The organism is Paraburkholderia graminis, from assembly GCF_003330785.1.
GTDB classification, from domain to species: Bacteria; Pseudomonadota; Gammaproteobacteria; order Burkholderiales; family Burkholderiaceae; genus Paraburkholderia; species Paraburkholderia graminis.
This window is the reverse complement of sequence record NZ_CP024935.1, coordinates 1650176-1707339: the sequence shown is the minus strand read 5'-3', so window position 1 is coordinate 1707339 and position 57164 is coordinate 1650176. Positions and strand designations below refer to the sequence as shown.

Here is a 57164-nt window from a genome sequence, read left to right as displayed (position 1 = left end):
CGCGCGTCGAGTTGCGCGCGCACCGGTTCCCACACCGCGGCCGAGTCGGGATAGCCGTGCACGAGCACGATGGGCGGCGCCTCTCGCGGTCCGCTGACGTAGACGGCGAGCCGCACGTCGCCGGCATCCACCGACAACGTGTCGCGTATCACGCGGCCGCCTGCATGCCGCGGCGCGCTGAGCGGCGCGTATTCGGCGCGGCTGCGTTGGCGGCATCGACTGCTGCGACGAGGCCGTCGATGCGCGCAAGCTGCGCGCGATTATCGTGGTCCCACGGATGAAAACCCGGCCGGAAAAAACTCAGCCATTCGCCGGCAATCCGCGGAAAAACGCCATGACGTGGCCCATAAAGATACTTCAGCACGCGCCACATGCCGCTCACATGACCGCCGCGTTTTCGATCGGCGATGATCAGACGCACGTGGTAGTCGAACACGATCAGCCAGAACGTGATCGTCGTGGCGAGCATGACGCCCGTGCGCAACAGATAGCGGCCGAGGCCGGGCTTGAGCACTGCATTCCATACGTCGTAGGAAACGGATTTGTGTTCGGTCTCTTCGAGCGCATGCCACGTCCACATCTGCGCGTAGCCTTGAACAGATCCGTCGATGCGCGTCGCGTCCTCGAGCAGCAAACCCGCAAGCATCGCCGTGTAATGCTCGAGGCAAACGGTGACGGCCAACTGATACGAATGCGGCAGCACCTTGCGGCCGAAGTTGAGGATCGCCCACAGCCGCTTGTCGAGTTTATGCGCGGGCAGACCGGCCTGTTGCAACAGGTCGTTGTACTCGACATGCTCGCGCGTATGCATGGCTTCCTGGCCGATAAAGCCGAGCACCTGCTTTTTCAACACGGGGTCGTCGATGTCGTCGCGATAGTGGCGCACGCTGTCCATGAAAAAACGCTCGCCAGCCGGGAACAGCAGCGAAAGGGCGTTGAAGAAGTGCGTGACGTGCGAGCCTTGTCCATGCCAATCGCAGGCACGCTCGGGCGGAAGATTGAAGCGTAAGTCGCGGCGAACGGGCATCATGGCCTTTTCTCCTTGAATTCGTGTGATTCCTCGTGATTCCTTATGAATCTTTCCAATTCCCGAGCGTCGCGCTGCATCACGCGCGCCTGCCGGCGAGCTCCGCCGCGCGCCGTGCGCGTTTCTCCGCGATGCGCTTCATGCGCCGCGTTTGCAGCACGACGAGTGCCTGATAGGCGGCGGGCAGCGTGCGCGCGAGCCAGTCGGCGGCTCGCGCATCGCGGCCGATCAGCACACGCCGCTTGTTCCTGCGCACGCCGTCCAGAATCACGCGCGCGGCTTCGTCGGCGGTGGTGATAAAGAACTTCTCGAAGTCGTCCTTGCCTTGCTGTTCGTTTTCCACCATGAAGCCGATCATATTCGGCGCAATGCGGCTCGACTGCGCAATGCCGGTGCGGATGCCGCCCGGATGCACACACGTCGCCGACACGCCGCATTTCATCAGGTCGAGTTCCTGGCGCAGCGCTTCGGTGAAGCCACGCACCGCGAACTTGGTCGCGTTGTAGCCGCTCATGCCGGGTTGCGAAAAGAGACCGAACACGCTCGACGTATTGACGACGTGACCTTCGCCCGAAGTCTTTAAATAAGGCAGAAACGCCTTCGTGCCGTGCACGACACCCCAGAAGTTGATGCCGACGATCCATTCGAGATCCGCGTACTCCATTCCTTCAATGGTGCTCGACAACGCGACGCCCGCGTTGTTGAACACCAGATTGACGCGCCCATGCTCAGCAGCCGTTTGCGCCGCCCACGCGAACATCGCGTTGCGATCCGACACATCGAATACGGCCGTCGTGATGAGAAGCGGCGCGCCCACGATATGCGGTGCTGCGGCCTGTGCGAGTCGAGCGGTCTCCTCGAGGCTCGTCGCGTTGCGGTCGGCGAGGGCGAGATGGCAACCTTCGCGCGCGAGGCGAATCGCAAGCGAGCGGCCCATGCCCGAACCCGCGCCGGTGATCGCGGCGACCTTGTCGGTGAAGTGCTTCATTGGTTTTATCTCCTGTCCTCTCTGAAGGTGCGTTGTCGTTATTGCGTGTTTTCAGGTCGCTTCCGCCGATGCCGATGCCGTGCCTTGCACATGCGCGCTTTGCGTTGCAGCGGCATGTGCGCTCACGTTCACGTTGACGCTCTGAGGCGCGGGCGAATAGGCGAAGTAATCGGCCATGCTGAACGTGCTGGTGGCTTTGCGGAATTTGTATGCGAAGCCGGGCCACAGGGTCGTGTTCTTCCCGGTTCTCGGGTCCAGATACCAGCTCTTGCAGCCGCCCGTCGACCAGATCGCGCGGCCGAGCTGCTGCTGAATCTGTTCGTTGTACGCGCGCTCCACGTGCGGACGCACTTCGATCGCCGCTGCGCCTTCGTTCTGCATCGCCTTCAACGCACGCAGAATGTATTCGACCTGCGACTCGATCATGAACACCATCGAGTTGTGACCGAGGCCGGTGTTCGGACCCACGATCATGAAAAAGTTCGGATAGCCAGGCAATGTCGTACCCAGGTACGCATGCGCGCCGTCTCTCCATGTATCGACGATGTCGACGCCGCCGCGTCCGCGCACCACGCCTCGGGCAAACGGATCGGCAACCTGAAAGCCCGTGCCGAAGATCAGGCAGTCGGCCGGATGACGCACGCCGTCGCTCGTGATGACGGCGTCTTCGTCGATGCGCTCAATCGCGCTCGTCGTCACCGACACATTTGCTCGCGACAGGGCGGGGAAGTAGTCGTTCGAAATGAGGATGCGCTTGCAGCCCATCGTGTAATCCGGCGTGAGCGTCGCGCGTAATTGCGGGTCGCGCACCTGGCGGCGCAAATGCCGCTCGGCGACTTTCTGCGCGGTCTTCATCAGCGACGGATGAACCGCGAACCCCAGCGCACGCGATTCGAGCATGCAGTACAGCGCCGAGCGCATGACCTTCTGCGTGAACGGCAGATGTTTGAAAAGCCACTGCTCGATGGGCCGCACGGCGCGGTCGGCCTTCGGCATGATCCACGGCGGCGTGCGCTGAAACAGATCGAGATGCGCGACGCGCGGCGCGATTTGCGGCACGAACTGGATCGCGCTTGCGCCCGTGCCGATCACGGCGACGCGTTTGCCTTCGAGCGGGTAGCCGTGGTCCCAATGCTGCGAGTGAAACGCGCGGCCCTTGAACGTCTCGATGCCGGGAATGTTCGGCGTCGACGCGCGCGAGAGTCCGCCCATCGCCGAAATCAGCACGCGCGCCGACCACTGCTGTCCGTTGGCGAAGCGCAGATGCCAGCGGCGGCGCGTGTCGTCGTAGATGGCGCTCGTCAGTTCATGGCCGAAACGCAGATGACGCTCGACTCCAAAGCGCCGCACACAGTCGTCCAGGTACGCGCGGATTTCCGGTTGCCGCGCGAACATACGCGACCAGCGAGGATTCGGCGCGAACGAAAAGGAGTACACGTGCGATTGCACGTCGCATGCACAGCCGGGGTAGTGGTTGTCGCGCCATGTGCCGCCGACCGAATCGGCTTTTTCGGCGACGAGAAAATCGGTCAAGCCCGATTGCCGCAAGCGGATCGCCATGCCGAGGCCCGCGAAACCCGTCCCGATAATGGCGATGTCGGTCTCGGCAGGCGCGGACGGGTGGTCCGCCGTGACGTCGTGGGGCATTCGTGCGTTCATCCCGTCGTCTCCCTTTTACGCTCATAACTGTTACATTGAGTGATGTAACGATAGGATGTGGAGACGGACGATGCAAGAGGGCGGCTAGACGCCCGACTCTAGGAAGTGGTGAAACGGCGGTGGCGCAATGACGCGATGGTCGTTGCGGCGCAAAGCTCGCGCATCGGCTGACTTACTGTTTGCGCGTTTTCTTTGTGCCCGTCGGGCGCGCGATGCTCGGCTTCGCGCCGGATTCACCGAGTTTCTTCGCCATGATCGCGGCGACGCGATCGCCGAGATAATCGCCGGACGCTTCTTCCAGCGCACGATTCATCTCGCTTTCGACGAGCACCATCGCGAGCGGCCGCACGCGCCAGATTGCGTCGACGAGCGCGGGCACGTCGGCGGGCGGCGGAAGCGCGTCGGGATCGTAGCGGTCGAGTTGACGCACGACCAGATCCACCAGGGCCTTCGCGACCACGCTGAAATGCGGACGCACCGCGCCGACGGCCTCGAGCAGATCGGCGAGCGGAATGCCTTCTTTCGCGAGCGTCGCCCCGGCTGCGAGCGCAGTGGGGCTCGCCGACACGAACGAGAGGCCGTCGCGTTCCAGCAGGCCGAGATCGACCGCCTTGGCAAGCGCCGCCGGCGAAGCCTTGTCGCCGAACATCTGCAGCAACTCGATCAACGAATATTTCCGCGGATGCTCGCGCGACCAGCGTCCGCCGATCGCGGTTTCGAGGCCGAGAATCGAGCGAAGATCGTGTCCTTCGTCGACGGCCTTGATCAGATCCTGGATGTTCGCGAGCGTGTAGCCGCGCGCGAGCAGATGATTGATGAGCTTCAAACGCGACACATGCGTGTCGTCGTACACGCCGACCCGGCCGCGCTTCTCAGGCGGCGCGAGAAGCCCGCGGTCCTGATACGCGCGCACGTTGCGCACGGTCGTGTCGCTCACGCGCGCGAGTTCGTCGACGGTGTATTCGTTGCGCGGCGCGGCACTCGCGGGCATGTTGGCGGGCTGTTGCGGGGCGTCGGGCGCGGGTGACGGAGGCGGTTTTGGCATGCCCGCGATTTTACCGCGCTGCGCGGAAGGCGAACCGGCTACGTTTGCTGATCGGGTGGCGTCGTGGCGCCCGCGCCCAACGTCCTTTGCATCAACGTGCTGTCGAGCCAGCGGCCATGTTTGAAACCGACTGCCTTCAACGTGCCGATCAGCTCAAAACCCAGTTGCTGATGCAGCGACAGCGAGCCGCCGCTGCCGCCGTCCGCGATGACGGCGACCATCTGGCGCCAGGGTCCGGCTTCGCATCGTTCGATCAGCGCCTGCAGCAGCACGCGGCCGAGGCCGCGTCCGCGATAGGCGTCGCTCACGTAGATCGAATCTTCGATGGTGTTGCGATACGCGGCGCGCGGGCGGTACGGCGTCGCGTAGCAATAGCCCGCAACTTCGCCGTCGATCTCGGCGACCATGTACGGCAATCCGTGGTTGCGCACGGACGCGAGACGCGCGCGCAGTTCGTCGACGGAAGGCGGGACTTCCTCGAACGACGCGACGCCGGTCAGTACATGGTGCGCGTAAATGGCCTGAATCGCGGGCAAGTCGGCTTCTGTCGCGTCGCGGATCAATGGGGCGCTCGATGCAGCGGTCGATGCCGAAGCGGAGGCGGGGAGGGTTGTACTCATAACGTATTCCAGGAGCGGCCTTGCATAGCGCTTACGGTCTGTCGTGCCGGTTCTTCCGACGATACGTTTTACTATGCCCGCCGCGCCGCCAAATTCAAAGCCGTTCAAAAATCGTAGTACGCGAACACCGCGCGGCTCACGCCGTGCGCCGTGCAGGCGGCGCCTTCGAAAAGCGCCGCGCGCCGGCCACGCACGCGACCACCGCGACGGTCACGGCGATCATCGAGGGCGGCACCTGTTCATGCAGCAGAAGCCCCGCGAGCAGCAGTCCGAAGAACGGCTGCAGCAATTGCAGTTGGCCGACTCCCGCGATGCCGCCAAGCGCGAGGCCGCGATACCAGAACACGAAGCCGATCAGCATGCTGAACAGCGACACGTACGCGAGGCCCCAGAGCGCCGCATGGCTGACGCCCTCGAACGACGCGGGTCGGGTCCACCAAGCAAGCGGAAGCATCAGCGGAAGCGACAGCACCAGCGCCCACGAAATGACCTGCCAGCCGCCGAGGTGCCGCGATAGCCGCGCGCCTTCCGCATAACCGAGCCCGCACGCGACGATCGCCGCGAGCATCAGCGCATCGCCGACCGGAGACGCGTCGATGCCGTGGCGCATCGCGAACGCGACCACTGCGCCGCTGCCGAGCGCGGAAAACAGCCAGAACGCCGCTTGCGGACGCTCGCCGCCGCGCAGCACGCCGAAGATCGCGGTGGCAAGCGGCAGCAACCCGACGAATACGATTGCGTGCGCCGAGCTGACGTGCCGCAGCGCAAGCGCGGTCAAAAGCGGAAAGCCGACCACGACGCCGAGCGCGACCACCACGAGCGGAATCACGTCGCGGCGCGCGGGACGCGCCTCGCGAAAGAGGAGCAGCAGCGCGAGACCGAGCGTGCCTGCAATGGTTGCGCGCGCGACCGTCAGAAACACAGGGTCGAGCCCTTGCACGGCAATGCGCGTGGCCGGCAGCGAGCCGCTGAAGATCAACACGCCTATGAACCCGCTCAGCCAGCCGTTCGTCGTCTTGTCCATTCGAAAAGTCCGTGCGCAATGAAATGAAGCCTATAGCATCCGCTCCCGGCATGAAAACGTTAAGCTACGGATCAGTACAATTCATGCAAACTGTACCGACGAAGGAGCAGTACGGATGGGCGATAGTGGACAGAACGCCGACGGCGAAAAGCCGCAAGGCACGCGGGTTGGCATCGTCATGGACAATCTGCGTGAACGCATTGCCAGCCGCTCGCTGATGCCAGGCGCACGCGTGCCGTCGATCCGCGTGATGACGGACGCGCTCGGCGTGTCGAAGTCGACGGTGGTCGAGGCCTATGACCGGCTCGTTGCCGAAGGCGTGATCGTCGCGCGGCGCGGCTCGGGATTTTTCGTGTCGGGCCACGCGCCGCCGCTCGCGCTCGCCGATCTCGGGCCGCGTCTCGATCGCGAGGTCGACCCGCTGTGGCTCACGCGCCAGTCGTTGCAATCGGACTCAAAGGTGCTCAAGCCGGGTTGCGGCTGGATGCCGGCGTCGTGGCTGCCCGAGGACGGCGTGCGCCGCGCGTTGCGAGCGATAGCGCGCGATCCGCAGTCGCCGCTCGCCGATTACGCGAATCCGTACGGTCTGCCCGCGTTGCGTCAGCAACTCGCGTGGCGGCTCGCGCAGCACGGCGTCGACACGCCGCCCGAGCAGATCGTGCTGACCGACGGCGGCACGCATGCGCTCGACCTCGTGTGCCGCTTTCTGCTCGAACCGGGCGACACGGTGTTGATCGACGACCCGTGCTATTTCAACTTTCAGGCGCTGCTGCGGGCGCATCGCGCGCGTATCGTCGGCGTGCCTTACACGCCGTCCGGGCCGGATCTCACGGCCTTCGAGCGGGCGCTGATTACGCACCGTCCGCGGCTTTATGTGACCAATTCCGCGATTCATAACCCGACCGGCGCCACGCTCGCGCCGGCGATCGCACATCGGCTGCTCAAGCTTGCGGGCGAGCACGATCTGATCGTGGTGGAGGACGATATCTTCGCCGACTTCGAAGACGAAGCCGCGCCGCGTCTCGCGGCCTTCGACGGGCTCACGCGCGTGGTGTCGATCGGCAGCTTTTCGAAAACCCTCTCAGCGGCGGCGCGTTGCGGTTATATCGCTGCGCGCGGCGAGTGGATCGAGCCGCTGATCGACCTGAAGCTCGCCACGACGTTCGGCAACGGGCAGCTTACGGCGAGCGTCGTGCATCGATTGCTGGTGGATGGGACGTACCGGCGTCATCTCGAGTCGATGCGCGCGAAGCTCGCGGACGCGATGGGCGAGACCATGCGCCGCCTCGGCTACGCCGGCCTCGATGTGTGGACGCGGCCGCGCGCGGGCATGTTCGTCTGGGCGCGTCTGCCCGATTCGCTCGACGCCGCCGACGTCGCGCGTCATGCGTTAGGCGCCAATGTCGTGTTCGCGCCGGGCAATGTGTTTAGCGTCTCGCAGTCGGCTGGCGGCTATTTGCGCTTTAACGTATCGCAATGCAATCGGCCGAAAGTGTATGAAACCTTGCAGCGGGCGATGGAAAGCGCGGCCACGCGCGGCGAGCGCGAGCGGGCGTGACGGTGCATGAGGGCGCCTGTTTGCTCGCCCCCAATTCAATTCATTTGCACAGCAAAAGCAACCGCTCCTGGTTCGTACACGTGCTGCGCGGTTTTTGCGCGACCTGCGCGGCGGCAGCCGCCGCGTTGACGCTCGCGGTTCTGTTGGCGAGGCACGCACGCAGATGCTTCTCGACCGGCGGGTAATACTTCCAGCCGCGTACGAGCGTCGGCAACTCGAGCTTCACCTGTTTCCACTTCGGATGCCCGTGTTCCTGCAGGTTATCGAAGTTCGCGCACAGCGAGTCGGCAAAGTGATTCAGGTTGCCGACGGTATCGCGCAAGCCGTAGTCGTAAGTGACGAGGAAAGCCTTGACCGTCAGCGTCGGAACGTCTTCCTTCAGCCAGTTCGGATAGCTGGTTGCGCGGATCGTCGCCGGAAAATAGGTTTGCTTCGCGCGGGTCGTTTCCGGTGCTGCTGAATCGGCCTTTAGCAGACGGATTTGCTGCAACAGTTCCGGGTTCATGTCGTTGAACAGTTTCGCAGGCTGCCCGACGACGATGATGGCGACGTCCACTTTTTTCACGATCAGTGCGGCGAGTGCGTCCTCGTTGCTCAGATGCTGGACGTTCTGCTCGGGAATCGGCTGGCCGAACATCAGGCGATACAGCGTGGTCGCCGACTGCGCGGTGCCGCTGCCGAGCAGGCCGACGCTGATGGTTTTGTCCTTGATGTCGCTTAGCGTTTTGAGCGGCGAATCCGCGCGCACCACGACGTTTATCTCTTCGTCATAAAGCGGCATGATGAGACGCAGCGGACGAATCGCGGTACCGGCATCGGGATTGCCGGAGTTGGCCATGTCGATGTACGCCTGATACACGTCGGACTGCACGAGAGCGAGCTTGACCCCCGGCTCATAGCGCATGCGCTGCACGTTCTCGGCCGAGCCCTTGGACGCGACCACGGCGAGGTCGATGCCGACGGGTTGCGCGACCCATTTGGACAGGTCCTGACCGATCTGGATATACGTGCCCCGTTCCGGGCCGGTAACGATCTTGTAGTGCGCGGGTTCGGCACTGATCAGCGAAGATGCGAGGAGCAACGCCGCTCCGAGCCATCCCGTCAAAAGTTTATGTAGCATGGTTCGCACCTATCGGTCAGTTGGCACAACCTCGTCCGTTCGATTCGGCATCCGAAATATCTGTTTGATTAGTTGGTAGTCTGACGGACGGTTTTTGCACTGGACGTCGTCTGCGAGTTGAGCGGCGCCCAGCCCGTTTCGCGGATCACGCGCTCGAGGATCGTTTTCGCGGCGTCGCTGCCGGTGTCCAGCGCGAGCGCCTCGTCTGAATGCTCGCGCGCGCAGGGCCACGACTGCTGATCGGCGCACATTTGCGCGGCGAGCAATGCAGCGTCGCGGCGCGCCGTCAACGGCTTCAATCGCGCGGCGAGAGTCTGCGCCTCGCTGCTGTCCGGTTGCAGCAATTGCACCGCGGCCAGAGCGGCTTGCGCCGCGCTGAGATCGTTCGCGGCGACTGCGGTCCGCGCTGCCTGCAACGCCTGGCCGGCATCGCGGAATTGCGGCGTGGCCGGTTTCGTTGAAGGTATCGCGATCGGCACGGCGGCCGGCAACGCCTGCGTGGTGCTTCGTATGGCGCCGGCGCTGATCGGTTTGCCAGGCACGGCGCCAACACCCGTGTTGGCCGCCTGATCCGGCGAGTATCGTGCGATGGTGCCCGTCGCGGTCCTCGCATCCTGCGCGGATTCCAAAGCCTGGTCGCCGTTGCCATGCAGCTCGCGGCTCTCGCTCAATAGCGCATAGCCGACATACGCCAGGCCCGCGGCGACAACGGCCACGCTCGCCACCACCACGTGCCGCACACGCAGACCGGCGCGCTGCACCACCTCGCCGGTTTCGGTGACGGGCAGCAACGAAGTATCCGGCGCGACGAGCGGCGAAGGCGCCGTTTGAAGACTGGCCACCGGCGCGAAATTCAATCCGGCATGTAGTGCGCCGCCGGGGAAGTCGGGCTCGCTGAATGTCGGCACGGTGAAGCTGTCGTGCAACGTCGACATGTTCAGTGTATTCAACGTTTTCGGCCTGCTTTCATGCAACGCGTTGCGGGTAGACGCGTCGTCATCGAGCGGATGAAAAGCGCCGCAATACGGGCAGTGTTCGAGTTGCCGGTAGAGGGCGCCGCCACATCGGTTGCAGGGCGTCGGAAATTGATGGCCAGCTAAGGTTTGAGTGGACATGCTATGGCTCCACCTGTGGAAAACAATGCCGTTACGGCATGCTCCCGATCGCGTTTGAGGCGGGGTCGGCGTCCGCGGAAACCACGATCTACATGCGCCAGAGAGTCCGGGCATGCACGAAGAGAACGTTGCATGCCGTCGTTTTCAATATGTGGCGTTTCGAGACGCGCGTCAATGGACGATCGACCCTATGTTATGTGCGCTACCGCACATTACCAGGTAGGACGAATGATCGTGCATGTGAGGAAGACGAGCGCGCGCCGCTTTTTTTATGCTATTGGCGCGCCGCTCGAAGATGAATTTCGGGCGCTTGCAACTAACGTTGGCATGAAGCGACCGACAGAGAAGAAGCGCAATGCGATTACTTACTGCTTGCGCAGCGGATGATCTTTCAGCAGCCACGCGCATGCGAACGCAAGCAGCACCACGCACGCCGCTGACAGATACACCATATGCAGCGCGCCTGCGAATGCCTGCAGATAGTCGGCGCGCAATGCGTCGGGCAACTGGTGAATCGCCGCGGGTCCGAGTGCGTGGGGCAATTGGGTGTCCGGTGGAATCAGCTTTTCGAGCCGCGCGGCAAGGCCGTTTGAAAACACGGCGCCGAACGCCGCGACGCCGACCGAGCCGCCGATCGAACGAAACAACGTCGCGCCCGATGTGGCCACGCCCACATGTTTGAACTCCACCGTGTTTTGCACGGCGAGAATCAGCACCTGCATCACCATGCCGAGACCGCAACCGAGAATGCCCATGTCGAGATACATCACATGAATCGGCGTGTCGATCTGCAGGCGCGCGAGCAGCAACATCGCGACTGAGACCAGCAGCGTGCCGGCAATCGGGAACATGCGATAACGGCCAATTTTGCTGATCGTGCGGCCAGTCACCATCGACATGACGAAGAGGCCGCCCATCATCGGCAGCATCTGCATGCCGGCTTCTGTCGGCGTGGAGTTCTTCACCACTTGCAGATAAAGCGGCAGGAACGTGACGGCGCCGAACATCGACACGCCGACGATAAAACCGATCAGACTGCTCACGACGAACGTGCGCTGCCTGAACAGTTCGAGCGGCATGATCGGTTCGACGGCGGTGCGCTCCTCGTGGATGAAACCCCAGATCGCGACGAGCCCCATCCCGAGCGTGAACCAGAGTTCCGGCGACGACCACGGCAACGTCGTGCCGCCCTCGCTCGTGAACAGGATGATGCAGGTCAGCGCGCCCGCGAGAAACGCGGCGCCCATGTAGTCGATGATGTGCTTGACGTGACGCACGTGCGGCTTGAACACTGCGCCGATCACCGCGAGCGCGACAATGCCGAGTGGCAGGTTGATGTAGAAAATCCAGCGCCATGTGAGGTGTTCGACGAGAAAGCCGCCGAGCAACGGCCCGACCACGGTTGCAAGACCGAACACGCCGCCGAACACGCCTTGATAGCGGCCGCGCTCGGCCGGCGGAATCACATCTGCGATAGCGGCCATCGTCACGACGAGCAGGCCGCCGCCGCCGAGTCCTTGCAACGCGCGCAACACGATGAGCTGCGTCATGTCCTGAGCGATGCCGCACAACGCGGAGCCCACGAGAAAGAGTCCGATGGCGGTTTGCAGCACGATCTTGCGGCCGAACAGATCGCCGAGCTTGCCGTAGAGCGGCACGACGATAGTCGAGCTGAGCAGATAAGCCGTCACGACCCACGACAGATTATTGAGCCCGCCCAATTCGCCGACGATGGTCGGCAACGCCGTCGACACGATGGTCTGGTCGAGCGCCGCAAGCAGCATGACGAGCAGCAGCGCGGGGAACAGCAGGCGAATCGGCGGATGGCCGGCGGCATGCGCGTCCGCCTGATTTTCCGTCTGCCTGTCTTGCGGCGAAGCGGCGTGCGGCTCAGCGTTCAGCACGCGCTCGGGTTGTGTGATAGTGGACTCTTGCATGGGGGCGTATTGAAATTAATTAATGCAGAAATTAATATATGCGACATCCGGTCGCGCGTCAAACACGAGAGCAATGAAAAGGACTTCGTCGGTGGGCAAGAAGATGAGCAGTGGGAAGGCGGGCGCGAGTAGCGCGGGCGCGGGCAGAGTGCGCAAGAGCGCTACGCGCGGTGCGGGCGTCGCAGGCGGTGCTGTGCGCGGTGCTGCGGCAAAGGCAGCGACGGCCGCGCCGGCAGCCGCGCCGCAAGACGTTGCCGTGCGACGGCCCGGCCGGCCTTCGGGCGCGGCGCGCGGAGCACAGCAGCGCGACCGTCTGCTCGACGCGGCGCTCGAGCTGTTCGCGCGCCAGGGCATCGTCGATACGACGCTCGGCGAGATCGCCCGCGAGGCCGGTTTCACGCCGGCGATGATGCATTACTACTTCAAGACGCGCGAGCAACTGCTCGACGTGCTGATCGACGAACGTATCGGACCGTTGCGCGCGGGTCTCGGCGTGCCATTCCAGGAGCATGCCGACGATCCCGTCGCGGCCATCACGCAGCTTGCGCAGCGGATGGTGCGGGGGGCGGTGGAGCATCCGTGGTTTCCGTCGTTATGGGTGCGCGAAGTCATCAGCGATAGCGGTTTGTTGCGGCAGCGCATGCACGAGCGTTTCGGCGACGCCAACCAGAAGATGTCGCTTGCCGCCATCGAACGATGGCAGAAAGAAGGGCTTCTGAATGCGGCGCTTGAACCGTCGTTGATGTTCGTCACATTGCTCGGGCTGACGGTCCTGCCGCTCGCCACGTCGAAGCTGTGGCGCAACGATCCGAAGCGCCGCCAGGTCGGCGGCGAAGAAATCGCGCGCCACGCGGTCGCGCTGCTCACCCAGGGGATTGGTCCGAAGAAAGCTCAGTGAGCTGATTAAAAGCGATAACGCGCAACCGGTCCGCGCGCGTTATGTCGCGCCGATGCGCGGCACATAACGTGCTACCGATGGGATGAACGCGAACGCTGCGCAACGGGGCTGCGGGCATCGCACAAAAATCTGCGGAAAGACGAAAAGAAGTCGCGGCGGCGAGCTACGTGCGGAGCATCGCACGCGCTGTCGCGGGAATCGGGTGCCGGCACCGGTTGTCCTCGCAAGGACTCCGGGAGCCGTTTTTTCATTGGCGTGCAATTTTGGCGCGTTATGGTGCGCGCGTTGCAGGGACCCTTGTTTACAATCGTGCGCTTTCCTGCAACTCGGCACCTGAAATCGAGTCGGAACCATGAACAGCAACATCGCGGCCGCACAAAACGGCGGCAAGCAGCAAAACCAGCATAGTCAGCAGGGCGACACGTTGGCCAAGCCTGACGGCCTAACCGGATTTTTAGAGCAACAACAGAAGATGAACGGAGCATTGAGACTCGATCAGGCCACGATCGTGCTCGTAGAAGACGACCCGGACAGCCGGGAGTCGCTGACCCTGCTACTCGAAGCGGAAGGGGCAAACGTCGTTGCAGTGGCGGATGCCGAAGAGGGCGTCGAAGCGGCCGTCCGGCTGCTGCCCGACGCGGTTGTATGCGACCTCGAACTTCCCGCCATGGACGGCTTCTACCTGATCCAGCGTCTGCGTGATCACGAGATTCGCGGAGATCATGCGCCGTCGGTGGCGGTTGCGCTGACAGGCCATACGGATGACGCTTACCGTCTGCGAAGTATCGGCGAGGGTTTCCAGCATTTCATGACGAAACCTGCGTTGCCGGAAGATCTGGTGACGCTGCTGCACGACGCGATTGGCGCGCGTGCGGCGCGTTGAGTAGGTGAATTAACACGCCGCCCTGGCACGCCGCCCTGGCCGGCGGCGCTCCAAACGCCGCGAAATGCGGCGCGAAGCCGATGCCGCTTTGCGCCGCCATTACAGTCAAACCGCCGTTATTTCGCGGCGACGGGCGCCGTTGCTCCCGCCTTTGAAGAAACCGCTGCGGCGGCCTCTGCCGCCTGGCAGGCGGAACACAATCCCTTCAATTCGATTTCGTCGCTGGCGACGCGGTAACCCGCGTCTTCGATCTGCTCGATGAGCGCCTGGCGCAGTTTCGGCTGATGCAGTTCCGTCACGTTGCCGCATTGCTGGCAGACCACGAGAATGCCGTGCTGGCATTGCGTCAGGTCGTGGCAGACCGTGAATGCGTTGATGGACTCGATGCGATGCACGAGCCCTGCCGACAGCAAAAAGTCCAGCGCGCGATAAACCGTGGGCGGCGCCGAGCCCGGATGAATCTGGCGCATTTCGTCGAGCAGCGAATACGCTTTAGTCGCGCGGCCCGAATTGAGCAGCAATTCGAGCACTTTGCGGCGAAGCGGCGTGAGCTTTTCCCCGCGTTCGCGGCAATATTCCTCGGCAAGGGCGAGCGCCGCTTCGGGTGACTCGCCATGCGTGTGCGCCGGCGCGTGCGTATGAGCATGCGCGTCGGCGGAAGCGGCGGGTTTCTCCGTTTTCGCGGGACTGGCGGAATGGGCGGCGTTCGCGGCGGGCTTGGCGTTCTTCATGCGTCGATTATAAAGGCCAACGCGCTATTGCTGCCGGGGCGCAAATAGCATCGCCGTCCGGCCCTGGACGTTCCCACCTGGCCGAGGCAACGCGGTCGAAGCTCACGTCAAGGGAAAGTCGACGTATTTCTTGAAGCCCGAACGCGTCGCGATGCGCGAATACCACCGCTCGAGATTGGGCAGCGGCGGACGCTCGACGCCATCGAGCCCGAACCACCGCTTCGCGTACGCGCCGATCACGATGTCGGCGAGCGCGAACTTGTCGCTCTCGAGGAAAAAGCGTCCTTGCAGATGCGTGTCCAGCAGGTGCCACAGCGCGGCGACGTTGCGCACGTCGTCGGCGAGCTTCGCGGCGTCGCGCTGTTCCGGCGGCGTGCGCACGAGCGCCCAGAACACCGGCCGCTCCGCCGGTTGCAGCGTGGACAGCGACCAGTCCAGCCAGCGGTCGATGCTCGCGCGCAATTTCGGCTCGTCAGGATAGAGCGGACTTGCGGCGCCGTATTGCAGCACCAGATAGCGCAGAATCGAGTTCGATTCCCACAGCACGAAGTCGTCGTCGACCAGCGTGGGAATCTTGCCCGTCGGGTTCATCGAAAGGTAGGCTGGTTCGTTGTTGCGCCCGAACTGCAGGCCCGCGTCGATGCGCTCGTACGGCAGCACCAGTTCATCGCAGCACCACAAGACTTTTTGCACGTTGACTGAATTCGCGCGTCCCCAGATCGTAATCATCCGGTCATCCTTTTTTGTCGACAGTTGGCAAGCCGCGCCTCGCGCGGCGTTCAACCAGTAACGATACACGATGCGCATGCTTTGCATGCGAGCGCGCCGCGCACGGCATGATGCGTTGCGTACAATGAGCGCACCGCAAAACGACGAGGCACCGCATGGCCCGCATTGTCCCCGACGACTGGAAGAGCCTCGCCGCCACCGGCGCGGCGGCGCGCGAACGCGAAACCCTTGCGCTGCTCGAAAAGGCGCTGCCTGAAAACTACACCGTCTATCACGGCGTGCACTGGACGCGTCTGAACCAGAACTTCTCGGTGTTCGGCGAGGCCGACTTCGTGATCGTCAGTCCCGCCGGACGCGTGATGATCGTCGAGCAGAAAACCGGCTTTCTGCGCGAAACGCCGAAGGGGCTCGTCAAGGTCTATCTGCAAACCGAGCGCAACGTGGCGATCGCGCTCGCGCATACCATCGAAGGCTTGCACCGGCGTTTTACCGCGGCATTCGGCGCGGGCACCTATTTCATCGAGGAACTGCTGTATTGCCCGGACCATATCGTGAAGGATGCGGCGATTGCGGGCGTGAATCCCGCGCGGATCGTCGACGCAACCCGGCGCGATCGCCTCGCCGCAGTGATTCGTGAAGCGCTGCCCGCCGACGAGCCGCGCCTTTCGTGCGCGTCGAAAATCCATCACTTTCTCGCCGATGAACTCGCGCTCACGCCCGACGCAAGCGCGCTCGTCGGTCAGGCCGGCACGCTCGTCACGCGGCTCGCAGGCGGCCTTGCAACGTGGGCGCGGCGGCTCGAGTTCTCGCCGTTCCGGCTGCGCGTGATCGGCACGGCCGGCTCAGGCAAGACGCAACTCGCGGTGCAGGTGATGAAAGACGCCGTCGCGCGCGGCCAGCGTCCTTTGTATGTGTGCTTCAACCGGCCGCTCGCCGATCACATCGCGCGCGTCGCGCCGCCCGAGGCGAAGGTCGCGAACTATCATCAACTGTGCGACTGGATCGCGCGCGATGCGGGCCGCCAGCCCGATTTTCAATCGGGCCAGGTGTTCGATCAGCTCGAAGCGATGTTCGCCGAAACTCCAATCGACGCGCGCTGGCAATTCGACGTGCTGATCGTCGACGAAGGGCAGGACTTTCAGGAGCCGTGGGTCGCTGCGCTAGAACGTCTGCTGAGCCCCGGCGGCGCGTGGTGGTGGCTCGAAGATCCGCTACAGAACCTGTACATGCGCGAACCGGTCGCGCTGCCCGGCTGGACGACGCTGAAGGAAACCACCAACTACCGCAGCCCGCGCGACATTCTCGATTACGTGCGCGAGGTAGTCGGCGGCTCGGTGTCGAGCGCGGCGGCGCTGGCGTCAGGCAGTCCGTTCGACGGCTCCGACATCTCCCTGTCCGTCTACGACGAAGCGAACGCGGCGGAGGGCGCCATTGAGGCAACCAAGCGCGCCATCACGCAGGCGCTGTCGCTCGGCTTTCGCAAGCAGGACATCGCAGTGCTGTCGTTTCGCGGACGCGAGGGCTCCGCGATGACCGCGCAGGATCATCTCGGCCCGCATCGGCTGCGCAGCTTCACGGGCAAGTACGATTTGTTTGGGAGTCCGGAATATCGTGACGGGGACGTTCTGTTCGAGTCGATCTATCGCTTCAAGGGTCAGGCGGCGCCGTGCGTGATCCTTACTGAGGTCGACTTCGATACATTCGACGAGCGTATCGCGCGCAAGCTGTTCGTCGGCGCGACGCGCGCAACGATGAAGCTGATCATCGTCGCTTCGCAGCGTGCCGCGCGGCATCTGCATCTGCGCGACGCGAAGGACGGCAAGGAACGGGAGACGCGCGAAGCCTGACGCGCGCTAGCGCTAGCTGTTGCGCAGGTTCATGGCCACGCGCGCGCGGCGACCAGCATGCCGCTGCGCGTGTGCGCGTCCCACCAGATCACGCGCAACAGCGGCGCTTGTTGCGCGATCAGCAAGGCCTGCACCGGATCGCTTTCCACAAAGTGCGTGACGCCGCCCGCCAGCGCCGCCGACGCCTTATGCGCGGCCGCGCCGGCCGGGCTTTCGTCGTGCGTGCCGGGCACGCGCATCACCAGTTGCATATGGTCGAAGCCATGCCGCTCGAGCCAGGCCTCGGTACGCGCGCGGTCCGTTTCCGGCCGGCCGGTGATGATCGTGCGAACGCGTTGCAGGTCGATGCCCGGCAGCACTTCGAAGGGCAGCAGCGCGTCGCGTTCGAGCAGTGCGGCAGCGAGGTCTTCGTCGTAGCGCGCGAGCGGCACGTCGGGAAGCAGAATGCCGTCGAGATCGATTGCGTAGGTTGCGTAGTGATGGTCGTCCGCCATCGCGGGCGCTTCGCCGGCTTCAACGCGCGCCCAGTCGTCGCGATAACGCTGCGTGTAGGCCTGGCGCTCCCACGGAAATAGCGCGAAGTAGCCGCGTGCGTCGATCGCGTAGTCGGGCTGCGTGCGGCTCAGGTCGTCGACCGCGCCGGTCAGCGTCCTTACCACAAGGCCATGTTGCTCAAGGAACGCGATGCAATCGACGAGCGTAAAACCGCGTCCCGCAATGTCCTCGCACAGCAGCACCTTCGAGCCGGCGGGCGGAATCGGCAGCGTCGAGTCCCACGCGACCTTGCGCGACGCGCGGTCGTAGCGCAGAAACGCAACCGGCGCGCCGGCCGAATGCGAAACCATCAGCGCGAGCGGCGCACCGCCGCGCAGAATGCCGATTGCCATCGCAAAACCTTCGGCGAGCAACGCGGGTTGCAGCGATTCAATCCAGTGATCGAGTTGCTCGTACGTGAGGGGCAAAACCGGCTTGTTCATAACGCTCGTTGAGTCGCTTAACGCGAGTGAGAAGGCGGCCGCCCAGCGGCGCGACGCGCTAGCGAAGGGCGCTTTGGCGAGCCTTCGTTTTTTCCTGCAAAGAATTTTGACATATTATGCATGCCGTTCGGCAATCGCGCGTCGGGGTGATGCGCGTTACGGCAAGCCGGGGCGCTGCGTTCCGCGAGGGCGGCGGCGCCGCAAAAGAACAGCTACGGATAAAAAGAAATGACCAAAGCGACAGCAACAGTGCAACGAGGATTCGGCGCGCCTGCGAGCGTGCGCTGGGCAATGGGGTTGATCCTCGCGCTGACCGCGTGGAGCGTGCAGGCGCAGACGGACGCGACGGCGCTCGCGCTCGACGTCACGGGAAAAATCGGCAAGACCAACGACGCCGCGCACCGTTCCTATCACTTCGACGAGGCGCAACTGCTGGCGCTGCCGGCCCGTTCGATCACCACCTCGACTACCTGGACGCCGCGTTCGAGCTTCACAGGACCGCTGCTGGCGGATATTCTGAAGACGGTCGGCGCGTACGGCACGCAGATCGAGATCCACACGCTCGACGACTATACGTACACGGTGCCCGTATCCGATTGCGACCGCTACGGCGTTGTATTGGCGTACAGCATCAACGGCCGGCGTCTAAAAATCAGCGACTTCGGTCCGCTGTTTCTCATCTACCCGCGCGATGCGTTCCCCGATGAACTCGCGGGCGCCTCGGGCGATTCGAAATTCGTATGGCAGATCAAGGCACTCATCGTCAAATAAAGCGCCGTCCTGGGCGCCGGTTTTTTTATGTGCTGATCTGGCTCACCGCGCTTGCGGCGCCCGCCGGCGCGATCGGCTATCTGCTCTACGCAAACCTGCTCAATCCCGACACGACCGAGTCGCTGACGGGCTCTTACGACGGCTTCTACTGGGACGCGGCGCAGTTGCAGATCGCCTACGCGCGCTTCGAGAACCAGTTGCTGCTGTATCAGGCCGGCGTCGACGACGATTACCCGCGGCTCACGTTGCGCTATCAGTTGCTGCAATCCAAGTTGCATGTGATGGAAGGCTCCACGCGCCGGCTCACCACGCAGGTCGCGCTGGTGCAGCGGCAACTGGATGAAATCCACGCGCTCGACCGCATGCTCGCCGGTCTCGCGCCTGACGTCGCCGCGCTGCCGACCGATCGGGGCGGCGTCAACCGCATCGTCGCGCAATTGCGCCAGCACTGGAACGAAGTCAACGATCTCGCGCTGAGCCGCCGTTTCGCCGATGTCGCCGACCGCGAAGCGATGAACCGCGACTTCATCGACAAGCGCCGGCTGCTGTTTGCCGGCGGCATGATCCTGCTGCTGCTGTCCGCGGCGGCCACGTTGCTGCTCGTGGTCAACGGCCGGCGCCGCACGCGTCTCATGCATCAGCAGCACGCGGCGCTTCAGGCCGAGCACCAGGCGAGCCGCGCCGCGCGCGAGGCGAGTCTCGCGAAAGACGCGTTTCTCGGCATGATCAGTCACGAGCTGCGCACGCCGTTGCATGCGATCGTGTCGTCGATCGAACTGCTCGGCTTCAACTATCACTCCGAAGCCGACCGCAAGGTGATTCAGCGGCTCGAAACCGCGGCGCGGCATCTCGAAGCGCAGATGAAGGACCTGACCGATTACGCACGGCTCGGCGCCGGCAAGCTCGAACTGCGTCACGAGCACTTCGAGCCGCGCGAGTTGCTGGCGTCGATCGTCGACGAACATGCGATGTCCGCGGCCTCGCGCGGCCTCAAGCTCGAAAGCGAGGCAAGCGGCGTGACGGGTCTCGTCGATTCCGACCCGCACCGCATTCGCCAGATCGTCAACAACCTGGTGACCAACGCGATCCGCTACACGGAAACCGGCACGGTGCGCGTGAAGCTGATGCAGCGGCCGGCGCTATTGAGCTTCGTGGTCAGCGACACGGGGCCGGGCGTTCCCCAGGCGCAAATCCCGCTGATTTTCGAGGAGTTCACGCAACTGGACGGTTCGCGTACGCGCCGCTTCGAAGGCGCGGGCATGGGCCTGACTATCGTGCAGGGACTCGTACGGCTCTTTGGCGGCACCGTCGAAGTCGCGAGCGTGGTGGGCGAGGGCACGACTTTCACTGTGACGATTCCAGTCACGCCGGTCGCGCCTGCGCCTTCGCGCGACGCCGCGGCGCAAACCGGGCCGGGCGACGCGCGGCCAGGCGTGCTGATCGTCGACGACAACCGGCTGATTCGCGAGTCGCTCAGCGAGATGGTCGCGCACATGGGCTACGACGCGCACGCCGTCGCCAACGCCGACGATGCGCTCGCGTGGCTCGACGCGCGCCGCTGCGATGTCGTGCTGCTCGACCTGCATATGCCGGGGCGCGACGGCTACGCGCTGCTCGCGGATCTCGCCGCGCGCGGCGGGCCGTCGTCAGGCGTGCCGGTGATCGTGGTCAGCGCTTATGCGCCGGAGCCCGGCGAACAACAGGAGGAAGAGAGAAGCGGCGCGCAGCCGTTTTTTGAAGCGTTATTAAAGCCAGTACATTACGGCGATCTGCGCAACGCATTGCAGCGCGCGCTGGCTTCGCGGCATACCGCGTGAGAGGGCGCCCACAAGCCTGGGCACAAGCCCAGGCGCAGGACTACTGCCTCAGGGCCGATTCAGCCGTTTCGACAGATCGGCGACGAGAATCGCCATCCGCGCGGGCTTTTCATAGCAGGCGACGTCGTAATTACGGATCACCTGGCTGATCTCCGACTCGCTCGCCTTGCCGGTCAGCAATTCGCCTGTCAGAACGAAGATCGGCGCGTCAGGATTTTCCGACGCCCGCACCGCGCGAATCGCGGCCGCCGAGGTTTGCGAACCGAACAGCCAGTCGATCACGATGCCGTCGAACACCTGCGTTTGCAGTTGCTCGGCAAAGGCCGCGAGTCCGTAGATCGCCACGGCGGCAAAGCCGCTGCGCTCGAGGTAATCGCGCAGATTGTCGGCGCTCGCGTGATCGTCGTCGACCACGGCGATGGTCGGCTTGTCGGTCTCGGCGCGGCGCGGATAGATCTCGATCTTGTGGACTTCGTACGCGCTTTGATAGAGCGCGCCGTCGTGCCGCGCGACGCGCCACTGGCCGAGCTTCGAGTAGGCGACGAAGTCCGGGCGGCTGCCGGGTTCCAGCGCCGCGCCCACCCAGGCGGTGCACGGCAATTCGATCGCGCCGATGCAGAACACGGCTTCCTGCGCGATCGCGCCGACCATGCCGGGGTCGAGCGACTGCGCGCCGAAGAGCTGCGCGGCGGGCTCGCCGTACACCTCGGCGACCTTCTTGATTTGCGACAGCGTCCACGGGCTATTGCCGCGCAGCTTGCGGTGCCCTTGCGAAAAGCTCAGATCGAGGATGCGGCAAAGTTCTGTGGTTTGCTGTCGCTTGCCGATTCCGTGCCGGCTCATCAACTCGCGCACGCGCTCGGCGACTGCGATGGAGTCAGGTGAGTGTGTTTCGTTGGTCATACTGCGTGAGAATCCGCCGTCTTAAAGGGCTGTGGTGGGCGATACGGCAGGCGTAACGCGGCCATGCATCATGGACACGGCGCGACGCAGCTACGCGGGGGACAGCAAATGTACCGCAAAAAACATCGCGGTCGGCTTTTTGTGTTATGCGCTTTGCATAACCCCATTTTACCGATGAAACCGGGCCATATCCACCCAGGGCTCTTGCGAACGGCGTCAGTTCACCGGCATCTTGGCGAGTTTGGCCGCCGAGTTCCTCAGTCCTTTGAAGATCCGCTCGGCAACCCTGGCCGGGAACCGTTCCGGCAAATCCGCCGAGACCTGGTCGATCACGTTCGGCGTCTGTTCGATGAGGCGCTCGATCAGCGGTTCGGCGCTCGCGCCGTACGAGCATTTGAGCGCCATCGTGTTGAAGTGGCGCCGCTGCACGTCGCGAAACGCGTCGTGCTTGCTGCGCGACCACATGCCCATCGCGAGGCGCGCCTTGAACCACGACCACTGGTTCGGCCCGCTGCCTTCGACGGGCCAGATCGACATGACGTCGTAAAGCGGCGTCAGCCGGTATTGGCCGCCCGCGAGCAGGCGAATGCTGAAGTTCTTCGCGTGGCCGTCCGGCGCGGCGAGCATCCAGAAGAGAATCTGGCTGGCGAGCAGCGTTTCGATGTCCTGCGCGGCCGCCACCGACTGCTGCAAAACGCGCGCGAGATCGAGCACGCCCGGACCGCCTTCGTTCTCATACTTGCGATGCGAAGGCACGCCGTACACCTGGCAAAAATCCTCTTGCGGCAGGCGCAACAGCCATTGCCCGCTCGAATGCAGTTGCCGGTCGAAGCGCTCGACGCTCAGCACGCGCTGTTTGCCGAACGTCACGACTTCCGTGTTCGCGACCGGCAAACCGTAGGCGCGCAGGATGCGCAGGCACAGCCATTCGTTTTCGACCGAGGTGCTGAGATCGGCCAGCTTGTTGCCGACGAGTCCGAGCGGCAGCTTGAAGATATGCGTGGTGGGCGTCGCGCCGTGCGGCCGCTTCCATTGTCCTTCGTGCCACAGCAGCGCGGTTTTTTCCTGCGCGCCGGCGAGTGAGATGCGGAAATCGTCGTCGCTTTGGTCCGCCGCGCCGAGCGTGGGCGTGCTCACCGTGCGCGTCAGCATGGTCTCGATTTCGGCCTCCGAGAGCGGCGTACCTTCGATCCGGTCGACGTGCTCCGGCACGTCGTCTTCGGGCAGCAACTGCACCGCGCCCACGCAATCGCGGCCGATGGCTTGCAGCAGATCGAAGGCGTCGAGCGTCTCGGTCTGATAGCGCTGCGCGATGCGCTTTCTGATGACCTCGCTGTCGGGCAGCAGGTTGTCGAAGTAATTGAGGACGCGCGGCCCTTTGTGCGCCAGGTTGCCGGGCGCGAAAGGCAGCGAGAGCGACAACGGCCTGCCGGCAGGCGAGGCGATCCACGCTGCGTCGTAGGAAAATTCCATTGGACCGCGCGCCGGAATCCGCCAGACGCCGACGCGCTCGCCGTTTGCCCAAACGGAAAGTGCGCGCGAATGTGTAGGGCGGGTCATGCTCACCACTCGATCAACGGCGCCGGCTCAAACTCCGGCTTGTTCTTGTCGCGCATTTGTAACTGCAGCCCGTAGGCGCCGCATAGCGCGAGCAGTTGAGCCACGGTCAGCGCGGCTGCGTCGGTTTCCCAGGTGGAAATGCGGCTTTGGCTCACGCCCACCCGCGCGGCGGCTTCCGCCTGAGTGAGACCTGCCTGCCGTCTGCTCGCGGCAAGCAACTGGGCAATCTGATTCGGGGTGGCGATGAGATGCAGCATGTCAAATATCCGTTTGGCGAATAAATGCATTTTATTCGTCTCGCGGATATTTGGCAAATATTCGCGAGACGAATACGCGTGCAAAATATCTGCCACACGGATATTTGCCATTTATTCGTCCTGCAGATAATTTTCACGCTCCGTCGTCCGTCCGCCAAACTCAATGCGGACGGGCTTTCCAGCGCTTTGCGCAGGTCGGCGTTGCAGGCAACCGCCTGTCCTGCGAAGATGATGTCCGCGCTTAAAACCTCCTTGCCCGATGACGACAACCTATCCGCTGCACGCCGGCTTCACCTCCGCCGACCAACCGTTTCCGCACCACGCCGACGTGGTGATCGCCGGCGCCGGCATCATGGGTTGCGCGGCGGCCTACTATCTGACGCGGCGCGGGTTGTCGGTGGTCGTGCTCGACAAGTCGCGCATTGCCGGCCAGCAGTCGTCGCGAGCGTGGGGTTTCGTGCGCCAGCAGGGCCGCGAATCGGCGGAAGTTCCGCTGATGATGGCGGGCATTCCGCTGTGGACCAGCCTCGAGCGCGAACTGGATTTCGATCTGGAGTGGCGTCAGGGCGGTTGCCTCTATGTCGCCACCGACGAGGACGACTGGACCTCGTTCCAGCAATGGATGGACGTCGCGCGGCAGCACGGGCTCGACACGCGCACGCTCGATCGCAAGCAGATCGACGCGGTGGTGACCGGCATGCAAGGCCCGGCGCTCGGCGGCCTCTACACGCCGAGCGACGGCCAGGCCGAGCCGCGCCGCGCCGCCGCCGCTTTCGCGGCGCGGGCCGCGCAAGCCGGCGCGCTCTTTTTCGAAGGTTGCGGCGTACTGGGCGTGGAACTCGCGGCCGGTGCGATTGCAGGCGTGGTGACCGAGCGCGGGACGGTCCGCACGCCGCGTTTCATTTGCGCCGCGGGCGCGAGCAGTTGGCGTCTGCTGAAGACGCTGAGCCTCGAACTGCCGCAGCAGGCGGTGCGCGGCACCTGCATGCGCACGAATCCGTTGCCGCATGTGAGCGCGTCGACTTTCTGGGGCCACGGGCTCGGCGTGCGGCAGCGCGCGAACGGGGCGATCAATCTCGCCGACGACATGCAGGTCGACGTCGACATGACGCTCGGCCATTTTCGTGCGCTCAAATGGTTTCTGCCGGAGCTCTGGAGTCAGCGCGAGAAGTTCAGCTTTCATCTGAACGGCGCGTGTCTGCGCGACTTGCGTGAGCGTCTGCCGGGCGCCGTGCCGCCCGGCGAGCGCGTGCTGCATCCGCGCGATCCGCATCCGCAGCCGAACACGAGCCACGCGCCGCGCGCGCTGGCGAAGCTGCGCGCGCTCTTTCCCGCGTTGAAGGACGCGCAGGTGGTCGAGTCGTGGGCCGGCCTGATCGATGTGCTGCCCGACGGCATTCCGGTCATCGACGCGCCGCCGCAAGTCAGCGGTCTGACCATTGCCACCGGCTTTTGCGGGCACGGTTTCGCGATGGGCCCGATCGTCGGCAAGCTGCTCGCGGAGATCAACGACGGCGGGCAGCCGTCGCTCGACCTGTCCGCGTTCCGTTTGCAGCGTTTCTTCGACGGCACGATGCAGCGGCCTCGCAGCATGCTATGAGCGCGCCTGCCGATTTTCTCCGCCCGCATTCTTCCGATCACGTCAGCATGAACGAACCGACTTTGCGTCACGCCGGAGTTCCGTACTACACCCAGTGGGGCAGCCCCGACTGGGTGCGCGCTATCGTCGAGCGGGCAGCCGATCCTTGCGACGATCCCGGCTGGCAGACGAGCGGCTTCACGGACCCGCAGCGCTACCGTTTCTGGGCGAAGCGCCTTTGCGGGCTGACGTGCCTCGAATCGGCGCTCGACTATTGGCGTATCGAACACGCGCCGCGCGCCGCGCTGCTCGACGAAGCGTTGCGGCACGGCGTATATCGCATGCGGGATGACGGCGGCGTCGACGGCCTGATCTATCGTCCGTTTGCGGCATGGGTGCAGGAGGCGTTCGGCGTACGCGTCGACGTGTTGCCGCAGGCGTCCATTGAGGAAATCGCCGCGCGTCTCGATGCGCGCACGCTCGCCATCGTGTCGGTGAGCCCGGAGATCCGCTATCCCGACGAGCCGAACCAGCGCCAGGGCGGGCACCTCGTTTTGCTGCACGGACGCGATGCCGGCGGCGTGTGGTTTCACAATCCTTCGGGCATCGGGCCGCAGCAGGCGGACGTCTATCTGCCGTTCGCGACGATGACGCGGTTCTACGCCGGACGCGGGATGACGCTCAGTTGGCCGGGGCGCTGAGCGGCGGCAAGCCGCTGCCGATCAGGCCCGTTTTCTGCTCGACCGTCCGTATCGACATCTGCGATACAGGACCCGACATGAAGAAAACTCAAGCCCTGCTCGCCGCGAGCCTTGTCGCACTCAGCACCGTCGGCGCGGCGCATGCCGCCACCCACGATGAACAGGCCAAGGCCTGCCGCGGCGACGCCATGCACTTTTGCGCGTCCGAGATTCCGAACAAGGCGAAGATCACGGCGTGCATGAAGCAGCACGTCGACGAACTGAGTCCGCCTTGCCGCGCGATGTTCAAAGGCGGCAAGAAGTCCGGCGACAGCGACGGGAAGTCGACCGCGGCGCAATAAATCCGCTTTGAGCGAAACAGCGTGCGCGACGCGCGGGGAAGCGCGTCGCGCATCGGCGCGGCACGCCGTGATGCGCTGCGCACGCCGTCCCGCGTCGTAGAATCGGCTATTCCGACTGCGACCACCTACCCGCCCATGACCCGTCCGACCACGCAGATTTTCGACGCCGACGCGACCGCGCGGCTCACACCGTACGCCGCGCTCGTCGACGCGTTAAAGCGCGCCAGCATCGACTACGCGCAGCGGCGCATAGCGAGTCCCGAGCGCCTCGTCGTGCCGCTCAATGAAGGCGGCGTTCTGCTGTCGATGCCCGCGACCGCGCCGGACCTCGCGATCCACAAGCTGGTCAACGTGTGCCCGCGCAACGGGCCGCGCGGCTTGCCGACCATCCACGGCCAGGTGATGGCATTCGACGCCGACACCGGCGAGACGCTTTTCATCCTCGACGGCCCGACGGTGACCGGCCGCCGCACCGCGGCCATGTCGATGCTCGGCGTCGCCACCTTTGCCGCGGCCAGGCCGCGCGAGTTTCTGCTGATCGGCACGGGCACGCAGGCGCTCAATCATCTGCAAGCGATCGGCGAGCTCTATCCCGAGGCGCGCGTCTGGGTGAAGGGCAGTGCGCCGGCGCGCGCCGAGGCGTTTTGCGCCGCGCATCGCGGCAAGGTGTCGGAGTTGCAGCCGCTTGCGCAGCCCGACGCGCCGCTGCCGGAATCGATCGACACGGTGATTGCGCTGACCACGAGCCGTCAGCCGGTTTACGACGAGGCGGCGCGCGCGGGGCGCCTCGTGATCGGCGTCGGCGCGTTCACGCCCGAGATGGTGGAGATCGGCGCGCGCACCATTGCGGGCAGCGCGCTTTTCGTCGACGACGAGGCGGGCGCGAAACACGAGGCCGGCGATTTCATCCAGGCCGGCGTGGATTGGGCCAGCGTGCGCGGCATTGCTTCGGTGCTGGACACGTCTGCTCGGGCGCCTGCCCAAACACCGATCGTTTTCAAAAGCGTCGGCTGTGCGGCGTGGGATCTGGCGGCCTGCCGCGTCGCGCGCGAGGCGTGGTCGCGCGGATAAGCGAGCGACAGCGAGAGGCTCGCGCCAGAAAAACGCCTTAAAAACAGCGCCTTGCCGCCCGCGTTGGCATATTGCGCCAACGTGCGGCGCATGTTGCCGTGCAAACAATCGCAAAACGTTGCACCATAGGCGTTTGCCGGAAAAACCTGCCGATGGGTGCCGTCAGGCCCAGCATCGGCTTCTTCCGCCTTTGCCCAGGGCCAGCGGTTGTCGCTGGTTCTTCGGCATCCGACGACGCCTTCCTTCTCACCACGCTGCGACCGCGCTATGACGACTCAACACGCTTCTGCGACTCCCGAGCTTCCGCTCGACATGATCATCTTCGGCGGCACCGGCGACCTGTCGTTTCGCAAGCTGCTGCCCGCGCTGTACATGGCGCATCTGCATTGCAATCTGCCGCCCGAGACGCGCATTCTCACGATCGGGCGCAAACCCTGGTCGCGCGAGGAATACATCGCCGAGTTCATGGAGCAGAAGGCCAAGCCCTTCATCGAAAAGAAAGCGTTCGATGCCGCCGCGTGGGACAAATTCCTCGCGCTGTTCGAGTACGTGCGCATGGACGTCGATTCGGCCGACGACTATCTGCGCCTGAGGGAAGCATCGCGCGACGGCGTGCGGCGCGTCTTTTATCTGGCGACGTCGCCGGATCTGTTCATGAACATTTGCGAGAACCTCTCGGCTGCGGAACTCGTGGACGACCAGTCGCGTGTCGTGCTCGAAAAGCCGCTCGGTCACGATCTCGCGTCCGCGCAGGAGATCAACACCGCGGTCGGCAAGCATTTCAACGAAGCGCAGATCTACCGGATCGACCATTATCTCGGCAAGGAAACGGTGCAGAACCTGATGGTGCTGCGCTTCGGCAATCCGATTTTCGGGCCGCTGTGGCAGGCGCCGTACATCAAGCGCGTGCAGATCACGGTCGCGGAAACGGTCGGCGTGGGCAGCCGCGCCGGCTTCTACGACAAGACCGGCGCGCTGCGCGACATGGTGCAGAACCACCTGCTGCAACTGCTGTGCATCGTTGCAATGGAGCCGCCCGTGTCGCTCGATCCCGATGCGGTCCGCGACGAAAAGCTCAAGGTGTTGCGCTCGCTGCGGCCCATGACGCCCGAGGACATCGCCCGTGATACCGTGCGCGGCCAGTACACGGCCGGCGCGGTCGACGGCGAGGCGGTGAAGGGCTACCTCCAGGAAGAGAATGTGCCGGCCGGCAGCCGCGCCGAGACCTTCGTCGCGTTGCGCGCGCATATCAACAACTGGCGCTGGGCCAACGTGCCGTTTTTCCTGCGCACCGGCAAACGCATGCAGAAGAAGGTGTCGGAGATCGTCATCGAATTCTCCGACTTGCCGTTCTCCATCATTCCGAGCGGCGGGCGCAACTACGGCAACCGTCTCGTGATCCAGTTGCAGCCGGAAGAGTCGATCCAGCTTCAGGTGCTCGCGAAGGAACCGGGCAGCGGCATGCATATGCTGCCGGTGAATCTGAACCTCGATTTGCAGCAGGCGTTCAGCGAGCGTCGCGCGGAAGCCTACGAGCGTTTGCTGATCGACGTGATCCGCGGACGCCTCACGCACTTCATGCGCCGCGACGAACTCGAAGCCGCGTGGGCCTGGGCCGAGCCGATTCTCGAAGGATGGGCGAAGTCCGGCGAGCGGCCGCGCAACTATACGGCGGGCACGTTCGGGCCGGCTGCGTCGACGGCGCTCATGGCGCGTGAGAATGCTGTTTGGGCGGAGGAGTCGCAGTAAGTTAAGCACATGCGAGCGGCCGGCAATTGTCATTGCCGGCTTCTTTAGCGCAATGAAAAATGGCCTGCGCGATGCAGGCCATTTTTTTGTCCAGCGACGCGACGCGTCGCGTTATCGCGTTGCCGCGTTACGGCAGCGAAATCGTCAGCGTGGCCGATTGCGGCCCGAGCTTGACCACCTGCGAATACGGCGCCAACGTGCGCAACGTCTGATCCCGCAGGTAAGTATTCAAGCCGAGATACGCAAGCAACCCAACCAGCGCGAAAACCGCGCCGATCGACCACAACGGCACTTCACGCTTCAGACGATGCGCGACCTGATCGGGCAGCGGCCAATGCGGCGCGAACGGTGCGCGCTTGCCCTTCATATGCGCGATTTCATCGCCGATGCGCGCCGTCAGATACGCGAGCTTCTCCGGTCCTTCGAGCAGATACTTGCCCTGGAAACCGAGCAGCAGGCACATATGGAACACTTCCAGCGATTGCAGCCGCGCTGCGCCTTGCGCCCGGCATTCCTCGAGATACTGGAAGAACTTCTCGCCCGCGAGCTGCTCGCCGAACAGCACCAGTTGCAGCGGCCGCCGTTCCCATTCGGTGCGGATGCTGAAGCTGGACGACAGCACCGACTCGTCGATCGCCGCACAGAACGCAAACTTCGATGCGTACACATCTTCCGCCGATGCGTTCAGCTTCTTCGCGCCACGCTCAAAGTCGCCGAGAAACTGCTGAATGCGTTGACTAAACTCATGCGCGTCGCCCGGCTCGCGGCCGTTCTTCAAAAGAAACAGCATGAAGAAGCCGTCGTACAGCAGGTCGAGCAGCGAGCGGACCTGATAGCTCGGCTCGGCCGCCGGAGCGGGCGTCGCGGCAGGCGTGCTGCCGCCAAAGAGTGAAGGCGCGTAGCTCATGATGTGACCGCGATCAGTTCAAGTTGAAGATCGTTGATGCCCGACGGCGCATAGATCATTGCCGATTGCGCCTGCAGCATGCGTTCGTACAGTCCGCCGCGCGGCTCGAACGAGAAGTAGCACGCGCCGGGTCGCACGGGAATGGCGGGCGGCACTTGCGGCGTGTAGACGAGCCGCACGCCCGGCATGGCCGAGAGCACGAGCTTGTCCACGTCGTCGGGAGCGCCGACCTTGAAGCGTGCCGGCACCGCTTCGACGAGCTCGGCCGTCGGCATGTCGGCGGACACGGCAATGTAGAACATCGTCTTGTCGTCGATCTTGCCGGAATCGAGCCGGCCCGCATGAAACGACGGACGCACTTCTTCGAGCGCGATCGCGAAGTAGCGCGTGGAGATCACCGTTTCGAGCAGATCGCGCAGGATCGTGTCGAGCCGCGCGAAGCCGGGGCCCGGATCGTCGTGACGATAGGCCGGCAGATCGGATAGCGCATAGCCCTTCGAGAACGTCATCAACTGGCCGGCCAGGCGCAGCAGTTCCTGAAAGAGCCGCTCGGGATGCAGCGCCGAATGCTGATACAGATGCGCAAGCGAAGCGAACGCCGCGCTCGCCGTGTGCAGCAGCCAGAACGACGCGATGTCGCCCGAACGGAACTCGATGATGTTCTTGGTCGGCTCGCGGTGAAAACCATAGAGCGCGTTGACCTTCGCCTGCAACGCGTCGATCAATTGGCGCAGCCGCTGATGCAGAACCGGCGACGCGTCGATGGCGAGACACGGCGGCACGAAGCTGTCGTCGATCTCGAAGCCCGACGTCGCCGTGCGGCGCACGCGCACGAGCGGCACCGACAACAACTGATCGCGCGGCTCGCTATGAGCGATCAACTTGACGCTCGTCTTGAGGAACGTGATGTCGGCTTCGGCGGCGTCGGTGAAATGATCGGCGACGGGCGTCTGCTCGCTCACGTAGCGCGCGACGAAGCCCGCGCTGCTGTCCTGCGAATAGTTGGCGCCTGTCTCGCGCAGCGGATGCAGCGCGAGATAGAACGTGAATTCGTTGATGCCGTCGGGCAACGTGTCGAGCGCGATGGGCGGCGGCAGGTCGTCCGCTTGCGGCGCGGAGTAGAGCGCGCCGTCGGGAAACACCAGCGACAGTTCGCTCACGCGCAGCACGTTGCTGCCGAGCGCGTCGCGGTCGAAGCGCGCGGAGCGCACGCCCCAGTTGTACGGCTGGATGGCCTGGATCGACTCGAAGAGGCGCGCCTCGTGATAGGCGTCCTGACGCTGAAAATGCTGCGGCCTCAGAAACAGGCCTTCTCCCCAGAGCACTTTTGCGGAATAACTCATGTCAAACCTGTTATATGGGTTCAGCGTGCGGCGCGCCCGGAATAACCCGATTCGGGCGTCGCATTGTTAATTCTCTAGAAAATGTTAAATCGATGGTCCGGCATCTTTAACCGCAGCTAACCGAAGAAAGCATATTCAGCGGCTGTGCGGGCAATCCCTGTTCCGGCGGGATCACTGTGCCGTTGGTCACGGTCATTGCACAGTTATGCAGGCCGACCATTATGCCGGATTTCTCCGACTTCGCCGGGTCGAAGGCGAATTTCCAACGCTGCATGGCGGGATCGCGGAATAGCGCGACGATACCCAATGCCTGCGCTTCACGCGACACCTTTTCGGTAACAACGTAACGTTGGCCGGGGATTAGCGTCACTTCGCGCACGCTGAGCAGATCGCCGCCAAGAGTGGTCTTTTCCTTGCCGACATCGGTAAATGCGTCGAATGGCGCCTGCTGGAATGAAGTCGGATCTTTCAAAGCGTAAAGACGCACGACCAGCGCCAAAGGCCGTTTGTCATTGGCGGCATTCAGATTGGGCGCCGCATATAACGTGAGTGCGACATTGCGCGGCGGTTTCTGCGCGTCCGGCAATTCCGGCTTACCGAGGCCGCTTGCCTGCAAAGCCGCGTTGGCAGCGGCTCCGAGCACCGTCACGCCCGCGGCGCAACCGCCCAGAAGGGCGCATAAGGCGGCGTGAGTGATCAATAGCGATGCATGGCGAACAAGACGCGAATTCATATACATCGACCGGCTGCCGCCGTCCCCCGTCTAAACATCAATAACGAAATCATTCCGGCGCGATTTCAGCAACTAATGCCGCTTTCTGCCGTTTACTGCCGCTCTACTGCCGCTCGATGCAACGCGCATGTAATGCCCATGCCGAGCGCATCTTTCGGTCCGCCAGTGGAAATTTTTGCCGAGGCCCAAGCTGCTACTATTGCGCCAGGAAACAATTTCTGCTCGCCTGGTTTTAAAGATCCACGCGTATTTTTTTCGTGCAATGCTTCTTCACATGAAAGTTGAATTATCGAAATTTGGCCTGTACTATACCCGCGCACTTGAAGCAAAGCAAAACTCCGGTTTCTCCCTTGAATTAAAAAATCGCACGTCGGTGAAAAACGATGAATGACCGTCTGTTAGTAAAACTATCTGGGGTAGTGTTGGCTTGCGGCGTGATGGCCGGTTGCGCGACACAGGGCAACAACGCGGCAACCACACCGGAGGCTTTTAATAAGCAACTCGCGGACGCGGATACAGTGGCGAAAGGCGGCGATCAGGATCGCGCTATCGCGCTTTATCAGCAGCTTTCAAAATCCGATCCGACGCGCGAAGAACCGTGGTCGCGCATTGCGCAGATCCAGTTCGCACAAGGTCATTACGGGCAGGCTATCGTCGCCGCGCAAGAAGCGTTGCAGCGCGACCAGACGGATCGTCAGGCAAAGAGCGTGCTGGCCGTCGCGGGCCTGCGCGTCGCCACGCAATCGCTGGGCGAGTTGCGTCAGGACGCGTCGCTCGCAGGCGATGCGAAGTCGGACGCGCAGGCGCTCGCCAAGCAGTTGCGCGACACGCTCGGCGAGGCAACGCTGTTCCCGCCCGACCCGAACGACAAGCAGGCTCAGAAGAAAAAGCGCGTGATTCGCCGCGTCACGAAGAGCAAGGCCGTGGAAGCGCCGGAAGCAACCACCAGCGCCGCGGCCCCTGCCGCCACGCCGGCTGCTCCTGCCGCTCCCACTCCCGCACCTGCGGCGCCCGCAGCGCCCGCCAAGGCCGCGCAAAGCGGCGGCGCGTCAGATCCGTTCAGCGCGCTGCGCTGATCTTCACGCCTCACCATCAGCATTCGGGAGCCGACGATGGCGAAGAAAGAAAGCATACAGAAACGCTTGCAGAAAGTGCGGCCGCCCCGCGTGCAGCTCACCTATGAGGTGGAGCGCGGCGATGCGATCGAAGTGAAGGAGCTGCCGTTCGTCGTCGGCGTGGTGGCCGATCTGGCGGGGCAGTCCGAAGTCGAGCAGCCCAAACTGCGCGATCGCAAGTTCGTCAGTATCGACCGCGATAATTTCGACGACGTGATGAAGGCGATCGAGCCGCGCGCGGCGTTTCAGGTCGAGAACCGCCTGAGCGAAGCCGGCGGCAAATTCGCAGTCGATCTGCGCTTCAAGTCGATGGCCGATTTCAGTCCGGACGAAGTGGTTGCGCAAATCGACCCGCTGCGGCGTCTGCTCGAAGCGCGTTCGAAGCTCGCCGATCTGCGCAACAAGCTGGCCGGCAACGACAAGCTCGAAGATCTGCTGTCCGAAGTATTGAACAACACGCAGCAGTTGCAGACGCTGGCGAAAGACCAGAGCAATGCGGCGAACCGGGACGGCGGCGCGCCGGATCAAGACAAGCAAGGCGAATAAGCACGGGGTGTGAGATGAACCAGCAAACGGCGGCAGCCCAACTCGCTACCGCGCAAAGCGGTACGGAATCCACGCTGCTCGACGAGATCGTCGAGAAAAGCCGCGTGGCGAAGTCCGATTCCGAGCATGCGCGCGCGAAAGACCTGATCGGCGAACTCGTGCGCGAGGTGCTCGACGGCACGGTGGTGGTCTCCGACAATCTGTCGGCCACGATCGACGCGCGCGTTGCCGAACTCGACCGGCTCATTTCCGCGCAATTGAGCGCGGTGATGCACGCGCCGGAATTCCAGCGCATGGAAAGCACGTGGCGCGGGCTCGACTATCTGTGCAAGGAGAGCAACACCGGTTCGACGGTCAAGATCAAGGCGCTGCATGCGCCCAAGCGCGACCTCGTGCGCGACTTCAAGACCGCGATCGAATTCGATCAGAGCGCGCTCTTCAAGAAGATTTACGAAGAAGAGTTCGGCACGTTCGGCGGCTCGCCGTTCGGCGCGATCATCGGCGACTTCGAAGTCACGCGTCAGCCGGAAGACGTGTACTTCATCGAGCAGATGTCGCATGTTGCGGCAGCCGCACATGCGCCGTTTATCGCATCGGCGTCGCCTGAATTGCTCGGCCTTGAAACGTTTGCCGATCTCGGCAAGCCGCGCGATCTCGGCAAGGTATTCGATACCGTCGAATACGCAAAATGGAAGTCGTTCCGCGACTCGGAAGACTCGCGCTACGTCGGCCTCACGCTGCCGCGTTTTCTCGGCCGCTTGCCGTTCAACCCGAAAGACGGCGCCACCGCAGAAGGCTTCAATTTCGTCGAGGACGTGGACGGCACGGATCACAGCAAGTACCTGTGGTGTAACGCGGCATGGGCATTCGCCGCACGTCTCACGGCCGCATTCGACGACTTCGGCTGGTGCGCCGCCATTCGCGGCGTGGAAGGCGGCGGTCTTGTCGAAGATCTGCCGACACACACGTTCAAGACCGACGACGGCGAAATCGCGCTGAAGTGCCCGACCGAAATCGCCATTACGGACCGCCGCGAAAAAGAACTGAGCGACCTCGGTTTTATTCCGCTCGTGCATTGCAAGAACTCCGACTATGCCGCGTTCTTCGCCGCGCAATCGGTGCAGAAACCCAAGAAATACAGCACCGACAGCGCGAATGCCAATGCGGTTCTCTCTGCGCAATTGCAGTACATCTTCTCGGTATCGCGCGTCGCGCATTACCTGAAGGCGATGATGCGCGACAAGATCGGCAGCTTTGCATCCGCGCAGAATGTGGAAGTTTTCCTGAACCGCTGGATCTCGCAGTACGTGCTGCTGGATGACAACGCGACTCAGGAGCAGAAAGCGCAGTTCCCGCTGCGTGAAGCATCGATCCAGGTCTCGGAGATTCCTGGCAAGCCGGGTGTTTATCGGTCCGTGGCGTTCCTGCGCCCACATTTCCAGCTCGACGAATTGTCCATTTCCTTGCGGCTCGTCGCCGATCTGCCGAAACCGGCCAATTCATAAACGAAGTCAGAATACCCGGGCGGGCCGCCCGGGGTAGCTGTTAAAACCACCTCTTTGGGGAGTCGATGAGTTATGAAGGACATCTATTTAAAATTCGGCAATCCGGCGATCAAAGGCGAGTCTGCCGATAAAGATCACGCTGGCTGGATCGAGATCGATTCGTGGAGCCACTCCATCACGCAACCGCGTTCGGCGACGGCTTCGACGGCGGGCGGTCATACGTCCGAGCGTTGCGAACACGCCGACATGCAGTTCACGAAAGACATCGACGTGGTGAGCCCGCTGATTTATCAGCATGCATCGGGCGGCACGACGTTCGACGAAGTCACCATCGACTTCATGCGTTCGGACGGCGAAGGCAATCGCATCAAGTACCTGGAAGTGAAGCTGAAGTACGTGATCATTTCGAGCGTGACGCCGAGCGTCGTCGGCGAAGGATTGCCGAGCGAGCAGTTCTCGCTGAAGTACGCCGCGGTGCAGTGGAAGTACACGCAGCAGAAGATCGGCGGCAATCAGGGCGGCAATGCGCAAGGCGCGTGGAGCCTGACGAAGAACGACAAGACGTACGCGGTGTAATGCAGAGGCGCACGCCGCGGCGCGCATTTCCTGAAAAGGTTGGCGCGCGCGGCGTGCGCCTGTCATGAACCGCTTCTTCGGACGCCGATGAAACGCTTCGAGCCCAGCTTTCTCGACAAGCTGTTCGACGACGAACCGCATCTGCCGGCTTCACCGGCGATGCGGCAATTGTCGTTGGAGGAACTGAAGGCCACCGTCGCGCGCGACGTCGAGGCGATTCTCAACACGCGAATTGCGCTGACCGAGCATGAACTCGCGGCCTTGCCCGAATGTCAGCGCTCGGTGCTGACCTATGGTCTGAACGACTTCGCGGGTTTGAGTCTCGCGAGTCACTATGACCGCACGTTCATTTGCAAATCGATTCAGCAGGCCATTGCACGGCATGAGCCGCGCTTGCAGCAGGTATCGGTCACACTCGAACTGAACGAACAATCGACCAACGCGCTTTATTTCGCGATTCAGGCGTTGCTGGTCGTTCATCCGGCAGAAGAACCGGTCAGTTTCGATGCGATGTTGCAGCCGTCCACATTGCAATACTCGGTGACGCGCGCACGCGCGAAACTGTAGACGCTGTTTTGTTTAATACGCTTGGCTTCAATACCGCCTGAGCGCCGCCGCGACGCGCAACGGCGGCATTAGTTCAGGCGTAGAGGGTTCGGGTTCGGGGATAGATCGATGGAAGAATTGCTGCCGTATTACGAGCGCGAACTGTCATTTCTGCGGCGCTATTCGCGCGATTTCGCGGAGCGCTATCCGAAGATCGCGGCGCGTCTGGCGATGTCCGGCGAGCATTGCGAAGATCCGCACGTCGAGCGGATGATCGAATCGTTCGCATTGCTCGGCGCGCGCATCAACAAGAAACTCGACGACGATTACCCCGAATTCACCGAAGCGCTGCTGGAAGTGTTGTATCCGCACTATCTGCGGCCATTTCCTTCATGCTCGATCGCGCAACTGGGCACGTCCGCGGCGCTGAGTCATCTGACCGAGCCCGTTACGATAGAGCGCGGCACGGAACTCAAATCGCGGCCCATTCGCGGCGTGCAATGCCGTTTCCGTACCGCGTACGACGTCACGCTCGCGCCGGTTCGCATTTCGGAGGCAAAGTACACGTCAGTGGCGATGGCGCCGAGCGCGACGGTATTGCCCGGCAATGCAACCGCCATTGTGTCGATCACTTTCGAATCGACTGCTGCGCAACTCGATCTGTCCGCGTTGAAAGTCAGTACCTTGCGCGCGCATCTGCACGGCGAGCAGTCGTTCATTGCGGCGCTCGCGGATTGCCTGTTCGTCAATGCAATGGCCACGTATGTGGAAGCGGACCGGCGCGGCGTATGGACGCCATTGCGCACGTCGCCGCTCGCGCAAGCAGGCTTTGACGAAGACGACGCGCTAATCGACTATCCCGCCAAATCGCACCCGGCTTACCGGCTTCTCACCGAGTACTTTGCGTTCCCGGAAAAATTCAATTTCGCCGACTTCGATCTCGCGGCAATGACGCGTGCGGCGGGCCGCTGCCAGCGTCTGACACTGCACGTCGTGCTCAAGGAAGTACGCAGCGATTCGCATGTCGCGCGGCTTCTCGATGCGTTGTCCGCACATCACCTGCGGCTCTTTTGCACGCCGGTGGTCAATCTGTTCGAACAGCACGGCGAACCCATTCGCGTGAATCATCAGGCGATCTCCTATCCGGTGATCGCCGAAGCGCGCCGCGCATTCGCTTACGAAGTCTATTCGATCGATTCGGTGAAGCTCGTCAGGCAACAGGCGCATCAGGAATCGGTGACTGAATTCCGGCCATTTTATTCGCTGCATCACGGTGAAGCGGCCCGCGCCGGACACTACTGGTTCGCACGGCGCAACGACTGGGTCGCGCAAAAAAGCCCCGGCTATGAGACGGAAATCTCCATTGTCGATATCGACTTCGAACCGGCCGCGCCGCAAACCGACACGCTGAGTCTCGACCTGACGTGTACGAATCGCGATTTGCCCGCCGGTCTCGCGGTGGGTCTGGAAGGCGGCGATCTGTTTCTCGAAGGCGGCTCGCTGACCGGCAACATTACGATGCTGCGCCGGCCCACGCCGACTGTGCGTTTCGAACGTGGGCGCGCGGCGCACTGGCGGCTCATTTCGCATCTCGCGCTGAATCACGTGTCGCTCGCGAATAGCGGTCTTTCCGCGTTGAAGGAAATGCTGGTGCTCTACGATTTGCGGCGCACGGCGGTATCGGCGCGGCATATCGACGGGCTCGTCGGAATCGAGCAGCGCGCAGCCGTGCAATGGCTGCCGGGCAAACCGTTCGCCACTTTCGTGCGCGGCATAGAAATTCGCCTGACGATCGACGAAGAACATTTCGTCGGCACGAGTCTCGCGTCGTTCGTGCGGGTGATCGACACATTCTTCGGGCTGTACGTGCATCTGAACAGCTTTGTGCAACTGGTCGTCGTGTCGAAGCGCACGGGCGAGGAGATCTTGCGATGCAAACCGCGCAGCGGCGAATCGATCCTGGCGTAGTCGAGCAGTTTCTCGACGAGCCGCACCGCTTTGAATTTTTTCAGGCGGTGCGTCTGCTCGAGAAGTGGTTCGCACAGCAATCGCCATCTACGGTCGGGCGTTCGGGCGACATCGTCGCGCAGCGCATTTCCTTTCGCAATTCGCTGTCCCTGTCGTTTCCGCCGAGCGAAATTCACGGCGCGCAATCCTACGACGACGAAGGCTTGCCGCTAAAAGAAAAAGCGCAGCGCACCACGGCGCTCGAGGCGGGCTCACTGGATAAAGTCGACATAACCCCCGCGTTTTTCGGTTTGCTCGGCGGGCAAGGTGCGTTGCCGCTGCATTACACCGAGCAGATCATCGCGCGAGAGCAGATCAAGCGAGACCGTGCCGCGCGCGAGTTCTTCGATGTATTTTCGAATCGCGCCACCGCGCTCTTTTATGCGGCGTGGAAGAAGTACCGTTTGCCGTTTCATTACGAACTGGATCGCGACGAGCGCTATTTGCCATTGCTGCTCGCGCTTGCGGGCGTGGCCGACAACGACACGCGCAGCAGCCTGCAAAGCGGCGACGGCGCGCTATTCGACGAAGCGATTGCCGGTTACGCATTGCCCGCGCGACACAGACCGGTGTCGGCAGCTTATTTGCAACGCACGCTGTCGGACTACTTCAAGGTTCCTGTGCGCGTCGAACAGTTTGTCGGCAAATGGTACGACGTGCCGCGCGATCAATTGACGGTACTGGGCAGCGTCAACGCGACGCTCGGCGCCACTGCGCTGGCGGGCGAGCGCGTCTGGCAGCGCGACATGCGGGCGCGGCTCGTGATCGGCCCGCTTGGTAAAGCCGATTACGAAGCATTCCTGCCGGGGGCGGATCGCGCCGTTGCACTCGAACGCATGCTGACGCTGCTCGCCGGTATTACGCTGGAGTACGAAGTGTCGCTGGTACTTCGCCGCGAGGCGGTTGGGCCGGCGCTCCTGAGCAACGGCGCGCGCCTCGGCTGGGACGCATTCCTCTGCACGCGCGATGCCGACCGCGATCGCGCGGATGCCCGCTACGAACTGCATGTGATTCACTGACCATAACGATAGAACCTGACCGGATCGCACGACATGAGCACGTCCCTCAACACCCTGATCGCGAAACTCAATCCGACCTGCCGGCAAGCGGCGTTGCTGGCGGCGAACAACTGTCTCGCGCGCGGTCATTACGAGGTCGACCTCGAGCATCTGCTGCTTGCGCTGCTCGACGAGCCGGCAAGCGATGTTGCGCTCGTTCTGCGTGCGAGCAGAATCGATTCGCATGCGTTGCGCGCGGACATCGAGCGCGAATTGCAGCGCCTGAAAAACGGCAATACGCGCACGCCGGTGTTCTCGAAGCACTTGATCGATCTGCTCGAGCAGGCGTGGTTGATCGCATCGCTCGATTCGCAGATTGGGCGCATCCGTTCCGGGCATTTGCTGCTTGCGTTGCTGAGTGCGCCTGATCTCGCGCAATTCGCGGAGCGCATGTCGCCGCTGCTGCGCGATGTACCTGTGACCGAGCTGAAGCATAATTTCGACGAGTTGACCGCGGGCTCGCGCGAAGTCGAGCGCGCTAATGACGCGCAAAACACGGAACATGATGCGAGCGATATAGCGTGTTCCGAATCGGTGCCTGGCGCGCCGTCAAAAACGCCCGCACTCGATACGTACACGAGCAATCTCACGCAGCGCGCGCGTGAAGGCAAGATCGATCCGGTGATCGGACGCGAAGGCGAGATTCGCCAGACTATCGACATTCTGATGCGGCGCCGCCAGAACAATCCGATCATGACGGGCGAGGCGGGCGTCGGCAAGACGGCCGTGGTCGAAGGACTCGCGCTGCGCATTGCCGCCGACGACGTACCCGCGCCGCTCAAAGGCGTCGCACTGCATGTGCTCGACATGGGCCTCTTGCAAGCGGGCGCAAGTGTGAAGGGCGAGTTCGAGAACCGCCTGAAGAACGTGATCGACGAAGTGAAGAAGAGCCCTCATCCGATCATTCTCTTCATCGACGAAGCGCACACGATCATCGGCGCGGGCGGCCAGGCCGGGCAGAACGATGCGGCCAATCTTCTGAAGCCCGCGTTGGCTCGCGGCGAACTGCGCACCATCGCGGCGACGACATGGAGCGAGTACAAGAAGTACTTCGAGAAAGACGCGGCGCTCGCGCGCCGCTTCCAGGTTGTGAAGATCGAAGAGCCGAGCGAAACGCTTGCCGCGGCGATGTTGCGCGGCATGGCGTCGTTAATGGAAAAGCACTTCAACGTGCGCGTGCTCGATGACGCGATCACGGAAGCTGTGCGCCTGTCGCATCGCTATATTAGCGGGCGGCAATTGCCCGACAAGGCGATCAGCGTGCTCGACACCGCTTGCGCGAAAGTGGCGCTCGCGCATAGTTCTACACCAGCCGCAATCGACGATACGAAAAAGCGCCTGGAACGCATCGACGCGGAAATCGCCGCACTCGAACGCGAGGTCGCGAGCGGCGCGCAGCACGACGAACGGCTCGCGCAATTGCGCGAACTGCGCGAAGAAGATCTGAAGCATCTCGCCGCCGACGAAGCGCGCTACGACAAGGAGCGTGCGCTGGTGACCGAGATCGTCGGCTTGCGTTCGGACATCGACGCGGCTCGCGTGAGTAGTGCCGACGCGGAGCAGGCGCAGAAAGCGGCGCAAGCGCGCGAAACGCTCGCGCTGCGCGTGGCCGAATTGCATGCATTGCAAGGTACTCAGCCGATGGTGCCGTTGCAGGTGGATGGGCACGTCGTCGCTGAAATCGTTGCGTCGTGGACGGGCATTCCGCTGGGCCGCATGGTGAAGGATGAGATCCAGACGGTGCTGAATCTGCAGCCGCTGCTTGCCGCGCGCGTGATCGGTCAGGATCATGCGCTTGAAGCCATCGCGCAGCGAGTGCGCACGGCCAGCGCGAATCTCGAAGATCCGAATAAGCCGCGCGGTGTGTTCATGTTCGTCGGGCCTTCGGGTGTCGGCAAGACCGAAACGGCGCTCGCACTCGCCGATGTGCTGTACGGCGGCGAGCGCAAGATGGTGACGATCAACATGAGCGAGTATCAGGAAGCGCATAGCGTTTCGGGCCTGAAAGGCTCGCCGCCCGGCTACGTCGGTTATGGCGAGGGCGGCGTACTCACGGAAGCGGTGCGCCGCAATCCGTATTCGGTGGTGCTGCTCGATGAAGTCGAAAAGGCGCATCCCGATGTACTCGAAATGTTCTTCCAGGTATTCGACAAAGGCACGATGGACGACGCCGAAGGCCGCGAGATCGACTTCCGCAATACGCTCATCATTCTCACGTCGAATGTCGGTTCGCAAGCGGTCATGCAGGCTTGCCTGAATAAAGGTGCCGACGAATTGCCCGACGCGGACGCGCTCGCCGAAACCTTGCGTCCGCAACTGTATAAAGCGTTTAAGCCGGCGTTTCTCGGCCGCATGAAAGTGGTGCCGTACTATCCGATTTCCGACGACGTGCTCGCTGAAATCATCGAGTTGAAGCTGGAAAGAATTCGCCGCCGCATCGAATCGAATCACAAGGCGGTGTTCGAGTGGGACGAGTCGCTGGTCGATGCGGTGCTCGCGCGCTGCACCGAAGTGGATTCGGGCGCGCGCAATGTCGACCATATTCTGAACGGCACGCTGCTGCCCGAAGTCGCGCAGCAGGTACTCGAGCGCATTGCCGACGGCGCGGCCATCGAGCGCATTTCGGTGCGTGCGACCGAGGCGGGCGAGTTCGACTACGCCGTCGTATAAGCGGTTTGATGAATGACACTTGAAAGCTCCATGCCATGCCGATCGATCTGAATACGCTGCTTGCTCCAATCAGTGAAGCCGCGCCCTGTGGCGAAGATCTTCTGTTCTCCGCCGACTTCGATGCAATCCAGCACGCGCGGCGTTTCGAAGACCCGTCGCTCGACCAGGGCGAATGGGTCACCGAAATCAAGGAGGCCGACTGGCCGCTGGTGATCGAGCGCTCCAGTGCGTTACTGCAGACGCAAACGAAAGACTTGCGCCTCGCGGTGTGGCTCACCGAAGCGCTCGCGATTGAAGAAGGCGTGGGCGGTCTCACGCAGGGCTATACGCTGCTCACGGCGCTGTGCGAGAAGTACTGGGACACCGTTCATCCGCTGCCGGAAGGCGACGACACCGAATATCGCCTTGGCAACGTCGTGTGGCTCGTCGGGCGAACCGGCGATCTGCTGCGCGCAATGCCGCTCACGTCGTCGCAAGGGAATGCGTACAGCACGATCGATTGGGACGTCGCCACGCATGTCGCGCAAGCGGTAAAGCGCGATCCCGATCATGCCGACGACATCGCGCGCGGCAAGCCGTCCATCGAGCAGATCGACGCGTCGAAACGTGCGACGCCGCCCGCGTTCTATTCGACGCTGCTGGCCGATCTCAAAGGGTTCGAAACGGCGATGCTCGCACTCGAACAGGAACTGGACCGTCGCGCTGCGGACTTTGCGCCAAGTTTCCGTCAGGCGAAAGACGCCTATGAAAGCGTCTATCGTCTCGCCGAACGCTTTGCGCGCGAACTCGGTGTGACCGCACAAGCGCAGCAGACGCCCGGTAGTGGATCGAGTGCTTCGGCAAATCATGAACACGCGCACGAACACGAACGCGCCGAGCCCACTTTCAAGACCTCACCGCAACGCGAGGAACCTGTGTTGACGACCACGCCGACCCACGCAGTCGCAGGAATCCAGAGCCGCGCGCAAGCCGTCGCGCAGTTGCGCGCGGTGGCCCGTTTCTTTCGCAGTACGGAGCCGCACAATCCGGCTGCGTACTTTGCCGAGAAGGCTGCGGAAGCGGCGGACATGCCGTTGCATCAATGGCTGTCGACGGTGGTGAAAGACGACGGCTCGCTCGCGCACATTCGCGAGTTGCTAGGTGTGAAGCCTGAAGAAAACAGCTAGACGTCCGCGTCGAAATTAAAAAGCCTGGCCTGGGTCGAGAGAACCCAGGCCAGGCTTTTTTCATGCTTCATGCGTGCCTTGCAGCAAGCACGCAGTAATCTGCTTAAGATCCGGCGCGGAACTCGATGCGCCGGTTGCGTGCGCGTCCATCGGCCGTATCGTTCGATGCAATCGGCTGATCGGGCCCGACTCCAGTGGTGCTCATCTGTTGCGGCGGAATGCCCTTGGCGACGAGATAGCCCTTCACGGCATCTGCGCGTGCCTGGCTCAGCGCGATATTCGACGTGCGATTACCCGAGTTGTCGGTGTGACCGATGATCGCGACCGTCTTCGTCGTCATCTTTAGCATTGCTGCCGCCATCTGATCGAGAATCGCGCGGCCTTGCGGCGTGAGCGTCGCACTGCCGGTTTCGAATTCGATCGTGCGATTCGCTAGCGTCTGATCGAGCAGGCCCTGTTCGGATGCACTGACGCGCAAGCCGTTCTTGATCGTGTACGTCGGATTCAGCGCATTCGCCATGTCGCTTGCGAGTTGCTGACGCTGGGACTCGTTGCGCACTTCGCCTTTCACGTCGATCTGCGTGCCGTCGATCTTCAACTGTCCTTTACTGATCTGCTTGAGTTGCGGACCAATCAGCTTTTGCACATTGGCGGACCAGTTCGGCGGCGTCGCGACGTCGGCGACTTCGATCTGATCCACTACGTTGGCCGCGCCATACGTGTCGCGCAAACGCGCGAGCACCGCGGCTTTGGTCGCCTCGTCCGGTACTTTTCCACCGACCACGACCTGGCCCGGCGCCGCGTTCGCGGGCGGAGGCGAAGCCGTGACCGCGCCGGTGCCGGCGCCGGTCGTGCCGCTTGCGAGGCCCGCCGTATTCACTGCGGGACCCGCACTGCCTGCCGTAGTGGACGAAGGCGAGGGGAGCGCCGTCGTGCGAATCGAAATGCCGCTGTTGTCGACCGGCGTGACGCGTGCGGGGCCGTCGTTGTCGGCGTGAGCGAGCGTGCTGAACAGGCCGCTAACCAGCAGGCTCGCGAGCAGCGCGCTGATCACGGTGCGTGAATAAGTCATCGCGTCACGCTCCCGTGAAGGCTTCGCGGAACGTGTCGATGCTGACGCGCAAGGACAGTTGCGGTTGGTCGAGGTAACTGACGAGCTTGCTGATGCCATGATCGTTCTGTGCGTGTTCGTCGATCCACTCGGGGTCGTCGATATCGATGTTATGGGCTGCGTATGCTTGCGGATCGACCACACTGTGCAGCGTTTTCGCGGACGCACCGTTAAAGCCGATGATGAGCCGCTCGCGCTCCGCGATCGTGCCGATAAAAATCGCCAGTTCGAAATCCGCTTGCGCGACGAACGGCGCGATCAGTTCGAGCCAGAATGCGGCGACGAGGCTGCGATAGAACGGATCGTTCGGCAACGGCAGCGTGAGCCCGCGTTCGAGATGCGACGAACCGCTTTGCATCACGGGGCGCAGCAGCGAACCGAGCGCGAGCATTGCGCCGCGCAAGCGCACCGGATGCCCGCTTGCGAGCAGCATCTGTTCGAGTCCGGCGAGCGTCTGATGTTCGACGAAGTCGTTGAACGTGCCGTCATGCGGATTGCCCGGACCGCCGCCGATTTCGATCGGCACCTGCGTTTCGCCGAGCGCCTGCAATGCGCCGGCCGGCTCGCTCACGCCAAGCAAGGGCTTCATTTGCGCCGACACGCGCGACCACAAACGCGCGAACGCAAGCGGACTGTGCGCGAGGAACGTGAGCGGCTTTTCGACTTCGAGCGCGGTCGCGGCGAGAAACGGAAAGCGTCGCGACGACTGATCGTGACTCGCGACCATGTGCCCCGCAATCGCGAGCTTGCTGCGCGAACCGAGAAACGCGAAATGCATCGGCTTCGCGTTTTCGTAGACGATCTTCCAGCGCGGGTCGTCGGTGAGCAGTTCCATTGCTTCGGCGATCCAGCGGTCGAGCGTCGCAAGCAACTGCGGGTTATGCGCGCTTTTCACGAAGTCGCCGCGCGACGGAATCTTGCCGAAGTACGCGATTTGCGCCTGCACGGTCTGCGTCATTGCGCACCTCCTGTGTTCGAAACCGCGGTCGTCGCCGGTCGCGCCGCTGTTGCCGCCGTTGCCGCCGTTGCCGCGGGCGTTGCGTTCGCGGCCGTGGCCGTGACCGAATTCGCCGCCGCGCTGACGTCGGCCACCGACGAAGGCAAGCGCAAGCCGCGCAGGCTCTGCTGCTGCGGCGCGTCGCTGCTGCCGCCCGATGCTTGCGACGTGCTGATGATGCGCATGCTGACCGCCACCGTGATGTTGCCTTGCGTCCACGACAGGTCGAATGTGCCGTCAGGCCGGCGCTTGCGCTGCGCCGAATTGATCAGCTTCTCGAGACCGTAGCGGCCCGGCTCGTTGACGAGCTGCAGCGTGCGGCCGTCGAAAGTCGTGGCGTTCAACGTCGCGCCTGGCGAGCCCGACGGATTCGGCCACACGAAGTTGGTCCATTGCGGCGGCGTGTTGCGATAGCGCATCTGCTGACCGTCGATCGCAAGCGTGTACTCGGTCGTGCCGCTGCTCGGTTGCGGCAGGATCTGGAACACGGTCTGCGGTTCCGCGGAGCCCTGGCCTGCCGACGCGCCCGCTGCGCCACCGGCGAGCGGCGCGACCCAGCGCGCGAATCCGCTGGTGAAGTCAGGCGTGAGCGCGAGCCCCATGTCGCCCCACGTGCGAGCGGTGAGGGTGTCGCCGCGGCGCACTGCAAGCGGTCCGAGCGTGGTGCCGACGAACTTCGCAATCGAGCCGTCCGGTCCGAACACCTGCGCGATTTCACCGGCGCCCGCTTCGACTTTCGCATCGCCGGCAAAGGGATATTTGTTGGCGAGCGAGTTCTGGAACGTCTGGTACACCTGCGCGTTCCACACCTTGTTGACTTCGACGCTGGCCGGCTGGATCACGACCGCATACGCGGCCATCAGCGGACGCACGAGCAGCGGACGCAGGGCTTTGCGTTGCGAATCGGTGAGGCCCGTCAGCATCTGCTCATCGACGTACTTCAGCGAATCGGCAAGTTCGGAGCCGCTGCCGTCGAGCGTCTGCTGCATGAGCTGACGCGCGCCCGGTCCAGGATCGCCCTGATTCTTGATCACGTTAAAGCGCGTACGGACTTTCGACAGCGTGTCCATATAACCCTTCAGCATCGAGCCGTTATCGCCGGTCTGAACCATGCGGCCGAGCGCGGAGAACTCCTGGCCAATCGGTCCCATCGGCATTTCGACCGGATTGCCGTTGATGTCGATGTTCGCGTTCAACTGACCCGTCGGCGCGCGCGAGAACCATTGCTTGAACCAGCTCGTCACGCCGCTTTGCGCGCGCTTCAGGTTTGCATTGAAGAGCGACGGGTTATCCCACGAGGTCTGGTCATACGCGGTTTCGAGTACTTTGCGAATCGGCGAATCTTGCGGATCGCCGAGACGGTTCATGGCATCCACTGCCTGACCGAAGCTGCCGAAGCTCTGCACCGCAATGCCTTGCATGAACTTCTGCCAGTGCATTGCATAGTCGGTCTTGTACATCGTGACCAGTGCTTTCTGTATCTGTTCGGGACTGCCTTCGAGCGTCAGGTCGTCGTGCGCGGACGTATTGAGCACCCAGTCCTTCGCCTGGAGTTCTTTTGTTGCGGCCTCGCGGATCGCGGGCTGCACATACTGGAACCACGCTTCGCGCGTGAACGTGCCGGGAATCGCATAGCTGCCCGCCACCAGCGCGGTATTGTTTTCACCGACGATGCGCGCGATCGTCATCGGCGCGAAGCGGGTCGACGCACGTGCCTTGATCTCTTCATAAACACGCTGACGCGCCGGCATGCCGCGCACGACACGGCGCAGGTTCTCACGCGTTTGATCGACGAGGCCGAGGTTCTGGTCGATCATCGGCCAGTCGTCGTCGGATACGCGCGCCAGGTAGAAAGTAATCATGCGCTCGGCGCTGCGGATCATCTCGTCGCGAGGCATGTTGCCGCGATTCGTTTCGAGCCAGCCGCGCCAGAAGCGCGCCACCTGATCCGTCAGATGCGCCGTTTCCACATGACGCTTGTCGCTTAGCATCAGATACGTCTTGAGCGCGTTGTACGCGTCTTCCACCTTGGTCGGCGATGCGTCGCTGTAGAGCCCGCCCTGGCTATTCGCCGCCATTGCGTTGTGCGCGGAGACCGGAATCGCGGCCGCATCCGGCGTGCGATTGAGCGGCGTGAGCTGATCGGGATGCGCGTTGACGTCCTTCAGGAACGACGCGAGGTTTTGCGAAACCGGATCGAGCAGGATCTGGCGCACGCCGTTGTAGTACTCGGTGAGAAGACGCTGTTCCAGACGATCGCCCTGATAAAGACCGAACGACACAGCGAGCGGCTTATCGCGGCGGAACTGTTCGAGCTGGTCGATGCGGTCTTCGAGAACATCCATGGCCTGCAGGCGCGATTGCAGATCGTTGCGGTTCTGCTGCAAACGCACGACGTTGTCCAGATCGGCTTTGACGTTCTCCGCGAGTTGCTGATTGTTAATGGTCGACCACGTCCAGCCGCCCAACGCGAGCGCGAGGACCGCGACAAAGCCGAAGAAGGTCGCGTAACGCATACGCGTTTTCGCGGGACTGGCGAATTGCCTGACCGTTTGCCGGTCGGCGAAGATAACTTTGGAAAACAGATCGCGCAGGAAGAAGCCGTTCTTCGAAAACGCGCTGTGCGGTTTCGGCATGCTGTCCGCGCTCAAACCGAAGCGGTTCGCGATGCGCGTGGCCGCGGCGCTATTGGTTTCGCCTTCCTGCAATGCACTCGTGAAATAGAAGCCGCGGAAAATCGGCTTGTACTGGAACGGGTTCGTCTCAAACAGCGTGGCGAGAAACGCGCGGAGTGCGGGCTTGATCGTCGAGAACTCGAGCGGGAAACTCAGTTGGCCTGGCGAGAGCTTGTTGCCGCGATTGATCGACATCTGCGCGACGCTGATTTCCTTCAGGCCGTCGTAGAGTTCCTCGAAATGTTCATCGAAAAGGCCCACCACGTCGCGCTTCTCGTCCGGCTCGTAGGGCAGGGTGGCGCCCCATACGCGGTCGTATTCATGACGCTCGCTGCCGCTGAAGAACTCGGTGAAGCCGGTGATCAGATCGGCCTTCGTGAACATCACGTAGACGGGCGCAAAGACTTCCAGCTTCTCGGTCAATTCCTGCACGCGCTGGCGCAGGTTCTTCGCGAGATTGATCGCAAACTCGGGCTTGCTGCTGGTGAGTTCCGCAATGCTCGCGGTCACGATGATGCCGTTGATCGGCGCTTTGGGCCTGAAGCGCTTAAGCAGGCCGAGAAAACCGAGCCATTCGGTGCGGTCTTCCTCATGCACCGAATAGCGGCCTGCTGTGTCGAGCAGAATGCCTTCCGTCGTGAAGAACCAGTCGCAATTGCGCGTGCCGCCAATGCCGTGAATCACCGCGCTGTTCTTGTCGGCGAAGGGGAATTGCAAGCCCGAATTGAGCACGGCGCTGCTCTTGCCCGCTGCGGGATTGCCGATCACGATGTACCACGGCAACTCATACAACGCGGAGCCGCCCGACACCTGGCCGATCTTCGAAGTCTTGATTGTCTTCACTGCATCGACGAGGCGTGTGCGCAGCACGTCGAGTTCCGCCTGACGCGCCGGCGTAGGCGCGGGTCCGGCTTCGACGCTTTGTTTTTCGGCCTGCTGCTCGAGCATTTCGCCGAGTTTGTTATTCGCGCGACGCGCGCGCAGGCGGCGCACCGCCCATACCAGCAGCCATAACGCGACGACCGCGCCGAGCGCGATGGCCGGCCACATCAGGTCGATCTGCAAGGTATCGGCGCCGACGAACAACACAGCAGCGAGCGCGAGCAGGCCGATGATCGAGAGCGTGCGTGGATGGGTCAACACGTTGAGAAAGCGTCGCATAAGCCGTTCAGGTCTTGGTGATATGTGTTGTGGCGCGTGCTGTGGCAAACGGCATCACGCGCGTGCGGCGTTTGAAAATGGAGCGAAAGAAATCGAAAGCCGATTCACGCGGAACGGTAAAACGGCCGAATTGTTAAATCCGCGATTGCCGGCGCTGCAAAAGCGGGCGGACGAATGCGACGCTGTATGCCGGATTGCGGTTGGTATTGCCGCTTTTTGCCAGAAATATTGATTGAACGCCCCATTTTCCAACCTCTTGTGCCGCCGCGCTTAATGACCCCGCCCGAGAACGAAGCCGGGTTTGTGATATTCAACGTGCCCGAGATCCATCATTTTCCAGCGGCCGCCCCATGTCAGGCCGACCTGCTCGGCTGTTTGTCCATATAACTGATAGCCTCGCATGGCCCAGGGATCTTTTTCTGAAATGACGAGCTTGCCGTCGCGCAGAAACGCATTGTCCGCCGCGAGGCCGTATTGGTGATAGCTTTGAAACGCAGCGGCATTGGTGACATTGCTCCCAATTTGCGCGAGCCGGTTTTGCCGCTCCGGACTGCGATAACCTTCCAGCAGGGCCATTTCGTAGCCGTACTGCTCGTGCATGATTTTGTAGACGAGCAATAGACGGGTTCGGAAATCCGCATCGAGCAAATTCCAGTCGCGGCTTGCGTCTTTTAGCGCTGGCCGGATCTGCTCGACTTCCCGCGTGGCGAATACCTCCGGCGGCAGCGGCGGCGGGGGCACGAGCTGTTCGCCGTTCAATAATGCGGCAATTTTCTCGTCCGGCACCCGCGCGGTTTCGTCGAATTGGAATAACTGACGACCCCGTAATCCCAATGCCACCAATGGCGGCGTCGCAAGAATACCTGTGGTGGTAAAAATCAGCAAGCGCCGGCGCGCCAGTAATTTTTTCATATCCACTACGGTAGATTGCGAAATTCTTGCCGAGCGTGCTAATTGACCGCGCGCATGCGATGCACGGCGCGATGCCCCGCGCATAACACGGCCGTGAATTGTCTGCGCGGCGCCTAATAAAGAAGCGCGCACCGCCGGCAAAAGCAGCATTGCGGCGATGAGCACTGCGACGGCGAAATAGGCAAGAAGTACTACGGCAATCAATGGAGACCCCGGAAATTGGAAACAATTGTATTTTGTAATGCTTGCTCTTAGAATCAGGCCTGCTCGGAGAGGAGCCGGAGCCGTATTATCACGGCGAAATAATCCAGGATTCAATGAGACAGTGAATGAGTGCGCCGGAAAATTCAAATTCCAAAGCCCCGCCAAGCCTGTTATCCGATAAGGCTAAAGGCGCCGACGGCAATGGTTCGCGAATTCTCGCGAATCTGGAAGGCCGCGTCGCGCCGCCTGCCGATAAACCACGCCGGTCCCGAAAGCCGCTTGCGCTTGTCGCATTGCTCGTGATAGCGGCGGGCGGTTGGGGCGCGTGGCACATGCAGCAACGCGGGCAAAACGAGTCACTGGCTGCGGCCGCGCCGGCGAGTGCGGTGAACATCGGCAAGGCGGCGGTGCCGGCATCGGCGGTGAACGGCGCGGTGCAGGTCGCCGCGAATGCGCAAGCGCCGGCGCCTGCTTCGTCGCAAGCCGCGACGATCATCGCCGATGACAGTGACAGTAAAGCGGCAACTGCGTCGTCTGCATCGGCGGGCGCGGCGGAAAGCCGTCTGTCGCGCGCGTTGGCCGATGGTGCGGAGCCGAGCGGCGCTTCCGTGCCGGTTGCTTCGGTTGCTTCCGGTGCTTCGGCCTCGTCGGCGCACGTTGCATCGACGGCGAAGCACGACAAGAGTCCGGCAATCGCGAGCAAGAGCAAGCACGAAGCCGGCGCGCACGGCAAGAAAGAAAGTGCCACGGCAAGTGCGAGCAGTCATCGTTCGAGTACGACGACTGCCGCCGCGCAATCGAAGAAAGCAAAGCCGGACGCGGCGTCGAAAGATGATTCGGACGCCGATCTATTGGCCGCGCTCGTCGCACGCACGAAGCCCGCCGATAGCAAGACAAGTACCGGCAATCCGGCGACGAAGGTAGCAACCTCGGCAGCGCCCGGCAATGCGAAGCTCGCCGAGCGCGTCAAAGAATGTGGGCAGCGAGGCTTTTTCCAGGACCAGTTGTGCCGCTGGCGTGTGTGCGATGGTCATTGGGGCAAAGACCCCGCATGCCCCGGCTCGACGCCGCAAGCGCGTCAGCCCTGACGTTCGCCGCGCGGGCGGTTTACTCGAAAGACGGATCGTGAGGCTCGTGTTGTTTGCGAGCCTCGTCGACGCACACGTTTGACGCATGTTTGATTTGGCCGCCGTTGCGTTTATGATGACTCTCCTTAGTCGCACACCGATGCGATAGAACAGGAGACATCAATGAAGCGGTTTCTCGTGGCATTGAGCTATGTAGCAAGCGTCGTGACTGCTCTCGCAATTGCGGCTTGCGGCGGTGACAATCTGAATGCAACCAATCCCCCGAAAGTCATTATCGACAGCGACTACAACACGCTGAGCGACGACGGCCAGCTTGGCGTCATGGCCGCGCAATTGCAGGCGCAGGGATCGTTGAAAGTACTCGGCATTACGGTCGTGTCGGGCAATCAATGGTTGAAGCAGGGCGTTGCCGATGCATTGAAATCCGTCGAACGGCTCGGCGTCGAAAAGCAGATCGGCGTCTATGCCGGTGCGAACTATGCGTTGTCGCACGATTTCGCCACGATCCAGGCTGAAATGGCCCAATTTCCCGGCGGCGACGGTTATCTCGGCGCGTGGGGAACACCCGAACCGAAGTCCGATAGCGATCTCGTCGCGCCGCCTGATGGCTTCGCAACGCATACGAAAGTGCAAAGCAAAAGCGCGGTGGATTTCATCGTCGACTCGGTGAAGCAGAATCCCGGCGAGGTGACGATTCTTGCCATCGGACCGTTGACGAACATTGCGCTTGCCGCGCGTCGGCATCCCGAGATCGTGCCGTTGATCAAGCAGATCATTTATATGGGCGGCGCGATTGACGTGCCGGGCAATACGACGCCAACCGCCGAGTTCAACTGGTGGTTCGATCCGCAAGCCGCGAAAGAGGTGTTGCGTCTGCCGATCAAGCAGGTTGTCGTTCCGCTCGATGTGACCGACACCGTGAAGATGGATAAGGCGCTCTATGACCGGATCGCGCATGACCCGTCGAAGCAGACCATCATTACGCAGTTGTTCAAGACGTTGAACGGTTATGGCTTCGACGGCAAGAACGGTTTCGAGACGAACCCGAACTACACCACGAACATCTGGGACACGCTGACTCTCGGCTATTTGATGCATCCTTCGTTCGCGACGCAAACGGTCGACGAGTGGGTCGATGTCGATATGAGCTTCGGCGCGAACGATGGAAAAGCGACCGGCTATACGAGTTCGCCGCCGGGTGGTCTGCAGAAGATGACGATCATCAAGCGCTTCGACAATCAGAACTTCTTCAATTTCTATGTGGACTTGCTGACGCGGCCAGTGCCGGTGCCGGGCTGATCGATTGATTGATTGATTGATGCGTTGAACGTGCTGCGAGCCTGCATCGAATCCGCTTCAGGCGGGATGCAGGCCGCGCAACAACTGGCGCACGCGCGAGAGATCCTGATCGACGTGCTCGGTCTTTTCGAACAGCTCCGCAAGCCAGTCGACGAAAGCACGCACGCGCGGCGACACACGGCGATTCTTCAGATAAGCGACCGAAACCGGCATCGGCACGGGTTTCCATTGCGGCAGTACTTCGCGCAACTGTCCTGAGTCGAGGTACGGTTGCGCGGCAATTCGCGCGGGTTGAATGAGCCCGTGGCCTTGCAGTCCGCAGGTGAGATACGCCTGCTCGTCGCTCACTTTGATAAAGCCGTTCACCTTGACGCTTTGCGCTTCGCCGTCGACTTCGAAATCGAACGCCACTTCGCGGCCGCTATTTGGCGACATGCAATTGACAGCCACATGTCCGCGCAAATCGTCGAGGTCGGTGGGCGTGCCGTAACGCGCGAGATAGTCCGGACTCGCGCAGGTCACATGTTCGAGCGTGCCGAGTTGTCGCGCGACGAGATTCGAATCGGGCAGTTCACCGAGTTGAATGCTGCAATCGATTCCTTCGGCAACCAGATCGACGGTGCGGTTGCTGACGCCGAGGGCGAGATCGAGATTCGGATAGCGCGCGTGAAAGTCGTCGAGAGCGGGCAGCACGATTGCGCTCGCCACCGAACCCGGCATTTCGATGCGCAGGCGGCCCGTGAGGTTATCGGTGGCGTGACGGATGCTGGCTTCCATCTCGTCGATGTCCGCGAGGATTTGCGCGCAACGTTCGTAGTAGGCGGCGCCTTCGGGCGTCACGCTGATGCGCCGAGTGGTGCGTGCGAGCAGTTGCGTGCCGAGTAGGGCTTCCAGGTTCTGGACAATGGTGGTCGCCGTCGCGCGCGGAATGTTCAGGGATTCCGCTGCGCGGGTGAAGCTGTTCGTGTCCACGATTCTTAGGAAGGTGCGCATTGCTGTTATTCGGTCTAGCATTTGGGCCTCTCGGTGTTGGGTTTTTTGCCTGCGGCGGGGCTTTTTTTGGTTGGGTTTTTTCGGCTTTTGTTTTTGGCCTTTGTTTTTGGCCTTTCCTTGAATTCGTTGTGGTCTATTTGCGTTGCCCCTGTGCGGGGCGGCACCTACTTTCTTTGCCGCCGCAAAGAAAGTAGGCAAAGAAAGCGGGCTCACACCGCCAGCTTATAAGTGGGTCCCTCGTTTGGAGAACGGAGTGGTGCGTTTAACATCCGTGCCCTCGCGCATTCGGCACTCGTGACAAGGCAGTCATGCTTCCCGCCTCGCACTACGTGCTCGCCGGAAGGGTTGGCTTACACCATCCGCTCGCGTTTTCGCGCGGCGGGGGCCGTCGGCTGCGCCTCGGCGTGGCGCTGTTGGGGCGATCGCGTTGCGTGGCAGGGCTCTTAATGGCTGCATCCAATCGTGCTGCATTCAATCGCGCATTTGAATGAGCACCCTCGATGAAAGCGAGGAGGGCGCAACGCGCTAATGGCTCGCAATCCCAGACACCACCGACCACCCGACGGGTTGGGGAACGACCGCACGGCGCGCGAAGCGCCGCCGGAAGAATGACTGCTTTGTCACGAGCGCGGAATGTGCGAGAACACGGATGTCAAACGCACCACTACCCGCTCCGAACCGAGGGACCCACTTAAAAGCTGGCGGTGTGAGCCCGCTTTCTTTGCCTACTTTCTTTGCGGCGGCAAAGAAAGTAGGTGCCGCCCCGCACAGGGGCAACGCAAATAGACCACAGCGAATTCAAGGAAAGGCCAAAAGACCCAACCAAAAGAAGCCCGCCGCACGGCAAAAAAAACCAAAATCACTTCCGCATGGAATCCAGATCAACAACAAACCGATACTTCACATCACTCTTCAACATCCGCTCATAAGCATCATTAATCTTCTGCATCGGAATAATTTCGACATCCGAAGTAATCCCATGCTCGCCGCAAAAATCCAGCATCTCCTGCGTTTCGGCAATCCCGCCGATCAGCGAACCGGCCAGCCGGCGGCGCTTGAAAATCAGGTTGAACACTTGCGGCGACGGATGATCGTGCTCCGGTGCGCCCACCAGCGTCATCGTTCCATCACGCTTCAGCAGGTTCAAGAACGGATTCAGGTCGTGCGGCGCAGCCACCGTATTCACGATCAGATCGAAGCTGTTCGCATGCGCTTCCAGTTCTTCCGCGTTCTTCGAAATCACCACCTCGTGTGCGCCCAGCCGCTTGGCGTCCTCGGTCTTCGACGGCGATGTCGTGAACAGCACCACATGTGCGCCCATTGCGCGCGCCAGCTTCACGCCCATGTGGCCGAGGCCGCCCAGGCCGACAATGCCGACCTTCTTGCCAGGACCCGCGCCCCACGTGCGCAGCGGCGAGTACGTGGTGATGCCCGCGCACAGCAACGGAGCGACGCCGGCAGGGTCGAGGTTTTGCGGCACACGCAGCGTGAATTCCTCGTCGACGACGAGTTGCGTCGAATAACCGCCGTAGGTCACTTGACCGTCGACGCGGTCCACGCCGTTATACGTGCCGACGAAGCCGTTCTCGCAGTACTGCTCGAGGCCTTCCGCACAGCTCGCGCACGTACGGCACGAATCGACGAGGCAGCCGACGCCCACCAGATCGCCCGCCTTGTACTTCGTCACGTCCGGGCCCACCGCGGTCACACGGCCGACGATTTCATGACCCGGCACCACCGGATACATCGTGTTCTTCCATTCGTTGCGAGCCTGATGCAGGTCGGAATGGCACACGCCGCAAAACAGCACTTCCATTTGCACATCATGAGCGCGCAGTTCGCGGCGCTGGATTTCGAACGGGGCGAGCGGCGCGCTGGCGTCGGTCGCGGCATAGGCATAAGTCGTGCTCATGGGTAGTTCTCCAGCAAAGATGGGTGATGTCAGAAGGCGCCGGCAATGGGCAATCGGCGACGGGCGACGGTAATGGCAATCGGCAACGGACAACGCATGTCGCGCATGCGCCTAACCGCACGGTTCGGGTCGCGGCGCGTGATGAAAGCGCGAATGAAGGTCGTCCAACAAACGTCGCGCAGCAAAGCTCATCCGACAGGGTTCCCATAGTAGAAGCCGACGGCGAGCCAGTGAATACCTGAATGTCTTGAAGATTTGCCTAAAACTCCTGGGACGAAGCGCGCCAGGCAGTTTGATGCTAAATTTCAAGCACTATTCTCTTGTACGTCACTATTTCGTCATGTCGCCGAGCCTCTCGCAACCGTCGTTGTCTTCCGCCCAATTTCCACTCGCGCACGCCGCTCATGCTGCGCAGCAACGCCTGATCGAAGTGTTCGACGCACTCGCGCCCAAGCCGGGCATGACGCGCTCGAGTCTTGAAGGCGTCAATCTGATGCGCGCGAATAGTCCGTTGCCGCGCATGCCGGTGATGTACGAGCCGAGCATTGTGATCGTGTGCCAGGGGCGCAAGCGCGGCTATCTCGGCGACCAGGTGTTCCAGTACGACGCGCAGCAGTACCTCGTGCTGTCCGTGCCGCTGCCGTTCGAATGCGAGACTGAGGCGACCCCGGACGAGCCGTTCCTCGGCATTTCCATTCGAGTCGATCTGACGATGGTTGCCGAGTTGCTGATGGCGCTCAACGAAACGCAGGGCGCGGCGCGCAACGAACCGCTCGGCATTTATTCGACGCCGCTCGATCCGGCATTGAGCAACGCAGTGCAGCGTCTGCTGGACGCGTTGGTGTCGCCGCTCGACGCGCGCATTCTCGCGCCGGGCATCGTGCGCGAAATCTGCTATCGCGTGTTGACCGGCGAGCAGGGCGATGCGATTCGCGCGGCGCTTACGCATCAGAATCATTTTGGACGCGTTGCCAAGGCGCTGCGCCGCATTCACGCCGACTATCACGGCGCGCTCGACGTCGATACGCTCGCCGCCGAAGCTGGCATGAGCCTCGCGGTTTTTCACGCGCAATTCAAGGCCGTCACGGCGACCTCGCCGATGCAATACGTGAAGACCACGCGTTTGCATCACGCGCGTTTGCTGATGGTGCAGGATGGTTTAAACGCGGGCGCCGCGGCCGCAAGAGTCGGTTATGAAAGCGCGTCGCAATTTAGCCGCGAATTCAAGCGTCTTTTCGGCCTGAGTCCTGTCGACGAAGTGAAGCGCATGCGCGCAATTTACGACTCACCGCCGCCGCGCATCGTGAAGCCCGTTGCGCGTTATGTGACGGCGGTGTAGAGAAAGCGCTTCGCGTTCATCAACCACCGCTAATTTTCGCATCCGCCTGATTGGCGTAATGCGAGCGCTTTTCGTCGTACATCTGCAGATCGGCGCGTTGCACGCCGGCTTCAAGACGGTCGCCGCGTTGGCACGTCGCCATGCCCATCGAAAAGCTGAGCGGCGAACCCGGATAGAACTGGTTGTTCATTTCGACGAGTTTGCCGACCGCATCGATCATCGCCGCGCCGCCGCGCTCGTCGGTGCCCGGCATCAGAATCGCGAATTCGTCGCCGCCGATGCGCGCCGCCTGAAACGGCGGCTCCATCGCTTTGGCCAGCACTTCGCCCGCACGGCGCAGCAGCGCATCGCCGGCGGCGTGGCCGAGCTGATCGTTCACGCGCTTCAGTCCATT

The 57164-nt window shown here is 62.6% G+C and carries 49 protein-coding genes (2 of these 49 running past the window's edge); 23 read left to right on the top strand and 26 right to left on the bottom strand.

Going from position 1 to position 57164, the window contains the following annotated elements; all coding sequences use genetic code 11:
* The 7 genes from CUJ91_RS25790 to CUJ91_RS25760 all read right to left on the bottom strand — a co-directional run.
* A protein-coding gene (locus CUJ91_RS25790; RefSeq protein ID WP_114157483.1) for an alpha/beta fold hydrolase crosses the window boundary here: on the bottom strand, positions 1-152 show its beginning. It extends 805 nt beyond the left edge of the window; the window shows 152 of its 957 coding nt (coding positions 1-152); it begins with the start codon at positions 150-152; its stop codon lies off the left edge, out of view.
* Complete coding sequence (locus CUJ91_RS25785; RefSeq protein ID WP_114157482.1) at positions 149-1030, bottom strand: metal-dependent hydrolase; 882 nt, start codon at positions 1028-1030, stop codon at positions 149-151. The genes CUJ91_RS25790 and CUJ91_RS25785 overlap by 4 nt, the downstream gene beginning before the upstream one ends.
* Positions 1031-1106: 76 nt before the next feature.
* Positions 1107-2015 (bottom strand): SDR family NAD(P)-dependent oxidoreductase, encoded by a 909-nt coding sequence (locus CUJ91_RS25780; protein ID WP_107710376.1) that lies wholly within the window; start codon positions 2013-2015, stop codon positions 1107-1109.
* A gap of 51 nt (positions 2016-2066) precedes the next feature.
* Positions 2067-3674 carry a flavin-containing monooxygenase gene (locus CUJ91_RS25775; protein WP_114157481.1) on the bottom strand — a complete coding sequence of 536 codons (1608 nt, stop codon included), beginning with the start codon at positions 3672-3674 and terminating at the stop codon, positions 2067-2069.
* 172 nt (positions 3675-3846) lie between these two features.
* Entirely contained in the window at positions 3847-4719 is an 873-nt protein-coding gene (locus tag CUJ91_RS25770; RefSeq protein WP_192700305.1) for a MerR family transcriptional regulator, read from the bottom strand.
* 38 nt (positions 4720-4757) lie between these two features.
* The gene (locus CUJ91_RS25765; RefSeq protein ID WP_114157479.1) at positions 4758-5339 is read right to left on the bottom strand and encodes a GNAT family N-acetyltransferase; all 582 of its coding nucleotides are present in this window, start codon (positions 5337-5339) and stop codon (positions 4758-4760) included.
* 136 nt (positions 5340-5475) lie between these two features.
* Entirely contained in the window at positions 5476-6363 is an 888-nt protein-coding gene (locus CUJ91_RS25760) for a DMT family transporter (protein ID WP_029968674.1), read from the bottom strand.
* A 115-nt stretch (positions 6364-6478) separates the two neighbouring features.
* On the opposite strand from CUJ91_RS25760, the gene CUJ91_RS25755 reads away from it, so the two are divergent.
* Entirely contained in the window at positions 6479-7921 is a 1443-nt protein-coding gene (locus CUJ91_RS25755; protein WP_114157478.1) for an aminotransferase-like domain-containing protein, read from the top strand.
* Between the two features lie 40 nt (positions 7922-7961).
* On the opposite strand, the gene CUJ91_RS25750 is transcribed toward CUJ91_RS25755, so the two are convergent.
* From CUJ91_RS25750 to CUJ91_RS25740, 3 genes are all read right to left on the bottom strand, one after another.
* Entirely contained in the window at positions 7962-9041 is a 1080-nt protein-coding gene (locus CUJ91_RS25750) for a TAXI family TRAP transporter solute-binding subunit (protein WP_114157477.1), read from the bottom strand.
* A 68-nt stretch (positions 9042-9109) separates the two neighbouring features.
* Entirely contained in the window at positions 9110-10156 is a 1047-nt protein-coding gene (locus tag CUJ91_RS25745) for a hypothetical protein (protein WP_114157476.1), read from the bottom strand.
* Positions 10157-10521: 365 nt separating this feature from the next.
* Entirely contained in the window at positions 10522-12093 is a 1572-nt protein-coding gene (locus CUJ91_RS25740; protein ID WP_114157475.1) for an MDR family MFS transporter, read from the bottom strand.
* Positions 12094-12166: 73 nt separating this feature from the next.
* Here CUJ91_RS25740 and CUJ91_RS25735 point away from each other — a divergent pair, with 73 nt between their 5' ends.
* Entirely contained in the window at positions 12167-12991 is an 825-nt protein-coding gene (locus CUJ91_RS25735; protein ID WP_167450672.1) for a TetR/AcrR family transcriptional regulator, read from the top strand.
* A gap of 352 nt (positions 12992-13343) precedes the next feature.
* The gene (locus tag CUJ91_RS25730) at positions 13344-13874 is read left to right on the top strand and encodes a response regulator (protein WP_029968684.1); all 531 of its coding nucleotides are present in this window, start codon (positions 13344-13346) and stop codon (positions 13872-13874) included.
* Positions 13875-13990: 116 nt separating this feature from the next.
* Here CUJ91_RS25730 and CUJ91_RS25725 read toward each other — a convergent pair whose 3' ends face one another.
* Together CUJ91_RS25725 and CUJ91_RS25720 are read right to left on the bottom strand one after the other, a co-directional pair.
* Entirely contained in the window at positions 13991-14605 is a 615-nt protein-coding gene (locus CUJ91_RS25725; protein ID WP_006053227.1) for a Fur family transcriptional regulator, read from the bottom strand.
* Positions 14606-14707: 102 nt separating this feature from the next.
* Complete coding sequence (locus tag CUJ91_RS25720) at positions 14708-15334, bottom strand: glutathione S-transferase family protein (RefSeq protein WP_114158059.1); 627 nt, start codon at positions 15332-15334, stop codon at positions 14708-14710.
* Positions 15335-15489: 155 nt separating this feature from the next.
* Between CUJ91_RS25720 and CUJ91_RS25715 the strand changes: the two genes are divergently transcribed.
* Positions 15490-17181, top strand: a complete 1692-nt coding sequence (locus CUJ91_RS25715; protein WP_114157474.1) for an ATP-binding domain-containing protein — start codon at positions 15490-15492, stop codon at positions 17179-17181.
* A gap of 29 nt (positions 17182-17210) precedes the next feature.
* On the opposite strand, the gene CUJ91_RS25710 is transcribed toward CUJ91_RS25715, so the two are convergent.
* Positions 17211-18158, bottom strand: coding sequence for a phosphoribosyltransferase (locus CUJ91_RS25710; protein WP_114157473.1), 948 nt, complete (start codon positions 18156-18158; stop codon positions 17211-17213).
* A 228-nt stretch (positions 18159-18386) separates the two neighbouring features.
* Between CUJ91_RS25710 and CUJ91_RS25705 the strand changes: the two genes are divergently transcribed.
* Together CUJ91_RS25705 and CUJ91_RS25700 are read left to right on the top strand one after the other, a co-directional pair.
* Positions 18387-18929: a putative pterin-binding protein gene (locus CUJ91_RS25705; RefSeq protein WP_006053222.1), complete on the top strand. Its 543-nt coding sequence runs from the start codon at positions 18387-18389 to the stop codon at positions 18927-18929.
* Positions 18899-20746: an ATP-binding response regulator gene (locus CUJ91_RS25700; RefSeq protein ID WP_006053221.1), complete on the top strand. Its 1848-nt coding sequence runs from the start codon at positions 18899-18901 to the stop codon at positions 20744-20746. Before CUJ91_RS25705 ends, CUJ91_RS25700 begins: the two co-directional genes overlap by 31 nt.
* Positions 20747-20794: 48 nt before the next feature.
* Here the strand turns inward: CUJ91_RS25700 and CUJ91_RS25695 are convergent, their stop codons facing one another.
* The 3 genes from CUJ91_RS25695 to CUJ91_RS25685 all read right to left on the bottom strand — a co-directional run bounded on the left by CUJ91_RS25695 (position 20795) and on the right by CUJ91_RS25685 (position 23466).
* Complete coding sequence (locus CUJ91_RS25695; protein ID WP_006053220.1) at positions 20795-21649, bottom strand: helix-turn-helix domain-containing protein; 855 nt, start codon at positions 21647-21649, stop codon at positions 20795-20797.
* Positions 21650-21865: 216 nt separating this feature from the next.
* Complete coding sequence (locus CUJ91_RS25690) at positions 21866-23209, bottom strand: type II toxin-antitoxin system HipA family toxin (RefSeq protein WP_114157472.1); 1344 nt, start codon at positions 23207-23209, stop codon at positions 21866-21868.
* A 2-nt stretch (positions 23210-23211) separates the two neighbouring features.
* The gene (locus CUJ91_RS25685) at positions 23212-23466 is read right to left on the bottom strand and encodes a helix-turn-helix domain-containing protein (RefSeq protein ID WP_029968691.1); all 255 of its coding nucleotides are present in this window, start codon (positions 23464-23466) and stop codon (positions 23212-23214) included.
* A 259-nt stretch (positions 23467-23725) separates the two neighbouring features.
* Between CUJ91_RS25685 and CUJ91_RS25680 the strand changes: the two genes are divergently transcribed.
* The 5 genes from CUJ91_RS25680 (at position 23726) to zwf (ending at position 28907) form a co-directional block, all read left to right on the top strand.
* Complete coding sequence (locus CUJ91_RS25680; protein ID WP_006053217.1) at positions 23726-25066, top strand: NAD(P)/FAD-dependent oxidoreductase; 1341 nt, start codon at positions 23726-23728, stop codon at positions 25064-25066.
* Positions 25067-25113: 47 nt separating this feature from the next.
* On the top strand, positions 25114-25746 hold the full coding sequence (locus CUJ91_RS25675) for a C39 family peptidase (RefSeq protein WP_044022070.1): 633 nt from the start codon (positions 25114-25116) through the stop codon (positions 25744-25746).
* Between the two features lie 77 nt (positions 25747-25823).
* On the top strand, positions 25824-26087 hold the full coding sequence (locus CUJ91_RS25670) for a hypothetical protein (RefSeq protein ID WP_006053215.1): 264 nt from the start codon (positions 25824-25826) through the stop codon (positions 26085-26087).
* A gap of 135 nt (positions 26088-26222) precedes the next feature.
* Positions 26223-27158, top strand: coding sequence for a bifunctional Delta(1)-pyrroline-2-carboxylate/Delta(1)-piperideine-2-carboxylate reductase (gene lhpI / locus CUJ91_RS25665; protein WP_053860854.1), 936 nt, complete (start codon positions 26223-26225; stop codon positions 27156-27158).
* Positions 27159-27425: 267 nt separating this feature from the next.
* Complete coding sequence (gene zwf, locus CUJ91_RS25660; RefSeq protein WP_029968698.1) at positions 27426-28907, top strand: glucose-6-phosphate dehydrogenase; 1482 nt, start codon at positions 27426-27428, stop codon at positions 28905-28907.
* Positions 28908-29034: 127 nt separating this feature from the next.
* Here the strand turns inward: zwf and icmH are convergent, their stop codons facing one another.
* The 3 genes from icmH to tssJ all read right to left on the bottom strand — a co-directional run bounded on the left by icmH (position 29035) and on the right by tssJ (position 31890).
* Positions 29035-29814 carry a type IVB secretion system protein IcmH/DotU gene (gene icmH / locus CUJ91_RS25655; protein ID WP_029968700.1) on the bottom strand — a complete coding sequence of 260 codons (780 nt, stop codon included), beginning with the start codon at positions 29812-29814 and terminating at the stop codon, positions 29035-29037.
* Positions 29811-31157, bottom strand: a complete 1347-nt coding sequence (tssK, locus tag CUJ91_RS25650) for a type VI secretion system baseplate subunit TssK (RefSeq protein WP_029968702.1) — start codon at positions 31155-31157, stop codon at positions 29811-29813. The genes icmH and tssK overlap by 4 nt, the downstream gene beginning before the upstream one ends.
* A gap of 106 nt (positions 31158-31263) precedes the next feature.
* Entirely contained in the window at positions 31264-31890 is a 627-nt protein-coding gene (gene tssJ / locus CUJ91_RS25645) for a type VI secretion system lipoprotein TssJ (protein ID WP_029968704.1), read from the bottom strand.
* A 383-nt stretch (positions 31891-32273) separates the two neighbouring features.
* Here tssJ and CUJ91_RS25640 point away from each other — a divergent pair, with 383 nt between their 5' ends.
* From CUJ91_RS25640 to tssA, 9 genes are all read left to right on the top strand, one after another.
* Positions 32274-32966, top strand: a complete 693-nt coding sequence (locus tag CUJ91_RS25640) for a tetratricopeptide repeat protein (RefSeq protein ID WP_006052926.1) — start codon at positions 32274-32276, stop codon at positions 32964-32966.
* Between the two features lie 36 nt (positions 32967-33002).
* Positions 33003-33551, top strand: coding sequence for a type VI secretion system contractile sheath small subunit (gene tssB / locus CUJ91_RS25635; protein ID WP_006052925.1), 549 nt, complete (start codon positions 33003-33005; stop codon positions 33549-33551).
* A 14-nt stretch (positions 33552-33565) separates the two neighbouring features.
* Positions 33566-35056 carry a type VI secretion system contractile sheath large subunit gene (gene tssC / locus CUJ91_RS25630; protein ID WP_006052924.1) on the top strand — a complete coding sequence of 497 codons (1491 nt, stop codon included), beginning with the start codon at positions 33566-33568 and terminating at the stop codon, positions 35054-35056.
* A 72-nt stretch (positions 35057-35128) separates the two neighbouring features.
* Complete coding sequence (locus CUJ91_RS25625) at positions 35129-35632, top strand: Hcp family type VI secretion system effector (protein WP_006052923.1); 504 nt, start codon at positions 35129-35131, stop codon at positions 35630-35632.
* Positions 35633-35719: 87 nt separating this feature from the next.
* On the top strand, positions 35720-36199 hold the full coding sequence (gene tssE, locus CUJ91_RS25620) for a type VI secretion system baseplate subunit TssE (protein ID WP_006052922.1): 480 nt from the start codon (positions 35720-35722) through the stop codon (positions 36197-36199).
* A gap of 108 nt (positions 36200-36307) precedes the next feature.
* Complete coding sequence (gene tssF, locus CUJ91_RS25615) at positions 36308-38146, top strand: type VI secretion system baseplate subunit TssF (RefSeq protein WP_107710357.1); 1839 nt, start codon at positions 36308-36310, stop codon at positions 38144-38146.
* The gene (tssG, locus tag CUJ91_RS25610; RefSeq protein WP_006052920.1) at positions 38110-39204 is read left to right on the top strand and encodes a type VI secretion system baseplate subunit TssG; all 1095 of its coding nucleotides are present in this window, start codon (positions 38110-38112) and stop codon (positions 39202-39204) included. The genes tssF and tssG overlap by 37 nt, the downstream gene beginning before the upstream one ends.
* A gap of 33 nt (positions 39205-39237) precedes the next feature.
* Positions 39238-41913 carry a type VI secretion system ATPase TssH gene (gene tssH / locus CUJ91_RS25605; protein ID WP_114157471.1) on the top strand — a complete coding sequence of 892 codons (2676 nt, stop codon included), beginning with the start codon at positions 39238-39240 and terminating at the stop codon, positions 41911-41913.
* A 35-nt stretch (positions 41914-41948) separates the two neighbouring features.
* Positions 41949-43079 (top strand): type VI secretion system protein TssA, encoded by a 1131-nt coding sequence (tssA, locus tag CUJ91_RS25600; protein ID WP_114157470.1) that lies wholly within the window; start codon positions 41949-41951, stop codon positions 43077-43079.
* A gap of 103 nt (positions 43080-43182) precedes the next feature.
* Here the strand turns inward: tssA and CUJ91_RS25595 are convergent, their stop codons facing one another.
* The 4 genes from CUJ91_RS25595 to CUJ91_RS25580 all read right to left on the bottom strand — a co-directional run bounded on the left by CUJ91_RS25595 (position 43183) and on the right by CUJ91_RS25580 (position 50139).
* Entirely contained in the window at positions 43183-44151 is a 969-nt protein-coding gene (locus CUJ91_RS25595; RefSeq protein ID WP_114157469.1) for an OmpA family protein, read from the bottom strand.
* Between the two features lie 4 nt (positions 44152-44155).
* The gene (gene tagF, locus CUJ91_RS25590; protein WP_006052916.1) at positions 44156-45148 is read right to left on the bottom strand and encodes a type VI secretion system-associated protein TagF; all 993 of its coding nucleotides are present in this window, start codon (positions 45146-45148) and stop codon (positions 44156-44158) included.
* Complete coding sequence (gene tssM, locus CUJ91_RS25585) at positions 45145-49023, bottom strand: type VI secretion system membrane subunit TssM (protein ID WP_114157468.1); 3879 nt, start codon at positions 49021-49023, stop codon at positions 45145-45147. Before tssM ends, tagF begins: the two co-directional genes overlap by 4 nt.
* A 270-nt stretch (positions 49024-49293) precedes the next feature.
* Positions 49294-50139 (bottom strand): M15 family metallopeptidase, encoded by an 846-nt coding sequence (locus CUJ91_RS25580; RefSeq protein WP_044022024.1) that lies wholly within the window; start codon positions 50137-50139, stop codon positions 49294-49296.
* Between the two features lie 125 nt (positions 50140-50264).
* Between CUJ91_RS25580 and CUJ91_RS25575 the strand changes: the two genes are divergently transcribed.
* Positions 50265-51227: a hypothetical protein gene (locus CUJ91_RS25575; protein WP_114157467.1), complete on the top strand. Its 963-nt coding sequence runs from the start codon at positions 50265-50267 to the stop codon at positions 51225-51227.
* Between the two features lie 162 nt (positions 51228-51389).
* A complete protein-coding gene (locus CUJ91_RS25570; protein ID WP_114157466.1) occupies positions 51390-52526 on the top strand; it encodes a nucleoside hydrolase in 1137 nt (378 codons plus the stop codon).
* A 57-nt stretch (positions 52527-52583) separates the two neighbouring features.
* Here the strand turns inward: CUJ91_RS25570 and CUJ91_RS25565 are convergent, their stop codons facing one another.
* Positions 52584-53540, bottom strand: coding sequence for a LysR family transcriptional regulator (locus CUJ91_RS25565; protein ID WP_114157465.1), 957 nt, complete (start codon positions 53538-53540; stop codon positions 52584-52586).
* 838 nt (positions 53541-54378) lie between these two features.
* On the bottom strand, positions 54379-55431 hold the full coding sequence (locus tag CUJ91_RS25560) for an NAD(P)-dependent alcohol dehydrogenase (protein WP_114157464.1): 1053 nt from the start codon (positions 55429-55431) through the stop codon (positions 54379-54381).
* Between the two features lie 340 nt (positions 55432-55771).
* On the opposite strand from CUJ91_RS25560, the gene CUJ91_RS25555 reads away from it, so the two are divergent.
* Positions 55772-56770 carry an AraC family transcriptional regulator gene (locus CUJ91_RS25555; protein ID WP_114158058.1) on the top strand — a complete coding sequence of 333 codons (999 nt, stop codon included), beginning with the start codon at positions 55772-55774 and terminating at the stop codon, positions 56768-56770.
* 19 nt (positions 56771-56789) lie between these two features.
* Here CUJ91_RS25555 and CUJ91_RS25550 read toward each other — a convergent pair whose 3' ends face one another.
* Positions 56790-57164: the final stretch of a sensor domain-containing diguanylate cyclase gene (locus CUJ91_RS25550; protein WP_053860272.1), read on the bottom strand. The gene runs 1104 nt beyond the window's last position; the window shows 375 of its 1479 coding nt (coding positions 1105-1479); its start codon lies off the right edge, out of view; it ends in the stop codon at positions 56790-56792.

What these genes read in the sequence shown, in the direction of transcription:
- CUJ91_RS25785 (WP_114157482.1), bottom strand. Translation starts at nt 1,030, where the DNA reads ATGATGCCCGTTCGCCGCGACTTACGCTTCAATCTTCCGCCCGAGCGT.
- CUJ91_RS25780 (WP_107710376.1), bottom strand. Translation starts at nt 2,015, where the DNA reads ATGAAGCACTTCACCGACAAGGTCGCCGCGATCACCGGCGCGGGTTCG.
- CUJ91_RS25775 (WP_114157481.1), bottom strand. Translation starts at nt 3,674, where the DNA reads ATGAACGCACGAATGCCCCACGACGTCACGGCGGACCACCCGTCCGCG.
- CUJ91_RS25770 (WP_192700305.1), bottom strand. Translation starts at nt 4,719, where the DNA reads ATGCCAAAACCGCCTCCGTCACCCGCGCCCGACGCCCCGCAACAGCCC.
- CUJ91_RS25765 (WP_114157479.1), bottom strand. Translation starts at nt 5,339, where the DNA reads ATGAGTACAACCCTCCCCGCCTCCGCTTCGGCATCGACCGCTGCATCG.
- CUJ91_RS25760 (WP_029968674.1), bottom strand. Translation starts at nt 6,363, where the DNA reads ATGGACAAGACGACGAACGGCTGGCTGAGCGGGTTCATAGGCGTGTTG.
- CUJ91_RS25755 (WP_114157478.1), top strand. Translation starts at nt 6,479, where the DNA reads ATGGGCGATAGTGGACAGAACGCCGACGGCGAAAAGCCGCAAGGCACG.
- CUJ91_RS25750 (WP_114157477.1), bottom strand. Translation starts at nt 9,041, where the DNA reads ATGCTACATAAACTTTTGACGGGATGGCTCGGAGCGGCGTTGCTCCTC.
- CUJ91_RS25745 (WP_114157476.1), bottom strand. Translation starts at nt 10,156, where the DNA reads ATGTCCACTCAAACCTTAGCTGGCCATCAATTTCCGACGCCCTGCAAC.
- CUJ91_RS25740 (WP_114157475.1), bottom strand. Translation starts at nt 12,093, where the DNA reads ATGCAAGAGTCCACTATCACACAACCCGAGCGCGTGCTGAACGCTGAG.
- CUJ91_RS25735 (WP_167450672.1), top strand. Translation starts at nt 12,167, where the DNA reads ATGAAAAGGACTTCGTCGGTGGGCAAGAAGATGAGCAGTGGGAAGGCG.
- CUJ91_RS25730 (WP_029968684.1), top strand. Translation starts at nt 13,344, where the DNA reads ATGAACAGCAACATCGCGGCCGCACAAAACGGCGGCAAGCAGCAAAAC.
- CUJ91_RS25725 (WP_006053227.1), bottom strand. Translation starts at nt 14,605, where the DNA reads ATGAAGAACGCCAAGCCCGCCGCGAACGCCGCCCATTCCGCCAGTCCC.
- CUJ91_RS25720 (WP_114158059.1), bottom strand. Translation starts at nt 15,334, where the DNA reads ATGATTACGATCTGGGGACGCGCGAATTCAGTCAACGTGCAAAAAGTC.
- CUJ91_RS25715 (WP_114157474.1), top strand. Translation starts at nt 15,490, where the DNA reads ATGGCCCGCATTGTCCCCGACGACTGGAAGAGCCTCGCCGCCACCGGC.
- CUJ91_RS25710 (WP_114157473.1), bottom strand. Translation starts at nt 18,158, where the DNA reads ATGAACAAGCCGGTTTTGCCCCTCACGTACGAGCAACTCGATCACTGG.
- CUJ91_RS25705 (WP_006053222.1), top strand. Translation starts at nt 18,387, where the DNA reads ATGACCAAAGCGACAGCAACAGTGCAACGAGGATTCGGCGCGCCTGCG.
- CUJ91_RS25700 (WP_006053221.1), top strand. Translation starts at nt 18,899, where the DNA reads ATGGCAGATCAAGGCACTCATCGTCAAATAAAGCGCCGTCCTGGGCGC.
- CUJ91_RS25695 (WP_006053220.1), bottom strand. Translation starts at nt 21,649, where the DNA reads ATGACCAACGAAACACACTCACCTGACTCCATCGCAGTCGCCGAGCGC.
- CUJ91_RS25690 (WP_114157472.1), bottom strand. Translation starts at nt 23,209, where the DNA reads ATGACCCGCCCTACACATTCGCGCGCACTTTCCGTTTGGGCAAACGGC.
- CUJ91_RS25685 (WP_029968691.1), bottom strand. Translation starts at nt 23,466, where the DNA reads ATGCTGCATCTCATCGCCACCCCGAATCAGATTGCCCAGTTGCTTGCC.
- CUJ91_RS25680 (WP_006053217.1), top strand. Translation starts at nt 23,726, where the DNA reads ATGACGACAACCTATCCGCTGCACGCCGGCTTCACCTCCGCCGACCAA.
- CUJ91_RS25675 (WP_044022070.1), top strand. Translation starts at nt 25,114, where the DNA reads ATGAACGAACCGACTTTGCGTCACGCCGGAGTTCCGTACTACACCCAG.
- CUJ91_RS25670 (WP_006053215.1), top strand. Translation starts at nt 25,824, where the DNA reads ATGAAGAAAACTCAAGCCCTGCTCGCCGCGAGCCTTGTCGCACTCAGC.
- lhpI (WP_053860854.1), top strand. Translation starts at nt 26,223, where the DNA reads ATGACCCGTCCGACCACGCAGATTTTCGACGCCGACGCGACCGCGCGG.
- zwf (WP_029968698.1), top strand. Translation starts at nt 27,426, where the DNA reads ATGACGACTCAACACGCTTCTGCGACTCCCGAGCTTCCGCTCGACATG.
- icmH (WP_029968700.1), bottom strand. Translation starts at nt 29,814, where the DNA reads ATGAGCTACGCGCCTTCACTCTTTGGCGGCAGCACGCCTGCCGCGACG.
- tssK (WP_029968702.1), bottom strand. Translation starts at nt 31,157, where the DNA reads ATGAGTTATTCCGCAAAAGTGCTCTGGGGAGAAGGCCTGTTTCTGAGG.
- tssJ (WP_029968704.1), bottom strand. Translation starts at nt 31,890, where the DNA reads ATGAATTCGCGTCTTGTTCGCCATGCATCGCTATTGATCACTCACGCC.
- CUJ91_RS25640 (WP_006052926.1), top strand. Translation starts at nt 32,274, where the DNA reads ATGAATGACCGTCTGTTAGTAAAACTATCTGGGGTAGTGTTGGCTTGC.
- tssB (WP_006052925.1), top strand. Translation starts at nt 33,003, where the DNA reads ATGGCGAAGAAAGAAAGCATACAGAAACGCTTGCAGAAAGTGCGGCCG.
- tssC (WP_006052924.1), top strand. Translation starts at nt 33,566, where the DNA reads ATGAACCAGCAAACGGCGGCAGCCCAACTCGCTACCGCGCAAAGCGGT.
- CUJ91_RS25625 (WP_006052923.1), top strand. Translation starts at nt 35,129, where the DNA reads ATGAAGGACATCTATTTAAAATTCGGCAATCCGGCGATCAAAGGCGAG.
- tssE (WP_006052922.1), top strand. Translation starts at nt 35,720, where the DNA reads ATGAAACGCTTCGAGCCCAGCTTTCTCGACAAGCTGTTCGACGACGAA.
- tssF (WP_107710357.1), top strand. Translation starts at nt 36,308, where the DNA reads ATGGAAGAATTGCTGCCGTATTACGAGCGCGAACTGTCATTTCTGCGG.
- tssG (WP_006052920.1), top strand. Translation starts at nt 38,110, where the DNA reads ATGCAAACCGCGCAGCGGCGAATCGATCCTGGCGTAGTCGAGCAGTTT.
- tssH (WP_114157471.1), top strand. Translation starts at nt 39,238, where the DNA reads ATGAGCACGTCCCTCAACACCCTGATCGCGAAACTCAATCCGACCTGC.
- tssA (WP_114157470.1), top strand. Translation starts at nt 41,949, where the DNA reads ATGCCGATCGATCTGAATACGCTGCTTGCTCCAATCAGTGAAGCCGCG.
- CUJ91_RS25595 (WP_114157469.1), bottom strand. Translation starts at nt 44,151, where the DNA reads ATGACTTATTCACGCACCGTGATCAGCGCGCTGCTCGCGAGCCTGCTG.
- tagF (WP_006052916.1), bottom strand. Translation starts at nt 45,148, where the DNA reads ATGACGCAGACCGTGCAGGCGCAAATCGCGTACTTCGGCAAGATTCCG.
- tssM (WP_114157468.1), bottom strand. Translation starts at nt 49,023, where the DNA reads ATGCGACGCTTTCTCAACGTGTTGACCCATCCACGCACGCTCTCGATC.
- CUJ91_RS25575 (WP_114157467.1), top strand. Translation starts at nt 50,265, where the DNA reads ATGAGTGCGCCGGAAAATTCAAATTCCAAAGCCCCGCCAAGCCTGTTA.
- CUJ91_RS25570 (WP_114157466.1), top strand. Translation starts at nt 51,390, where the DNA reads ATGAAGCGGTTTCTCGTGGCATTGAGCTATGTAGCAAGCGTCGTGACT.
- CUJ91_RS25565 (WP_114157465.1), bottom strand. Translation starts at nt 53,540, where the DNA reads ATGCTAGACCGAATAACAGCAATGCGCACCTTCCTAAGAATCGTGGAC.
- CUJ91_RS25560 (WP_114157464.1), bottom strand. Translation starts at nt 55,431, where the DNA reads ATGAGCACGACTTATGCCTATGCCGCGACCGACGCCAGCGCGCCGCTC.
- CUJ91_RS25555 (WP_114158058.1), top strand. Translation starts at nt 55,772, where the DNA reads ATGTCGCCGAGCCTCTCGCAACCGTCGTTGTCTTCCGCCCAATTTCCA.